The sequence below is a fragment of the Staphylococcus sp. GDY8P57P genome (genome assembly GCF_017892585.1).
In the GTDB taxonomy this organism is placed as follows: domain Bacteria; phylum Bacillota; class Bacilli; order Staphylococcales; family Staphylococcaceae; genus Staphylococcus; species Staphylococcus borealis.
In genome coordinates, this window is record NZ_JAESLK010000003.1 from 115,344 (window position 1) to 173,014 (window position 57,671).

Here is a 57,671-nt window from a genome sequence, read left to right on the forward strand (position 1 = left end):
TCATATCATACAGCTAAACCGTTGAAAGTCGATGGTATTACTCTCGCAAGCTCATACTCATTTTAAACAATGATTCGAATTAATAATAATAATAAAAAAAGCACAAAAATGATGTTTAAAACAACAATCATTTTTGTGCTTTTTGATTTTATCTTTCTAACGATTATAATTCGCCATATTTAACTGTATCTCTAGCGATCATAACCTCTTCATTTGTTGGAATAACAATAACTTTAACTGGAGAATGTGGATAATTAATAAATCCTTCTTCACCATGAATTGCTTCATTTTTCTTAGGATCCCAATAGATGCCCATGAATTCTAATCCTTCTAATACTTTAGCACGTACTGTTGAAGAGTTCTCACCTACACCAGCTGTGAAGACAATTACATCTACACCATGCATTCTTGTTGCATAAGAGCCAATGTATTTGTGGATTCTAGAAGCGAATACGTCTAATGCTAATTGCGCACGCTCTTTACCTTCTTCAGCATCACTTTCAAGGTCACGTAAATCACTTGAAGTACCTGAAATACCTAATAAACCTGATTCTTTGTTTAATACGTTAAGCACTTCTTCAGCACTTTGACCTGTTTTGTGCATAATGAATGGAATTAATGCAGGGTCAATGTTACCTGAACGTGTACCCATTGTTACACCTGCTAATGGTGTGAATCCCATTGAAGTATCAATTGATTCGCCGCCATCAATGGCCGCGATTGAAGCACCATTACCAATATGGCAAGAGATGATACGTAATTCTTCAATTGGTTTACCCATGATTTCAGCTGCACGTTGTGACACGTATTTATGACTTGTGCCGTGGAAACCATATTTACGGATGCCATAATCTTTATAATATTGATAAGGTAAGCTATATAAATATGATTGTTCTGGCATTGTTTGATGGAATGAAGTATCAAACACTACGACATGTGGAATATTTGGTAATAATTTTCTGAATGCACGAATTCCCATTAAGTTAGCTGGGTTATGCAATGGTGCTAATTCACATAGTGACTCAATTTTTTCTTCAACTTCGTCAGTAACTAATGCAGAAGTTGGGAATAACTCACCACCGTGTACGACACGATGTCCAGTACCAGCAATATCGTTAATATCATCAATGATACCGTGTTCTTTGAAGCTATCTAGCATGATGTTGATTGCTTCTTCATGGTCTTTGATATCTTTAACGTTTTTAATTTTTTCACCATTCACTTCAATTGTGAAAATTGAGTCTTTAATACCGATACGTTCTACTAAACCTTTTGTTACTATAGTTTCTTCAGGCATTCTAATGAGTTGGAATTTTAAAGAAGAACTACCAGCGTTAATCGCTAAAACTAAACTAGACATATATATTGTCCTCCAATTTATTAATTAATATCCATATTTATTTAACCATTAATACAGTCATAATTCAAGAATATCACAGTTTATTTTTTGGGATGATTTTCTTCCATCCAAGAATTCAATTCACTAATAAATCCTTGGAATTGATTTGGATTTTTAAAATCAGGAATATTTGCTAATAATACTTCAACTGGCTTAGTTTCATTCACTTTTTTCTTTTGCAGGATCAATATGGATTTACGCGCATTTTCATTTTTAAATAACGTCTTAGGTAAATTTAAAAATGCTTGCATTTCTGTCTCTGTTGCAATGAAATTTTCTAACTGTTTTACATTGTCATCTTCAAATAAATTACTTGGAACGACTAAAAATGCGAAACCTGTTTGTTTTAAGGCAGTGACTGCTTGTTCAATTAATAAATAATGTGAGTAGCTATGCCCCTCTTTAAAGCCTAATTGCAATTCATGGCTTCGCTCATCTAAAGGATAATAGCCAATCGGTAAATCACCAATCACAATATCCGCTTCTTCTAATGGTAATGGCATAATTGCATCTTGAGGGTAAACATCAAATGGAATCTCCAAGAAATTAGCAAGATGGACACTCACTCTTGATAATACAGGGTCTACTTCAATTAGATGATGCATCACTGTTGTATCTTTAAGCACCTCATTAACAGAAGCACTTAAATGACCAGCTCCACTAGCCATATCTACAACATGTAATTCGTTTTTATTCTCAGTAAATTTCTGAACTAAAAAGCCAAGAATTAATCCAATCGAATCAGGCGTAATCTGATGATTTGCTTGGATTGATTCCTCTTGCATTAAACTTAAATAAGCAAATTGAAATGCTTTTCTACGGTCTTGCAACGTTGCTTGTTCTAACAATTCACGTTTATTGCGATATACATCCTCCATTGCAAGTCCTAAATTTTCAATGAAACTTTGACCATTTTGCTCATTTAAAGCTTTAGCATTTTCATCTAATGTTTTGAAAAGCTTCTCCATCACTGTTTGTTCTTCACTCATATACCTAATCCTCTCCAATAAAAAAGTGTCCATCAGGTTTATTTCTGTAAAATAATCAACGCTAGCTTTAGATAGCATTATTGAAATAAATATGGACACTTTTACGTTATATCTATTATCTAAATTTAATATTAAATGTTACGGTATGCTTCTAATGCAGCATCAAAATTAGGGAAGTCTGTTCCTTCACTTACTAATTCTTTATAAACCACTTTATCATTACTATCTAATACGAAGACTGAACGCGCTAATAATCTTAACTCTTCCATAACAACACCGTATTGTTGTCCGAATGATAAATCTTTGTGGTCACTTAACGTAATCACATTATCTAAACCATTAGATGCACACCATCTCTTTTGAGCAAATGGTAAATCGGCAGAAATTGTTAGAACAACGCCATCTTCTTGTGCAGCTTCTTCATTAAATTTACGTGTTTGTTGATCACACACACCAGTATCAATAGAAGGTACTACGCTGATTAATTTCTTTTGACCTTTATAATTTTCTAAACTAACTTCATTTAAATCATTATCCAATACTTTAAAGTCAGGCGCTTGTTGCCCTTCTGAAACTTCAGAACCAGTTAAATGAATTGGATTATTTTTAAAAGTAATTTGTGTCATGATGAAATGACCTCCTATAGTATTTTCATTATATTGTTATCATACGACAGTCACAAAACTGAAATCAATCATTTGGAACTGATTCATGTTAATGTTGTAACAATTGTATTATATAGTCATACGTATTTTTCAAAATGAGTAGCGCCGTAACAATGATAAACAGTATTTTGACGTATCCTACACCTTTACTAATGGCAAATTGCGCACCTACAAAGGAACCTATCACCATACTCGCTGCCATAATCAATCCATATACAAAATCAACTTGGCCCAAAATAATAAATAGAACCAATGCACCTAGATTGGACGCAAAATTTAATACTTTAGCGTTACCTGCTGCACTCAAAAAATCAAAGCCAAACATCAGTAACACAAATAACATAAAGGAACCTGTACCCCCACCTAAAAAACCATCATAAAATCCAATTAGTAACAGTAAAGATGTAAACATAATGGCTTTACCAATTGTCAGCTTTGAAAAGGTGCGCACATTTCCCCAATCTTTTTTGAATATTGTATAAATAAGCACAAGTGTTAATATGATAATCACTAATGGCTTCAAAACTTGTGCAGGCAACAATGTAGCTAAACTCGCACCACCAGCTGCAAAGATAAACACAAATGGAAAAAGTTTGAGTACAATGTTTAAATCAACTTTACCCGACCGTATAAACTTGATTGCGCTTGTAAGTGAGCCAAACGAACTGGCAAGTTTATTCGTACCTAAAGCTAGAGAAGGCGGCATTCCAATGGCTAATAGTGCTGGTATTGATATGAGGCCGCCCCCACCTACGACAGCATCAATAAATGCAGCTAAGAAGCCAAACGCAATAATAATTAAAATGACATTTAACGTTATCTCCATGATGCAATTCCCCTTTATTTGAATGTATGTTTATTCTATTTTAAAATAACTCATCCATTAATGCATCAGTGTTTTGGTCTTTTTCGCTTTTATAATCTTTATTAATTGTTAAGGTTTCAATATTATCTGCCGCACGTTGAACCATGTCATCAAAGTCAAATACACTTTCATATTTAACTACTTTATCAAAATCTGGTTCAGTCACAGGATTTTTTGGTGTGAAGATTGTGCAACAATCTTCATAAGGTTGAATGGAAACATCAAATGTACCTATTTCACGTGCTTTTTTAATAATATCCTCTTTATCTAATGAAACAAGTGGTCTCAAAATTGGAGTAGATGTGACATCATTGATCGCATACATACTCTTTAGCGTTTGACTTGCAACTTGTCCTAAATTTTCACCATTGACAATCGCATGTGCACCAACGTTCTCTAATACAATATCGGCTACACGTAACATCATTCGACGTGTTGATGTCATCGTATATCTAGGGTGAACTACTTTATTTATTTGTTTCTGTAGTTCTGTAAATGGTACAATATGCAATTTAATTGGTCCCACTCTCTCTGATAAAATACGCGTAAGTTCAATCACTTTATCTTTAGCCTTTTCACTTGTAAAAGGTGGGCTATGGAAGTGAATCGCCTCTATGTTTACACCACGTTTCATAATTTCCATTCCAGCAACGGGTGAATCGATACCACCCGATAACATTAAGAGCGTTTTACCACCTGTACCAACTGGCAAACCACCGGCACCTTCAAATACTTGCGTAAAGACATAAACCCCATCCATTCTTACTTCAACTCTGACATTATGATCTGGATGTTTTACATCTACTGTTATATCTTCCGTAGCTTGTAATATCGCGCCTCCAAGTTCACGTTGTAATGCATACGTATCTAATGGAAATGATTTATCTACACGTTTAACATCAATCTTAAATGTATCTCCCGCTTTGAAATCCTGAGCTAAATCGACACATAAATTTTTAATATCTTCTAATTCTTGTGATGTTTTATGCACTGGACTTACCGATTTAATACCGAAAATTTTAGTTAATCGATCAATGACTTCTTGCGCATCCGCTTCTTCAGTTAAAGAGATATACATTCTATCCCTTTTTCCTTTTACATGGGTCCCCTCAAACGTTTGTAATGATTTATTCACATTATCTTTCAATGCATTAACAAACTTTTTGCGATTCGTTCCTTTTAAAGTTAATTCTCCATATCTAACTAATAAGTGATCGAACTTCATTTACTTTAACAACTCCTTAATTTCTGTATATATTATTTCAAATTTTTCTTTAAAATGATTGATATCATCTTCTGTAGTCAAATCACCAAATGATAATCTAATACTACCTTCTATTTTATTGTCAGCGATTCCCATCGCCATTAATACTTCATTTAATTTCCCTCTTTTAGATGAGCAAGCACTTGTCGTTGAGACCATAATATCAGATTTTGAAAATGCATTAACTAACACTTCACCTTTTACCCCTGGGAACGCAACATTTAATATTTGTGGCGCACCATCTTCAGGTGAATTAATATAAACGCCTTTATAGTTTTTGAAAAATTGACGAAGCTCATTATTAAAATGACGCATACGATGGTTACGGTCATTTAAATCATCTAGTGCTAAAGGAATTGCTTTCACTAAGGATACGTTCATAGGTAAGTTAACCGTTCCACTTCGTATACCATATTCTTGGCCTCCACCATGCACAATGGGCTCTAATTTATCTTTATTATCAATTAATAGTAATCCCTGACCTTTAAGTCCATTAAATTTATGACCACTGAAACTTACACTATTAATCCCTTCAAGGTGTAATGGAATTTTTCCCAATGCTTGAACGGCATCAACATGTAGATGGGCTTTAGGATAATCTTTTAATAATGTCACTATTTCATCTATAGGCTGTATTTGTCCCATAATATTATTGACATACATACAAGTAACAAGCCCGACTCTATCATTCATTAACGTCGCTAAATGTTCTAAATCGATACGTCCATCTGAAGTGATATTTACATATTTTAATTTAAAACCATCATCTTCTAAATGTCTCATAACTTCTAAAACTGATGGATGTTCTAGAACAGAAGTTATAATTTCATTAGCAAACTGTTTCTTTCTATAAGCTATCCCTTTTAAAGCTATATTGTTAGATTCTGTGGCTCCACTTGTGAATATAACATCTGTATTCTGTCCAATGGGTAACATGGCTTTAATCCGTTCCTTAGACTGTAGCAGCACTTTTTCCGCTTGCAACCCCCACTTATGCGGACTATTAGGATTAAAATATACCGCTTCATTAACTTTAATAAATGAATCGAGCACGTCTCTATGGGGCTTTGTAGTGGCAGCATTGTCAAAATATATCACTTAAAACACTCTCTTTCATTCTCCGTTTAATTATTAAATTTATTTATGTCAAATTGAATTCTAATATACATATTTTACAAAAATAGATACTAAAGCATTATACTATTTTTAAATAAAATTAAAAGACGTCAAACATAAATTTAAATAAACTCATCTATTAAGCAATGCTTAAACTTCGATATAGATAAATTTAAAATCAAATTCACTATAGTATGAAGCATAGTGATAAATATAAAAGGAGTGGAACAGAACTCAATTAGAGTTCATTGTTCCACCCCTTACGAGGATGACTGGCTTTGAGAACAGTTGCATTATACTTCATTCTCAATTCAGTTAGCTACTGCAACTTTGCGATGTAGCCTACATATATTTTTATTTAGACAGGTTTCATTTTAAAATAACGCGATAAAGTTATATACAACATTAAAATTTCAACTAACCTTTCGCTACCTCATCTTCAATGTATTTTGTAATTCCAGGCTCTACACTTTCTAGTGCTTGTTCTGAAATTTCGATTGAGCGTTTATAACGATTATTTTTAAATAAGCGTTCTGCCTCATTTAAACTTTTATCTACATTATTATGATCCTTACGATAACGGTTTCCATATTGAATTAAGCGTTCTGCATATACCGCATTTATCAATACATCGTTTGCTTCATCTTCAAATGTATTCATCTGAATAACAATTTTAGCAACTTTATCTTTAAGTTGTTTTACGTGGATTGGTCGTTCACTAAATTGATCATTTGTCTCACGTACTTCATGATCAATTTCATTTTTCATAATAATGAAGCGTTCAGGCACACTCGTTAAGTTTGAAGCTAAAAGTCGACGATAAACTTCTTCTTTTTTAGATTGGATACGTAAGAGGTTATCTTCTGCTTCAGCTTCATCCTCTCTCAATTGGATGAGATGATTTTGTAATTTTTCTTGGTCCTCGTTAATGACTTTAACATGATCGTCTAAATATTCTAAGTTGTCTTTGACTTCACTATAACGGACTGCAGATTTTGCCATCTCTTTAAGAATGTCATCATAAACAGCGACTAAGTTTTGAATTTCGTTCTCATGCTGTCTAATACTATGAACATCACTTTCGTTAATGAAGTAATTTTCACGAATATAGTCGATCTCAGTACGTAAAGTATAGTTCATTTCACGTGCTTTAAATAATTCATCAGTGATTTGTTCTTTAGTTTCTTCAACTTCATTTTTTGCTTTGACTTCATGTTCAATTAAATCATACATTTCATCAAGCTTATCATTGATTTGTTCTAATTTATCATTTGCATTATCTAACTCAAGACGACTAATCATTGGCTCCACAAAATTTAACTCTGTTTTTAAACTTTGTAATGTACCATCAATTTTGACATGATCTAAATCATAGCCATTCATCTTCAAATCACGACAACCATATTTTAAATCTTGGAACTGACCTGGAAGTTCTTTTTGCGCTTCACGAATTAATTCCGGAATTTCTTCCATATATTCTTGAATTTCTTCCATCGATTCATTTAGCCCCATAATGTGGTTGTGCGCTTGAACATAATTACCATCTGCTTTAAGTAATTCATACTGTTCAAGTTCTGGTTCAAATGATTCTATTCTCTTTTCAAGAGGTGATGCAGCATCACCAAACTGATGTCTATTTGCTAAAACATCACGTTTCATTTCTCGATAATTCGTCTTACATTTTTCAAAAACTTGATCGTTTTCTTTATGTAAAGCTACGATTTCATTTACGTCTTCAACTTGTTGTTGGTAGCCAGCCTCATATTTGTCCATTAACTCATGTGCGTCATCAATGTCACTTTGTGCTCCAGAAAATTGAAACTTATCAAGTTGAATTTCAGCATCGTGGATTTTCTCTTCCACAGGTGCTAAGTAGTTGTTTGTATAATCTAAGGTGTCTTGCTTAAAGGCATCATATTTCGTTCTAGTTTCACCTTTTAAATTGAATGCAGAAAGTTGTTTTAAATTTTCTTCAAAAGGTAATTTTTGAACTTTTAATTTACGTTCTTCAGCGTCTTCAACAACTTTTCGTTTATTGGAACGCAAATAAAACATGATTCCTACAATGATTAAAACAATGACAATTATTGCTAATATTGTGTATAAAACCATCTCATTCTCCTCCTATATTATCATCATTATAACGCAATTACCGCTTTCATTAAAATAGTAAATGAATGAATTGATAGAATAAATTTTTCCATTTATAATTTTAATAAAAATAACAAATGAGGTATGTGTATGCCAATAATAAAAGAAACAAATTACAATCTATTAATGAAACAGCTTCAAAGTTTAATTGAAGATGAACAAAATCTTATTGCCATTTTAAGTAATACATCAGCCCTGTTAAACGATAATTTAGACCAAATCAATTGGGTCGGTTTTTATCTTATTGACAATGACGAGCTTATCCTTGGCCCTTTCCAAGGTCATCCAGCCTGTGTTCATATTGCAATTGGTAAAGGTGTTTGTGGTACTGCAGTAGCAGAGAATCAAACACAATTAGTTAAAGATGTTCATGCTTTTCCAGGCCATATTGCATGTGATGCAAATAGTAAATCAGAAATTGTTATTCCTATCCACGTTAACAACGACATTATAGGTGTTTTAGATATCGATGCACCAATTAAAGACCGATTTACAATAGAAGATCAGCAAGGTTTAGAAAATATTGTTCAAATTCTCGAAAAACAACTAACGAATTAATTAAAAAGTATTGACACTTTGATAAATACTGTTACAATGGATTTTGTGTGAATTAACGAAAATAGCAGTTGTATATCAATAAGCTCTATGTTGTTCCCAATGCGGACGTGTCGCGTAACTGACGCTATAAGGTGAAGACACATAAAACAACATATCCTATTGGGCATGCAACACTCTTTTTTGTTTATTCATAACAACAAAAAAGAAAAAGGAGGAGTCTTAATATGGCTCGATTCAGAGGTTCAAACTGGAAAAAATCTCGTCGTTTAGGTATCTCATTAAGCGGTACTGGTAAAGAATTAGAAAAACGTCCTTACGCACCAGGACAACATGGTCCAAACCAACGTAAAAAATTATCAGAATATGGTTTACAATTACGTGAAAAACAAAAATTACGTTATTTATATGGCATGACTGAAAGACAATTCCGTAACACATTTGACATCGCTGGTAAACAACACGGTGTACATGGTGAAAACTTCATGATTTTATTAGCTAGTCGTTTAGACGCAGTTGTATATTCATTAGGTTTAGCTCGTACACGTCGTCAAGCTCGTCAATTAGTTGGTCACGGTCACGTTGAAGTAGATGGTCGTCGTGTTGACATCCCATCTTACTCATTAAAACCTGGTCAAGTTATCACTGTACGTGAAAAATCACAAAACTTAGACATCATCAAAGAATCTGTTGAAATTAACAATTTCGTACCAGAATACTTAGACTTTGATGCAGATAGCTTAAAAGGTACTTTCGTACGCTTCCCTGAACGTAGCGAATTACCAGCTGAAATCAATGAACAATTAATCGTTGAGTACTACTCAAGATAAGTTCATAACAATGAACAACCACCCTTCCTCATGGAATGGGTGGTTTTTTTATAAACCTTTCGCTTAATTCTATAACTTAAAGAGAACTTCAGGTAAATCAGATATGATGCCATCTACACCTAGACGTATTAGTTTTTTAGCATCTTTCGAGTGATTTACAGTGTACGGTATTACTTTCAATGAATGACGGTGTGCATTTTTAATAAATTTAGAAGTAACTAATTTATAATTAGGATTAATAAAATCCGCGTACTGTGATATTGCTTCAAAATCCGGAGATTTATACCAATATTTCTTTCTACTAACAAGTAACCCTAATGGATACACACTTCCTAATGACCTTAACCGCTTCACAGATGTATCATCAAACGATTGAATAATCGCTTTATGCTCAGGCACATTATAAGCTTTAAGTGCTTTTAGAACAGCTTCTTCAATACCCGGATACTGATGTGGCACTTTTATTTCAATAAGTAACGTTTTTGAATAATTTTTACTTAAGGATAATACGTCTTCAAATTTAGAAATTTTTGTATTTATAAAAGAAGGATTATGTTGTATCCCAAAATCAAATGTTGATAATTCTTCGAATGTATAGTCTTGGACTTTACCTTTACCATTAGAAGTACGATCGATAGTATCGTCATGTATAACGACTAAATGATGATCTTTACTAAAATGTACATCAATTTCTAACATATCAACATGTTGCATTAATGCAGCCTTAAAACTTAATAGTGTATTTTCTGGAAATTGATTAGATAAACCACGATGCGCAACGATTTGAAATGCTTGATTCGGTCTATTTATTTTCATTGAAGTCACCTTTCTTTAATTATGTCACACTTTAAACTACACTAAAGTTACCATAATATAACTGGAGGTCAAACATAAATGGTTAAGCATGACTTTAAAGTACAAACCCAATGGTGTGGAGGTCGCGAAGAAGTAGGAACTGTTAGCGGCGATGTGATTACTGAACAAATTTCCATACCTGCACCACTTGGCGGTAACGGAACAGGTACTAATCCTGACGAATTACTCGTTTCTGCCGCATCTTCTTGTTATATCATCTCTTTAGCAGCTACATTAGAAAGAGCCAAATTTACCAATATTCAAATTACTAATGATTCGATAGGTACTGCCCTATTTGAAAATGGCAAATTCAAGATGGCGACGATTTCACATTATCCAAAAATTTTAGTCACTTCATCAGAAAAGGAAAAACTTGAAAATCGACTACCTAAATTATTAGAAGTCGCAGATCATAACTGCATGATATCAAATGCGATTCGTAATAATGTAGAAATTCAAATTCAAGCAACCATACAGTAAATAGCATCAATCACCTTTAGCCTAACCATGTGGCGGTGATTGCGCTTTTAAATTATCAGAATATTTGGTAAAATGGTAAAATCTTATACCGTGGGAGGAATTTTAATGAATTATTATGAACCACTTTTATTAACACCAGGACCTACGCCAGTTCCAAATGAAATTAATCATGCATTAGGATTGCCAATGGTCGGTCATCGCTCTCCAGATTTTGAAATCATCGCCAAAAAAGCCTTCAACAACTTGAAGCCCATTTTTGGTACTGATAATGAGGTTATGATTTTAACATCAAGTGGGACAAGTGTCTTAGAGGCAAGCATGTTGAATATCGTCAATCCTGATGATCATTTCGTCGTTATTGTGTCAGGTGCATTTGGTAATCGTTTCAAACAAATTGCAGAAACGTATTACAAGAATGTCCATATTTATAACGTAGAATGGGGACAACCCGTTAATGTAACTGATTTTATAACATATCTCAGTCATTTAGAACATACAATTACAGCTGTATTTACACAATTCTGTGAAACTTCAACTGCTGTTTTACATCCTGTAGCCGAATTAGGTAAGGCGTTGAAACTATTCAATGAGGCTATCTATTTCATAGTAGATGGTGTTAGTTGTATTGGTGCAGTCGATGTTGATTTGAAACGCGATTACATTGATGTTTTAGTTTCTGGAAGCCAAAAAGCAATCATGCTACCGCCTGGACTAGCCTTCGTAGCTTATTCTAACCGTGCATTGCAACGTTTCCAAGAAGTAACGACACCACGCTTTTACTTAAATTTAAATAAATATTTTGATTCATTACAGCAGGACTCAACCCCTTTCACACCAAATGTTGGATTATTTAGAGCTGTTAACGCTTATGCTGACTTAATTAATGCTGAAGGCTTTGAAAATACAATTAAACGTCATTACATTATTAGAGATGGTTTAAGAGCGGCATTACGTGCGTTAGATTTGGAACTTTTAGTTGAAGATGATTTCGCTTCCCCTACGGTAACATCGTTTATACCAACAGATAAAGACGAACTGACTCATATCAAGTCAACGTTAAAAACAAAATTCAATATTACTATCGCTGGCGGTCAAGGAAAATTAAAAGGAAAGATTTTACGCATTGGCCATATGGGTAAAGTATCTCCTTTCGATATTCTAGCTGTCGTGAGTGCATTAGAAGTCATACTTACGGATTATCGTCAGACAAATTATATTGGGCAAGGTATAACAAAATTTTCAGAGGTGATTCATAGTGAAGCATAACATTCTAGTCTCAGATCCTATTTCAACTGATGGTTTACAAAGTTTATTAAACCATCCTGATTTTAACGTAGATATTAAGACGGATTTAGATGAACAAGCTTTAATCAATATTATAGGTGATTATGAAGGCTTAATCGTTCGAAGCCAAACTCAAGTTACCCAACAAGTGATTAAACACGCTAGTAGCTTGAAAGTGATTGCACGAGCTGGTGTTGGTGTAGACAATATTGATATTGATGCAGCTACACTACAAGGTATACTTGTAATTAATGCACCTGATGGAAATACCATCTCTGCAACAGAACATTCAGTAGCGATGATTTTAGCGATGGCTCGCAATATTCCTCAAGCGCACGCATCTTTAAAAAGTAAAGCGTGGGATCGTAAAGCATTCAAAGGGGTAGAACTGTATCAAAAAACATTAGGTGTCATTGGCGCTGGGCGAATTGGTATCGGTGTAGCACAACGCCTTCAAAGTTTCGGTATGAACGTATTAGCTTATGACCCCTACCTTACTGAAGATAAAGCGCAACAACTCGGTGTTAAACTTGCTACTATTGACGAAATCGCAAAGCAAGCTGACTTTGTAACTGTTCATACACCATTAACACCTAAAACAAAAGGTATCGTTAATGCTGAATTCTTTTCAAAAGCAAAACCAACGTTACAAATTATTAATGTTGCTCGAGGTGGCATTATCGATGAAGAAGCATTATTGTATGCACTGAATCACAACCAAATTGCGCGGGCTGCACTAGATGTCTTTGAACATGAACCACCTACCGATTCACCGCTAATAGATCACGAGAAAATTATTGTGACACCGCATTTAGGCGCATCAACAGTAGAAGCTCAAGAAAAAGTAGCAGTTTCAGTTTCAGAAGAAATAATAGATATTTTGGAAAAGGGAAATGTCACTCATGCAGTCAATGCACCTAAAATTAGTTTCAATGATATAGATGACATAACACAACAATGGATTGATATTGGTGAGTTATCTGGTGAATTAGCCATTCAATTGATTGATGGTGCACCAAGAGAAATCAAAGTCACATTCAATGGTGATGTAGCCAAACAAGAAACAGATTTAATTACTCGTTCAATTGTTAAGCGAATATTAGAACAAGATTTAGGTGACCGTGTCAATATCATTAATGCATTCGCACTATTAAATGAACAAGGTGTTACACGAAACGTAGAGAAGCGAGCATCACAAGGTACTTTCAGCAATTATATTCAAGTTCACTTAATTAGTGATTCAGAAGAAGTTAAAATTGGTGCCACTGTCATTGCTGGTTTCGGAGCACGCATTGTACGTATTAATAATTACTCAGTTGATTTTAAACCAAATGCTTATCAACTTGTTTCTTATCATGGTGATAAACCTGGCATCGTTGGTTTGACTGGTCAATTATTAGGTGAACATCATATAAATATTGCATCAATGTCATTAGGAAGAAACGAACAAGGTGGCCAAGCCATGATGGTATTATCTATTGACCAACCTGTCACAGAGGAAATCATTGAATCATTATACCAGTTAGGTGGTTTTAATAAAATTTACGGTACTACGCTTTCAGTTAAATAAATTATCTTAAGTTAAGATTAAACAACTTATGAATCCACATAATTATACCCCTTAATGATTGATTTCGTTATATCATTAAGGGGTTTTTAATATTTATAATTTACAATTTAATCACTTAAAATTTCAACTTTAGCATAAAATATCCTTAATTAAACCTATATGGTCGACGATATAATCCGCTTCATAATGTTCTAATTCCTCACGTGCGTCTTGCCCTTTCAACCCTGTTAATGTACCAATAAATGTGGCACCTATTTGCTTAGCACAAAATAAATCTGCCAATGAATCTCCAACTACCACTACATCTTCTTTATTAACTATGTGATTTTGTTCCGTGATGTACTGTTTATAATTTTCTTTTTTATTTCCATTTAACGTCGCAATATAACAAAACGGATTGGGCTTGCCAAGTGGTACAAAGTCAGGATAGTCATTCTCAGCTTGCATTACGTCACTTGCAGTCACAATATGTTGATCTGAAAAGAATGATTTAATTCCGAGTGATTCAAATGGTACTAACGTTTCAGTTCTAGGTCTACCTGTGGCAATAGCAAGATGATAGCCCTTCTCTTGTAACATATTAAGCAATGATTGAATTTCTTCAACAGGTCTTAGCACAGTTTCGTGATAAATAAAGCCGTCTATGCCATGTAGCGTCGGTTGCTTTTGTTCGACTTGTTCAAATAAGTTAGATCCTAAGTATAACTCTTGGTATACGTCTCTCGTAAGATACCATAATGGTCCTTTCAGCTTGAAGAAACTCGCATCTTTAACACTTAACTGTTCCATCGCATAGCGTTCTAGTTCTGCATAAATATTATCTTTACCACTTTGACTTTGATTCATAAACGCAATAGGCAATTCATAATTAATTTGATACGCTTTGTCGATGAATGGTTGAATTTCGCGCATGCTTGTAGCAGAGATATGACTTTCGTTTAATATCTCTTCTCGTTCTTGTAATGAAAGTTGTTTCAACAGTTGTATAAAGTGAATACTAAAAACGACAAATAACATATCCCAATTTGAATTTAACCCCATCGATTTTAATCGATTTAGAATGATATCATTTTTAAAAATATTGTTGCGTATTTTAGTAATACGCTGATCATTTAATTCATTTAGTTTAAAAGATTTCCCCATACCTAAAAATTGTTCACTTTTAAGTAATGTTTCAATTGTTAGTGCTGACGTATCAAAGCAACGTTCTTCACTTAAGAATACACCATCTACATCAAATAGTATTGATTTCATAGCTTTTTCGCTCCATTATTTTTGAATATTCTGATACTTATAATCTTAACGCCTTCACACTTAATGTCAATATTGCTATTATAAAAAAACTGATGAATTATAGGTGCCTCCTAAAATTCATCAGTTAGTTGAACAACATATATTTATCAATATGCTTATATCTTATCAAATCACTAAGACATATTTTGTCTGTCGACGTACTTTTAAAATGATTCTCTTCAATTTATAGTTGTTTTTCTATTTCATCCGCAACTTGTTGTACGTGTGTGCCGATGATGACTTGTGCTGAATGTTGACCACTTTTTGTCACACCTACTGCGCCAGCATTTCTAATTTTTTGTTCATCAATTATGGAATTATCTTTTAATTCCATTCTTAATCTTGTAGCACAATTTGTTAGCGTAGTAATATTGTCACTACCACCTAACCCCTCAAGAATTTGACTTGCAGATTGATAATACTTACTTTTACTTGATGAAGCTTTTGTATCTTCATTTTCAGTTGTATTAGCTGTAGGATCCGCTAATAAATTATCGCCACGTCCAATTGTATTAAGATTAAATATTTTAATAACAAATCTAAAGATAAAGTAATATAGCGCGAAAAATACAATCCCTTGAACCAGAATCATTAACGGGTGGTTAGCAACAGGATTAATTAACGATAATGCATAATCGATTAAGCCTGCACTAAATGAAAAGCCTGCTGTCCAGTGGAATAATGCAGCAACAAATAATGATAAACCTGTTAATAACGCATGAATCACAAATAATACTGGTGCAACAAACATAAACGCAAATTCAATCGGTTCTGTTACGCCGACCATAAATGCTGAAATAGCACTTGCTACAAACCAACCATACACTTGTTTCTTCTGACTTGATTCAGCAGTATGATACATTGCTAGCGCTGCGGCAGGCATACCAAACATCATAATTGGGAAAAATCCTGCTTGATATCGACCAGTAATACCTTTAATAGCATCTTGTCCAGTTTGGAACTTGCCGATATCATTTATGCCTGCTGTATCAAACCAGAACACTGCATTTAATGCATGGTGAAGTCCAGTAGGAATTAATAGTCGGTTGAAGAAGCCGTATAAAAATGCCCCAAATGGTCCAAAACCAATTAGCCATTTACCAAAAGCTACAATTGCAGAGTAAATAAATGGCCAAGCAAATAGTAAAATCGCAATTAAAAATGTACAATAAAAAACAGTCATAATTGGAACTAAACGCTTACCACTAAAGAATGATAATGCTGTTGGTAATTCAAAATCACTGAATTTGTTATAACAGTATGCTGCAATTAATCCTATAATAATACCTATAAATACATTTGAATTATCCATCTTACTAAATCCATCGTTGACAGCACTTACTTTGATGTTAAATAATGGTGCGATGAACTCTGGAGATAATACTTTTACAACCAGTGCATATCCTAATGCACCTGCTAATGCTACTGCACCATCGTTTTTCTTAGCCATGCCTATTGCTACACCAATTGCGAAGATAAGACCAAGTTGGCCCAATATGGCTGATCCTACAGTAGTGAAGAATAGTGATATTGTTGGTAAAACATTTAGTGCTTTAAGCAAATTACCGATACCAACAATAATTGCACCTGCAGGTAATACAGCAACAGGCAGCATTAAGGATCTACCTAATTTTTGAAAAAACTTAAACATTCCGTTCACTCCCAATACGTACGATATTCAATTATTTTATCGATAACTATACTATGTATACAGTTCCTTTATTAATTTACCATAAATGTAAGCGGTTTTGATGTGTCAATTTTAAATCATTTTATGAAAATTTATTATTATTAAATTGTCAAAAATATTTCTCTTTCTGATAATTTTAATTAGGTTTTATTAAAATGAAAAGGGAGCGGGACAGAATTCTTTTGAATTCGTCATCCCACCCCCGCATGGATGACTAGAACTGAGAAAAGCTTGATTGAAGCGCCTTCTAGCTACTGCGAATTTGATAAATAGCATTACTATATAATTTATGTCCCAGACTACTTTTTCAAATCAAAATTATACACAAAGATTTAAATTGTTTGAGAATTTCTATTTATTAGTATTGAAACGTTTAAATGTTAATAATGAACCAGCTGCTAATAATACTGAAGCGATGATAGTAACTAAACTAGAATTAGATTGTTCGCCTGATTCAGGTAATGCTTTTGTTGTAGCTTGATTTTGTTGTTGTGTGTTACTATTTTCTTCACCAACAGTTGAATTTTGAGTTTGATTGTTTTGTGAAGGCACATTATCATTAGTTGCTTGATTTTGTTGTTCATTATTTGAATTGTCATTTGCAACATTATTAGATGTATTTTCTTGTGCTGTATCAAATTGATAGTAGCCTACATTAGTCATTTCTCCGTTTTCAGTTCCAGCAGCTGCACCTGATCCAACTTTAACTAAACCGTCTTTGTAAACTTCAATAGCACCTGAACCATGTCCAGACTTATTACCAAAAAGAATTAAATAATAATCCCCCTTATCTTGTGGTTTATTAAAATTTAGTTTCTCTGGACTGTCCCCATGTTCCGCCAAAACACTACTTCCAATGGCTACAGCATTGTTAGCTGTTACTTCACTTTCAGCAGCGTTTGCTTGATGTACTCCCACTCCTGCAAATAACAATGCTCCTGCTAAAGTTGATGATGCTAAAATATTTGTTTTTTTCATATTCAAAGCCCCCTAGTTTATAAATAAAATACGAGATTGATAAATATTCATGTAATTCTATGTTGTACACAAATTTATATTAACATCATTTTGTAGCTACATTTTTAATTTATTGTAAAATTTAAAATAATTTTATTATTTTAAATACTTATCAAAAATGCCCGTTGATTGAAAAATCGTATTGTTTGAATACTTATTCTTGTTTTTGAGTTTACTTAAATCCTTTATCAAATAACTTACTGGTTTTCAATTTAGACTTATTTACATAAGTAATTTTCAAACTCTGTCTTAGCCCCTTTTGTGCTGACGTGTTTAATATTACAATACTACATTTGATCTTAATTAAATCATTGTAAATCAAGGGTCCGGGACATAAGGCTCTTGGATAAGTAAATAAAGACAATTTCTTTTGAAATAATATAGAAATTGTCTTTATTATAATTTTTTTGATTATTTTCAGCTCGTTGAACTGTTACTTTTCTTATATTAAGTGCCATTAGCACAAATCCTAGTTCTCTTTTAGCTTTATCTATCCCTCGAACAGACATCCGAGTGAAACCTAAAATCACCTTCATAAATCCAAAAATCTACTCCACATAAATTTTCTTTGACTGTAGATATTTTTTGTTCTGGTTTTGAAAGCTTTTTGTTAATTCGGGATTTAAAATATTCCCATTTATAATGCTTCATTATTTTTTATTTTCATTTTGAATTAAAGTTTATACATTGATTCTTCAGCGGACATTCTGAACAAACATCACATTCATATAACTTGAAGTTTCATTTAAAACCATACTTATCATGGCGATAGGTATATCTTTTAAAACCTAGTCGTTGATTATTCGGGCAAATGGATTCATCATTAATTTCGTCATACTCCAAAATTTAAGTATTAAACCTGTCACTTTTATATTTTTTATTTTATCTTTTATAAACATCCCATATTTTAGGATTGTATGATGTTGCACCACAGTGATGTCTGAAGTCTTCTAATTCATTGTCAGGAATTGTTTCAACAATATCTTTTACATGATATGAAATATCATTTTGGGGAATAAGCACTGGAGTTTCTATTCGTAGAGTAAGTTGAGTCATATTATATTTTTTAGTATTTCAATTTAAAAATACATATAAATACAACGTATTGTGACAAGACGCTTGCGTTGATTATTAATGAACATAAGTGCTAGCACACTTATGTAAGAAATTCTAAAGATGAACTACGAATGACCTTGGATGACTCTTAGCACCTTATTTATTGAACACAAGTGCAACTGCACTTGCGTAAGTAGTTCTAAGATAGATGACGAAGTGTAGTTGTGTAGACTCCTAGTGGAAAAGAAAGTGTCGAGTGACTACAGGCACGAGCCTTTCCCACAGGAAAGCGAAACAACTTAATAGAGTGAATATCTATCTAAGAACTACTTTACAAAACCGCGGCTCGACCCATCCCCCTAGGCAAGCATCACAACAGAATGAGTAAATGTTCATCTAAGCATTTCTTTTGAGGACTACAGAATGAAGCTGTCCCATAAGAAGGACCCCAACACAGAGAAACTGAGTTAATCAGTTTCTACAAGCAAAGCACGTTGGGCAAGCGAGCCAACAATATCAAGTATTGTAAAGAAAGAAACCAGTAAATGCGTTTGTTAAAACGCATTTACTGGCTATTTCTCTAGGAATGATGTCCCAGACTCTTTGCAATCGTTCTACATTCATCTAACGATATCATTCTATTTATTTAAACTATCTTGAATTAAATGTAATTCTTTTTGTAATTGTGCTGTACGTGTCTCGATTTCATGAGTGAGATAGTCTATCTTCTCATTTCTCTTTAAATCTTTAGGTATATCAGATGGGTAAATAGGTTCTCCAAATTTAATTAGTGCCTGCCCTGTAATTAAACCGTGTAATTTTGTTGGTCCAACATACGCAGCTGGTAAAATAGGTGCTTTACCTAACATTGCAATCGTTGAAGCACCTCGTTTTAATGGCGCACCTTCAACAGAAGTACGATGTCCAGTTGGGAAAATACCTACTGTTTTATTGTCTTTTAATAAATTGACTGGTCTTTTTAGTGTACTTGGCCCTGGATTTTCGCGATCTACAGGAAACGCATTTAATAAAGTTAAAAATTGGCCAAACCATTTATTCTTAAATAATTCTTTCTTAGCCATATAATGAATTTCATTCGGTACTAAAGCCATTCCTAACATGATTACTTCATTATAACTTTCGTGTGTACATGTCACGACGAATTTATTATCTTTAGGAATATTCTCCTTACCGATCACATACAAAGATTTAGCCATTTTGACTAATATCAAATCTAATAGTTTACTGATAAATTGATACATTATGTCACCTGCTTATTGAAATATATACTTTATTGATTTTATCATTATCCTTATTTCTGAACAACTTTTCAAAAGATACATCTAAAGTCTGATGGTGGATTACTGGCATTATTTCATCAAAACTTTCATAATTAAATAAAGGGTTAATATTATAATGGAGGTTAAAAATGTCTGAATTTAATCAAGAAAATCAATCCAATCATAGCACCTATCAGCAACCTCAACCTGGAAAGCCAAAATTTCCGTGGTTTAAAACCGTTATTGTGGCATTAGTTGCTGGTATAATTGGTGCATTACTTGTATTGGGAGCTAGTAAAATAATGGGGTTAGTCGGAATCGATAACGGTGGCGCACAAGTTCAAGAAGCCAGTAATAGTAAAGGTGGCAATGTGCTAGACGGAAAAAGTGATAAATACAAATCCGTCAATGCAATGATAAAAGATGTTTCTCCTGCGATTGTTGGTGTCATCAACATGCAGAAAGCCAATGGTTTGGAAGATTTTTTACAAGGTAAATCATCATCAAAATCAGAAGAAGCCGGTATAGGTTCAGGTGTAATCTACCAAATCGATAACGATTCTGCTTATATTGTGACAAATACACATGTTATAAGTGGTGCTTCTGAGATAAAAGTGCAACTTCATAGTGGTAAGCAAGTTGAGGCAAAATTAATCGGTAAAGATAGCGTTTCAGATATTGCAGTTTTAAAAATAGATAATACGAAAGGTATTAAATCGATTAAATTTGCAAATTCTTCTAAAGTACAAACTGGAGATAGCGTCTTTGCAATGGGTAATCCATTAGGTCTTGAATTTGCAAATTCAGTAACTTCAGGTATTATTTCAGCCAATGAGCGTACAATCGAATCTAATACGACTTCAGGTGGTACGAAAGTTAACGTCTTACAAACAGATGCTGCGATCAACCCTGGTAACTCTGGCGGTGCACTAGTGGATATTAATGGTAACTTGGTCGGCATCAATTCTATGAAAATAGCTGCCGAACAAGTAGAAGGTATTGGTTTTGCTATTCCAAGTAATGAAGTTAAAGTTACAATTGAACAACTAGTTAAACATGGTAAAATCGAACGTCCTTCTATCGGTATCGGTTTACTAAATTTAAGTGATATACCTGATTCATATAAAAAAGAATTAAATACAGATCGTGATGATGGAATTTATGTTGCAAAAGTAAGTGGTTCAAGTGAATTAAAAACAGGCGATATTATCACAAAAATAGATGACAAAAATGTTAAAGAAGACACAGATTTAAGAACATATCTATATCAAAATAAGAAGCCTGGCGAAACAGCAAAACTTACGGTTATTCGTGACGGTAAAACATTAAACGTCAATGTAAAACTTAAAAGTCAATCAGCCGCTACATCATCAAATCAATCATCAAATTCTGAGTCAGAATTTAGTGGCAATAGTCAGTTTATACAGTAGGAAGTAACATAATATATATAAATCAGGCTAAGATAATGATATTAATATAATGTGATTATCTAGCCAATCTATAGTTACTGACTGATTTTGAGCAAAAGCTATAAAATAAAGGTTCTCAACTTTAGTCTCCCATGCGGGGGTGGAACAATAAATTCGTAAAGAATTTTGTTCCACCCCTATTTTCTTTTATCACATTGTTTATACCGTCTTTTTCGATTTTTGAGTTAAAAATAACGCTGGAATCACAAGAAGAATTAAAGTTATAACTGATACTAAAAATCCAGCGTGATAAGCAATGATATTATTCGCCATTGAAGAACCTAATCGATTTACTACAAGTGAAAGCACTGTTGCTATAAAGGCCGTTCCGAAACTTGAACCAACATTTTCAATCATATTAATACCAACACCAGCTTCAGCCAATTTATGCTCATCCATCCCCATATAGGCATCCGTAGTGAGACCTAAATTAATACCACCAACACTACAACCTCTTAAGAAGAGTATCAATGATAGAACAACTATGCTTGTATGTTCAGTTATAAATAATAAAGGTACTGAACCAAACATTGAGATAATAACACTGATAATAACAACCCATTTAGCACCAAATTGATCAATAACTTTACCAATATAGGGTCTTGTAATAAGCATACCCAGACCCTGTGGTATCAGTGCTAGAGCAGCTTCAATTGGCGAAAACTGCTTAAAAGTCTGAAAGTATAATGGAATAATGACCATTGGCCCCATGATACCGATGTTAGAAAGAAAGAGACCTATGAATGATGCAGTGTAATTTCTTCTTTTGAATAGAGAAATAGGTAATATTGTATTATCATCCTTCATTTTGTTATAAACAAAATACAACATAATGAAAATACAACTTACAACTAAGAGAACCATTGTCGTCGTATTGTAAAAACTATGATAGTCGCTCGCTTTCGTCAAACCATAAATCATAGAAATACTGATTAATCCTAATAAAATAACACCAATCATATCAATAGACTTCTCTTTATTTAAAGGCTTAAAGTTTGGTAAATATTTCATTTGTAAAAGAATCGCAACGATGACCACGATAACATTAATAAAAAACATCCAACGCCAAGACACAAAATGAATGATAACACCACCGATTACTGGTCCTAAAATAAGTCCAAAAATCATAGGTGTACTTACAATTGCCATTACTTTTCCAATATGGTCTTGACCTGTTGTCTTAATCAATAATGTAAACATTAACGTTGTAATAACGCCTGCAGACATACCTTGAATAATTCTAAATATAATAAAGCTCTCAACATTCCAACTGATACCAGCTAAAACTGATGTCATCCCAAATAGTATCGAAGCAGAAATAAATACGTACTTTCCATTATATTGATTGACCAACCACCCTGCTATTGGAATAATTAACGCTAGTGCAAGAACATAACCTGTTATTCCCCACTGTACGATATCGAGCGTTGTACCAAATGTATGATTTAACTGTTTAATTGCTATATTAATCATTGTTGAATCTAACATAGGTGCTATAGCCCCTAATGCAATTGCCCAAGCAGCAATCATTATTTCTCTTGAAACTTGACGTTCATTAACTTTCGACATTAGAACCCTCCTGTATATTGTTTCCATGTCAACAAAATATACACCTTTTTTGTTTCCTTGTCAACAAAATATAAAAAAGAGCGGAATAAAATTCGCTACGAATTCATTATTCCACTCTAACAATTAAAGCGTACGTTGTTGCTGTTCTATAAGTTGGTCTAAATGGTCATTATATCTTTCTATAAACGTCATCATATTTTTAAATTCATCTTCAGTCATACTATCAAAAACCGTTTGATCTCTATCTTGAAATGTTTCATGTAGTTCAGCGTGAATGCGATAGACTTTCTCACCTTCATGAGTCAACTTAAAATAAATTTCCTTTTTATTATCTTCACTTTTAAAACTTTCAATTAATCCTTTTTGTTGCAATCGCTTAGTTAATTTACTAATAGCACCTCTCGTCATAAATAACTTATGCGCTAAATACCTTACATTAGGTTTCTGATATTCTTTGATTGCTTCAATACAGTGGACTTCCGAAGGCTTATATCCTTTAAGCGCTTGTTCCATTTTATCTTTATTTAACCAACCTATTTTGTTAAATAAATCTCTAAAGCTATTCATTAATATTTCTTCTTTATTATTTGTCATTTCATCACTTCTTTATGTTCTTATAGTATATTCATTATAACTATATTTGAATAACATTTCATAAAATAAGGGCAAGTAGCATCATCGTAAATACTGTGCTACATTGCCCATTCACTTAAAATGCTTATTTATAATTAAGCATGAAATATTTTTTCTTACCACGACGAACAATTGTGAATTCATTATCAATTTTATCATCGTCACTTAATTCAAAGTCCACGTTTTGTTGTCTCTCACCATTAATATAAATCGCACCGTTATTAACATCTTCGCGTGCTTGACGTTTAGATGATGCAATTCCTGTTTCAATTAATGCGTCAATGATGTTTGTAGTTTCAGTTGATAATTCAACTTGTGGTACATCTTTGAAACCTTCTTTTAATTCTTTACCTGATAATGATTTTAAATCACCGCTAAATAACGCTTGAGAAATACGAATAGCATCATTTAATGCTTCTTTTCCGTGGATAAATTCTGTCACGCTTTCTGCTAATGCTTTTTGTGCTTCTCTTAAATGAGGTTGTTCATTTTTAGATTGTTCTAAACGATCAATTTCATCTTTATCTAGGAATGTAAAGTATTTTAGGAACTTAATGACATCATCATCTGATTGATTAATCCAAAATTGATAAAATTCGTATGGACTTGTTTTATCAGCATCTAACCAAACTGCACCTGATTCTGACTTACCCAATTTCTTACCATCCGATTTCGTCACTAATGGAATAGTTAAGCCATAAGCTTCAGTTTGACCATACATACGACGCATTAATTCAATACCACTTGTGATATTTCCCCATTGGTCAGAACCACCTACTTGCAGTTTACAATTTAATTCACGATTTAAATGTCCGAAATCAATTGCTTGTAGTATTGTATATGTGAACTCAGTGTATGAAATACCATTTTCAAGACGAGATTGTATTGAATCTTTACCTAACATATAGTTCACACCAACGTGCTTACCATAATCTCTTAAGAAATCGATTAATGAAATTTGATTTAACCAATCTTTATTATTAACGAGTACCGCACCTTTGTCAGAACCAAATTCAAATAATCTATGCATTTGATCACTAATACCTTTAACATTAGCTTCTACTTGGTCTTCAGTTTGTAATACACGCTCTTCAGATTTCCCAGATGGGTCACCAATCATACCTGTTCCACCACCAATTAATACAATTGGTTTATGACCATGTTCTTGGAAACGACGTAAAGTCATAAATGGTAATAAATGGCCGATATGTAAACTATCGGCTGTTGGATCAGCACCACAATATAATGAAATTTGTTCTTTATTTAACAGTTCTTCAATCGCTTTTTCATCAGTTTGTTGATAAATTAAGCCTCTCCATTGTAGTTCTTCAATTAATGCATTAGTCATAATTTATTCCTCCTATATATATTGATTTATTAATCATTGATGATTGATACTCTATTTAAGGTAAAATAAAAAGCGCCCTTACACATACAACATGTAAGGGCGCTTGAGCACGTTACCACCATACTTAAATAGCAAATAGCTATTCACTTTATCAATGATACGTTCATTAATAAAACGTTGGATAATTCATCATAAGGTGTATTCATATAAGCGTAATTATTAGTTCACAGCAACCACTAACTCTCTGAAAATCACAAATATATTACTTGTCCTCATATCCAAAAGATATTGAATTGTAATTAATTATAAGTATAAAAAATATAAAAGTCAAATATGCGAATATGATATACTATACTTAAATTTTAGGAGGTTTAAGATGAAAAGGATGTCAACCAACACAAATAGAGACTCAAAGTTTAATACATTTGAAAAATCCTACAAAAAAGTAAAACATATCATTGTAGGCTTATTTAGTGTTGGTTTATTGGTGAGCATGATTGGATTTATAGGAACAGTCATCTACTTTAATCACTTAACACATGAATCATCTCAAATAAGTGATAGTGAATTACAACAAAAAGTACTTCACTTTGCCGGTGATGATTTAATAAATCATAATAATTCTAATATGTTAGAGGAATATGACAAATCCGAAAATTCTCTTATCGTCGGTCCAAAACACGTTAATCCAAATGTTATCAAAGCACTTACCTCTTCAGAAGATACCATGTTCTTTAAACATAATGGTATTTTGCCGAAAGCGCTCGTACGTGCGATGATTCAAGATGTATTTGATCTTGATCAAAGTTCTGGTGGTAGTACAATAACCCAACAACTAGTTAAAAATCAGGTATTATCAAGTAAAAAAACATATAGTCGTAAAGCAAACGAACTTATATTGGCAATGCGTTTAGAAAAATTATTATCAAAGAATGAGATTATTTATACATATTTAAATATTGTACCTTTTGGTAGAGATTATGAAGGCAATAATATTACAGGTATCGCATCAGCGTCATACAGCTTATTTGGTATACCTCCGAAAGACTTAAACATTGCCCAATCTGCTTATCTTATCGGCTTATTACAGAGTCCTTATGTTTATACGCCATATGAAGAAAATGGTGAATTAAAACCATATAAAGCGGTTAAAATTAGTGTCGATCGTCAACATTATGTGTTAAAGCGCATGCTCGTTGAAGGTGTAATTAACAAAGAAGAATATCGTCATGCCAAGCGATATCATATCTACCATCATTTATTAACAAATCCTGAATTAACGAATCATCAACCTGCATAATTTCATCTTAACTATAGAGTAGTTTTATTTTATACATTTTATTTTCATACATTGCTCATTAAAAAAGCCGACAAAGTGTAACACTTTGTCGACAGATTTAATCATGTATCTTCGTATACATATAATTTTTATTTACTATATATTATTGCTTTAGAATAAACCTACTGCATGACCATCTTCTGTAACGTCCATATTTAACGCAGCTGGTTTCTTAGGTAATCCAGGCATAGTCATAATTGCACCTGTTAAGGCAACAATAAATCCTGCACCTGTTTTAGCTTCTAATTCTCTAATTGTAATATCAAAATCAGTTGGTGCTCCTAATGCAGTAGCGTCATCACTGAATGAATATTGTGTTTTAGCCATACAGATTGGATATTTACCCCATCCATTATCAGTAAATTCTTTTAATTGTTTTTTAGCTTTTTTACTGAATGTTACTGAAGAACCACCGTAAATATCTTTTACGATTGTTTCAATTTTTTCTTCTAATGATTGATCTAAATCATATAAGAATTTGAAATCATTTGGTTGTTCGATAACTTCTAATACTTGGTTAGCTAATTCAACGCCACCTTTACCGCCTTTTTCCCAAACTTCAGTTAAAGCGATTCTAACGTTATTTTCTTTAGCCCAAGCTTTTACAGCTTCAGTTTCTGCATCAGTATCATGAATAAATGCATTTAATGCGATAACTGGTTCAACTCCGAATTTACGGATGTTATTAACGTGACGTTCTAAGTTAACGATACCAGCTTTTACAGCTTCAACGTTTTCTTCTTTAAGATCATCTTTTGCTACGCCACCATGCATTTTAAGCGCACGAACTGTTGCAACTAATACGACTGCTGATGGTTCGAAGCCAGCTTCTCTAGCTTTGATGTCGATAAATTTCTCAGCACCAAGGTCTGAACCGAATCCTGCTTCAGTTACAACGATATCTGCAAGATCACGTGCAGTTTCTGTAGCTAAAATAGAGTTACAACCATGTGCAATATTTGCGAATGGTCCACCATGAACTAATGCAGGTGTACCTTCAATTGTTTGAACTAAGTTAGGTTTAATAGCATCTTTTAAAATCATTGCTAATGCACCTTCAACTTTTAAGTCAGCAACTGTAACTGGTTTACGGTCGCGAGTATAGCCGATAGTAATACGACTAATTTTTTCTTTTAAGTCATTAATATTACGAGCTAAACATAAGATAGCCATTACTTCTGAAGCAACTGTAATGTTGAAGCCATCTTCACGTGGTACACCATTTGTAGGTCCACCTAAACCAACGTTCACATGACGTAATGCACGGTCGTTCATGTCTAATACACGTTTCCATTCAACACGACGTACATCAATGCCTAAGTCGTTACCTTGATGGATGTGGTTGTCGATAAATGCAGATAACGCATTGTTAGCAGTAGTAATGGCATGGAAGTCACCATTGAAGTGTAAGTTAATGTCTTCCATTGGTAATACTTGTGCATAACCACCACCAGTTGCCCCACCTTTAATACCAAATGTAGGTCCTAATGCTGGTTCACGTAAAGCGACCATTACATTTTTATTTAATTCGTTGAACGCATCAGATAATCCAACTGTAACTGTAGATTTACCTTCACCTGCTGGCGTAGGACTCATAGCAGTTACTAAAACGACTTTCCCTTTGTTGTCTTTAGGTTTGATTTGATTGATATCAATCTTAGCTTTATAGTGACCATATTGTTCTAAAGCATCTGCTGGGATGCCAGCTTTTTCAGCGATTTCTCCAATAGGTTTAAGTTCTGATTGATTAGCAATGTCTAAATCTGATAAATGTGCCAACTTATTTCAACCCCTTATTAATTTTAGTTTGATTTATGTAAGAATACCTCAAACAAATGTTTTAAGGTTTCTTTTAATCTTACATACTAATAATAACTAACAATGAAAGCGATGTCGAATTTTTGAGAGCGTTTCCAATGATTTGTGTAAAATTTAACTTAATTTTATGATAAATCAACTAATTTAAATATATACTGAATGTAAATCATTAACTTTTTAGGTAAAAATACATTATTACTTTATTTAAAATTTAGAACGATTATTTCTAAATTGAACAGTAATTTAATAATTCTAAGAACAAAATCTCTTAAATCATGTGATCTAAAATGGATAGTAGAATGTAGTTAATCATTGAGCCCAAACAAAGACTATCTCAAAATAGATTTACAAATTAAGCAAGTTGGACAAGTAAAGTAACAATACGAATTAATGTAAATAAAGAAACCAGCAAATGAAGTTGTAAAAACTCATTCGCTGGTTATTTGACTAGGAATTATGTCCCAGATCTTGTCTAATAAATGATTTAATCTTCCATTGTACTTAAATCACCTGCATCTAAGTTAAGCTCCCAAGCTTTCAATACACGTCTCATAATTTTACCTGAACGTGTTTTTGGTAATTTATCTTTAAATTCTATTTCTCTTGGTGCTGCATGACCTGATAATCCTTCTTTAACAAACTTACGAATTTCTGTCTTTAATTCGTCAGATGGTTCATAACCTTGTCGTAATGAAATAAAGGCTTTGATAATTTCACCTCTGACTGGATCTGGCTTACCGATAACCCCAGCTTCCGCAACCGCTTCATGTTCAACCAATTTAGATTCTACTTCGAAAGGACCCACACGCTCACCAGCAGTCATAATGACATCATCAACGCGTCCTTGGAACCAGAAATAACCATCTTCATCTTGATACGCAGAATCTCCAGATACATACCAATCGCCAATGAAATATGAGTCATATTTTTCAGGGTTCTTCCAAATTGAATACATCATTGATGGCCAACCTTTCTTGATAGCTAAATTACCCATTCGATTTGGTGGTAACTCATTACCTGAATCATCAACAATAGCAGCTTCAATACCTGGGAGTGGTTTACCCATTGAGCCTAATTTAACATCAACTGCAGGGTAATTTACAATCATATGTCCGCCTGTTTCAGTCATCCACCATGTATCTAACACGCGTTTATCGTAAACATCTTTAGACCATTTTATAACTTCAGGGTTTAAAGGCTCACCTACTGATAATATTGAACGTAATGATGATAAATCATATTTCTCAACGATATCATCACCCGCACTCATCAACATTCTTAGTGCAGTCGGTGCAGTATACCAAATCGTTACTTTAAATGTTTCAATCATGCTATACCATTGTTCAGGTGAGAATCGTCCTCCAGCAATACAATTCGTTACGCCATTTAACCAAGGTGCAAAGACGCCATAAGATGTTCCTGTAACCCATCCAGGATCAGCTGTGCACCAGTATATGTCATCTTCTTTTAAATCTAATACGTATTTACCTGAAATATAGTGAAGTAACATGGCCTTTTGAACATGTAATACACCTTTAGGTTGACCAGTAGAACCAGATGTATAATGCAAGATAAGTCCATCATCTTCTTTCAACCATTCGATATCAAATGATTCACTAGCATGATGCAATTCTTTATTAAAATCTATATATTGTTCATCTACATCCTCATCAACGACTATAATCGTCTCAAGATGTGGTAATTTCTCCTTAGGAATTCGATTAACTAAACTGTTTGTCGTAATAATAACTTTTGCCTCACTATTATCTAACCTATCCGTCACTGCTTTTTCCATAAAGGCTTCAAATAGAGGTCCCACGATAGCACCTATCTTTAAAATACCAAGAAAAGCAAAATAGAGTTCAGGTGTTCTAGGCATAAAGATAAACACACGATCCCCTTTTTGAACATTTGCTTTATCAACTAATACATTTGCAGCTTTATTTGATAATACTTTTAATTCTTTAAACGTATATTGTTCTTTACGCTTTTCATCTCTATAGTTAAGTGCAATTTTTTCACCTTTGCCATTATCGACATGGCGATCTATGCACTCATAAGCCATATTAATTTTTCCAGTTTCATTCCATGAGAAAGCTTTTTTCACTTCGTCCCAATCAAAGTCTTGATAAGTTTTTTCATAATCTTGTAAATTATAATTACCTTTCTCGCTTTCAAACACTTCTACTTTCATTGTAAACTCCCCCTTGTTTAATGAAATCGCTTTCTTTAAAAAGTATTATACATTAATTTTTGTTTTATTCAAAATTTTTAGATAATTATTACAATTTAATTTGTTTATTTCTCTAAATAAATATAAAATAACTATAATAGTAGTTCGTATTGGGAGTGAGATTAATGAAACATATCAAAACGCATGTAACCAAGCACCTTACAATAAAAGATAAGCATTTCACAATTGAAGGGCCTGTTTCATATCAATATTTGAAAACGCTTTCTTTCGACGAATCATTAAATGCCTTTAGACCTTCAAATGACCAGTTTGAAGCTTTACTTGAAATAACTCAATTGCCAGAGGGACGCATTTATATAGCTCGAGAAGATAAGCATATTATCGGTTATGTCACCTATCACTATCCTGACGACTTTGAAAGATGGGCTGAAGGTCAATTGCCTTATTTATTAGAGTTAGGTGCAATAGAAGTACAACGTAATTATAGACAATTTCATCTTGGTGGCGAACTTATTGCGTTAAGTCTCACTCAAGATGAATTTGAAGATTACATTGTTTTAACTACTGAGTACTACTGGCATTGGGATTTAAAAAATGCAAAACTTGATGTTTTTGAATATAAGAAAATGATGCAAAAGTTAATGTCTAAAGGTGGCTTAGAAGTATTTGCTACAGATGATCCAGAAATCACAAGTCATCCAGCTAATTGTCTAATGGCAAGAATTGGGAAAAGGATATCATTAGACCAACAACAATCTTTTGATGATTTACGTTACAAAAATCGATTTTTATTTTAGCCATTTCTGCTATAACTTTAAGGGGTATGATATTTATGCAAAAAAATTTAAAAACGGGATATGTATACTCAGATGAACTATTGAAATATCGTTTCAATGATAATCATCCTTTTAATCAAATGCGATTAAAATTAACGACAGAATTACTCCAAATGATGAACTTATTAAATGATGAGCAAATTATCCAACCTAGAATAGCAAATGAAGACGAACTTGCTTTAATTCATAAATATGATTATATCCAAGCAATTAAACACGCTTCACATGGTATTTTAAGCACATCTGAAGCTCAAAAATATGGTTTAAATACTGATGATACATTTCAATTTCGGCATATGCATAGACATAGTGCGCGCATTGTAGGTGGTGCGCTAAATTTAGCAGATGAAATAATGAATGGAAATTTACAAAATGGATGTCACTTAGGCGGTGGCTTGCACCATAGTCTTCCTGGACGCGCGAATGGATTTTGTATTTATAATGACGTGGCTATAACTGCGAAATACCTTGCTTCAAAATATCAACAACGGGTGATGGTAATTGATACCGATGCACATCATGGTGACGGTACACAATGGAGTCTTTATACAGATAACACGATAATGTGTTATTCCATTCATGAGACAGGTAAATTTTTATTTCCAGGATCAGGGCATTACACGGAGCGTGGTGAGGATTTAGGATATGGATATACAGTAAATTTGCCATTAGAGCCTTATACAGAAAATGATAACTATTTAAAGGTATTTGAAGAATCCGTAACAAGTGTGATTCAAGCATATAAACCTGACATCCTACTTAGTGTGCATGGCGTTGATATTCATTATTTAGATCCATTAACACATATGAGTTGTTCACTAGAAACTTTATATGAAATACCATATATCATTAATAAACTAGCTCAACTATATACTAAAGGAAAAGTACTCATGTTTGGTGGTGGCGGTTATAATATTTGGCAAGTGGTACCTCGAGCGTGGAGTCATATATTTTTAGCTTTAATGAATGAACCTATCCAAGAAGGCCCTTTGCCCGAACAGTGGATAACAAAATGGCGAAACTATTCACCTGTTAAATTACCCAAGCACTGGACAGAAGATTATCGTGACTATGTAACGATCCCAAGAACACAAGCAATCTCTGAAAAAAATAATGAACGTGCGAATAGAATTATTCATTGGTATACAAATTAAAAAAAGGAGTAGGGAGTGGGACAGAATTCTTTTAAATTCGTCGTCCACTCCCAGCTTGCTTTGTTTGTAGAATTTCTTGATGAAATTCTCTTTGCTGGGGCCCCGACTCCCAACTTGCTTTGCTTGTAGAATTTCTTAGTGAAATTCTCTTTGTTGGGGCCCCGCCCGCAAGGATGACTAGAACTGAGAAAAGCTTGATTTAAGCGCCTTCTCAGTTCAGTCAGCTACTGCGAATTTGCAAAATAGCTCTATTATATTATTTATGTCCCAGCCTCTACTCCCTATCTATTAACGCGTAAATTTTCTCATTGAAACACTTGCAGTTAGGACTTCTCCCACAAAGATGAAGTGTGTCTTATTCTTATTTCAAATGCTTAACATCAATCTTTCGTAGTTCCTCTGTACTCAATGCGGTGTGGCAATATTACATTTGGTTCTTCAATTTCTTCTTCATTCATATATTTAGTTAATAAACGCATGCCAACAGCGCCGATATCATATAGTGGTTGAATCACACTCGATAATTTTGGTCTCACCATTTCTACTAATCGAGTATTATTAAAGCTGACAATTTGTAAGTCTTCTGGAACGCGTATGCCTGCATCTAGTGCACTATGCATGATACCAATCGCTTGTTCATCACTAATTGATAATATAGCATCAGGTAGATGATCTTTTAAATCTTCAAATACCTTAATACCATCTTTATAACTTTCAGAACCTGAGAATTGTACAGTATCATTTAATTTTAGTTGATGACGATCTAACACTTCTTTAAGACCAATTAGCACATCTTCTTGTGCTTTTTTAGAATAATCACCACTTACTAATGCAAACTCTTTAGCACCTGATTGGATGAGTTGTTCGGTAATCTCCATTGCTGCCGTTTTAAAATCAATATTAACAGAAGCGATGTTATCATCTTTTCCGTTTGTACCTGATACTACAACTGGAACAGATGATTGATTTATTAAATCTTTGATCTCATTCGAAATTGTGCCACCTAAGAAGATAATACCATCTACTTGCTTACTTAATAAGTTATTAAATATTTCTTTTTCTTTCTCAGAATCATTATCTGAGTTCGAAATAATAGAATGATATTTATACATTGTCGCTATATCCTCAATACCACGAGCTAATTGAGAATAATAGATGTTAGAAATATCAGGGATAATAACGCCTACTGTTGTTGTTCGTTTACTAGCTAGTCCTCTTGCAACAGCGTTTGGTCGATAATTTAATCTTTTAATTACTTCATTAACTTTTTTTCTTGTTTCAGGTTTAACGTTTTGATTACCATTCACTACTCGTGAAACGGTTGCCATAGATACTCGGGCCTCTCTAGCAACATCATATATAGTTACTGTCATAATTTCCTCCTTGTAAGCGTTTTAATTGTTATTATAACGTGTTTTCATTTCATTTTCAAAGTTTACCACAAAATCGCTTTCATTCAAACCTATTGCTAATATTTTCACATTTATGTCATATTTTATATTATTTTTATCATAAAAGCGTAATTTAACATAATATATATTTGAAATGAAATTCATTCAATGGTCGTAGATTTTATCAATAATTGCAATTTAAAAAGCTATTCATGATTACTAGAAAAAGGTATTATAAAACATACTCTTAATTCAGTAAAATGAATAGCTCATTTCATTTATATATTTAGACGATTAATTTATTATTTTAATTTTTTTGAATTATACAATTCTGCTAATGGTTTTAATTCATTGTAAAATTGATTAAATTCATTTAAATCCATTTGCTGGCCACTATCACTTAATGCGACAGATGGGTCTGGATGCACTTCTGCCATTACGCCATCAGCACCAACAGCTAACGCAGCTTTAGCAGTTGGTAACATAATGTCCTTACGTCCTGTGCTATGCGTTACATCTACCATTACAGGTAAGTGTGTGCCTTGTTTCAAAATAGGCACTGCAGAAATATCTAACGTATTTCTTGTTGCTTTTTCGTAAGTACGGATACCACGCTCACAAAGAATAATATTTTTATTGCCTTGAGAAGCAATATACTCAGCAGCGAAAGTAAATTCTTCAATTGTAGCCGATAAGCCTCGTTTTAAGAGGATAGGTTTGTTCGTTCTTCCAGCTTCTTTTAATAATTCAAAGTTTTGCATGTTTCGAGCACCAATTTGGAACACATCTAAGTATTCGTCGGCAATTTCGAAATCAGCAGGATTTACAATTTCACTGACAACATTAAGACCAAATTTATCTTTTACATTTTTTAAAATTTTAAGCCCTTCAACACCTAGTCCTTGGAAATCATATGGTGATGTACGAGGTTTGAATGCGCCACCGCGAATGAATTTTTCTCCTTTTGCTTGTAAATCTTTTGCGACCGCATCAACTTGTTCTTGTGATTCAACAGAGCAAGGTCCAAATACAAATGATTTATTGCCATCACCAATAACGCCACCATTGTCAAACTGAACAATCGTATCTTCTGGTTTTAATTTACGAGACACATATAAATGTTTTTCATTTTCAGATTTTTGTAAATCAGTAGAAGCTTTAAAAATTTCTTTAAATAATTGCTTTATTACATTATCATTAAAAGGTCCTTGATTACGATCCATTAACTCATTAATCATTTCTTTTTCGCGTTGTGGATCATAAACCTTTGTACCCTGTTTAATTTTCTCTTCACCTATTTTTTGTGCTAATTCTCCACGCTTAGATAATAAATCTAAAATTTGATTATTAATCGAAACAATCTCTTCTCTGTATTGCTCTAATTTAGTTGACATTACTACTCACCTCAATAAAAGTTACTTGTATAATTATATCACTTTAAAGCGATAAAATAATATTAGTTAGATAATATTCTAACAATTAAAAAATAATAGTTCAACCGTTCTAGTTCATAAATTATCTAAAATTTATGAATTGTCTAATTATTATATCAAATTTGATATTCACTTTTTTATAAAAATAAGAAAAAGGAGCGAATCAAAAATCTAATTTAATTAACAGATTTCTGAATCCACTCCATTTAGTGATTAAAACCTCACTTTAAATAAAAGCATTAGCTTTATTAATCATTAAAGGTACGTTTATCGATTTTACTTTTTGCTTTTTCAGTTCTTTGTTGTTGCTTAGGTGTTTTATTTTTAGCTTTTGTTGCCTTTTGCTTTTTCTTAGTATTGCCTTTTGCTTTTTCATTAGCTGATTTAGTATCGTGTGTAATGACACCATTTTCAAATTTAGCAGATGCATGTGCTTGATTATTTTTAACTTGATCTTCAGCTTTATTAATTTCTTTTTTTGTAACTAAATTAGGGACCTTTTTATCGCCTGATGATTTAGCAATTGCCGGTTCTTCTAATAACGTTTTTGTTTTACGCGCAACATTTGCATCATTATCTATTTTATTTTTCTTTGTACGTGCTGCAGATGCTATATTTTTTGCATTCACATGTTGATGATTGCTCGTTTCACCACTAGTTGAAGGATCAGATAAATTATGTTTAGATGATTCAACTTTAACTGCATTTTGTTGCGCTGCTAATTCAGTTGCACTAACCTCTTTAGATTGTTGTTCTTTTTCAGTCTCTTTCTTAGCTTCTTGAATTTCTTGTGCTTGTGGTGATTGATCCGCTAAGTTATCTGATGTTTCTGCTTTAATCGCATTTTGTTGCGCGACAATTTCTTCTGCACTATTGCCTTCATTGTTTCTTAAATGTTCATTATCATCAGCTTTAGCTTCTTGAATTTCTTGCGCTTGTGGTGATTGATCCGCTAAATTATCTGACGTTTCCGCTTTGATCGCATTTTGTTGCGCTGCTAATTCTGTTGCAGTAATATCTTTTGTATCTTGCTCTTTAAGTGCTTCAGCCTTAGCTTCTTGGATTTCTTGCGCTTGTGGTGATTGATCCGCTAAATTATCTGACGTTTCCTTTTTGATTGCATTTTGTTGTGCAACAAGTGCTTCTTTACTAACTTCTGAATGGTCTTTATTTCTAAAGTCTTCAATTTTTTGTTTTACATTTTCAATATTATTCTCAGTTTGTTGCTTAATATTTTGATAACGATGTCTTAATTCTTGTTCTTTATTTTTTGCGCTATCAATTTTTTCTTCGGCTTTATTTTTATAAAAGAGTCCAACCGCTGAACCAATTAAAGCACCTGTAATAAAACTAATCACAAAGTCTTTACGTGATGGATGAGAACTGTATTTGTTGTGACTATATTGAGAACTAGTAACATCCTCTCCATTAGTCTTTTGATTTGCACCTTGACCATGTAAGTCTTTACCAGAATTATTTGTGACAAATGCATCTCTATTATAATGCTCTGTATTTAAACCTTGTCTAGACTTACCATCTTTTTGATTTGGGCCATTATCATGTAAATCATGGCCATGATTATTTTTTTCAAAGTCATCTCTATTGTAATGTTTAGTCGCATTTGATTGTGCTGCACTATCTTGTTGATTTGCACCTTGTCCGTGTAAATCATTTCCAGAATTTGTCGTTTCAAATGCGTCACGATTATATTTCTTACTCATATTAGCTCCTCCTATAAGAAAAGCACTTAAATAAGTAAAAACCTCATTTAAGTGCATTTGATTGAATCATATTAAAAGTTTTTCTCAACGTTAGTAGTGTAATTTTCGTTTGCATGATTTGCATCATTACCTACAGATGTGTTTCTGTAGTTTGCACTTCCTCTACGGTAGTGTCTATTTTGCCATTTGTCAGCAATTTCCATTGCAACATTAGACCATTGAACTACTTGAGAAATTTTATCTTCATTTTGAGAAATATTATGTGTAATTGAGTTAGTTACACGATCAACTGAACCATTTAAATTTTGTACTGAATCGCCGATACCTTTAACACCATCGACAACAGAATTTAAGCGTTCAACTTTGCCTTGAATATCTTCAGTTAAGCGGTTAGCTTTGTGAAGTAAATCAGTTGTTTCACGTGTAATACCTTGAACTTGTCCTTCAACACCATCAAGTGTTTTAGCAACGTGATCTAAATTCTTTTTAACTGAAATTAAAACGACAACGATTCCAATACATAATACTAAGAATGCAATCGCGGCGATAATTCCAGCAATTGGTAAAATCCAATCCATTAAAAACGCCTCCTAAATACCATTTACTTTTAAATAAAAGCTATTAATTATTAATACCCAACATAATTATATATAAACATATTAAAATTCATTTGTCATGCCGACATGTTCTTCATAAGCACGTTGTAACTTTTGAATGTCACCAGCGCCCATAAATAAGATAACAGCATTATCAAATTGTTCTAATACGTCAATATTATTTTCATCGATTAGCGCAGATCCGTCAATACGATTTATTAAATCTTGAATTGTTAAATCACCTGTATTTTCACGAATTGAACCAAATATTTCACATAAATAAACATGATCCGCTTTGCTTAGTGATGCTGCAAATTCTTCTAAGAAAGCTTGTGTTCTTGAAAATGTGTGAGGTTGGAAAACTGCCACAATATCTTTATTTGGATATTTTTTACGTGCTGTTTCAATTGTAGCACTTATTTCTCTTGGATGGTGAGCGTAATCGTCTACTAATACTTGATTAGCAACATTTGTTTCATTAAAGCGACGTTTTACACCACCAAATGTTTCCAATGCTTCTTTAATATTCTTGACGTCCATCTTTTCAAGGTAACTAATCGCGATAACTGCTAATGCATTTTGGATATTATGATCTCCGTATTGTGGTGATAAAAATTGATCATAATATTCACCATTAACGTAAACATCAAATTGTGTACCTTTATCAGTTATTTGAATATTATCGGCATATATATCATCATTTTTGTTTAAACCATAATAATAAATTGGTACGTCCGCTTCAAGTTGTCTTAAATGTTCGTCATCACCCCAAGCAATAATCGCTTTTTTAACATTATGTGCCATACTTTGGAAAGCACTTGCAACATCTTCAATGTCTTTAAAATAATCAGGGTGGTCGAAATCAATATTAGTCATAATGGCATAGTCTGGATGGTAACTTAAGAAATGACGACGGTACTCACACGCCTCAAATGCAAAATAGTCACTTGCAGGTAATCCCATACCAGTACCATCTCCAATTAAGAATGATGTTTTTTTATCACCATTCATAACATGAGACAGTAAACCAGTTGTTGATGTTTTTCCGTGTGCACCTGTAACTGCAACAGATGTGTATTGATCAATCACATGACCTAAGAAATCATGATAACGTATCACGTCTAATTTTAAATCATGCGCTTTAACAATTTCTTCATGAGTATCTGGAAACGCATTACCTTGAATGACTACCATACCTTCTTTAATGTTATCACTATTAAATGGTAGTATTTTAATTCCTTTATTTTTTAATGCTACTTCTGTGAATACATATTTTTCTATGTCAGATCCTTGCACCTCATGTCCTAAATCATGCATGATTTGTGCTAATGAACTCATTCCTGCGCCTTTAATACCAACAAAATGATAATGCGTCATATACATAAAACTCCTTTAAATTAATCTTTCTTTAAATCTGCTTCAGTAATAAATACATCTCTAGGTTTAGAACCGTTTGCACCAGAAATATAATCTAACTGTTCAAGTTGGTCTACGATTCGTGCAGCACGGTTATAACCAATTTGGAAGTGTCTTTGAATTAATGAAGTGGAAATATGTCCTTCTTTAACCATAAATTCACACACATCATCGAATAATTCGTCTTGAGCTTGTGTTTGGTTCTTTTTAAGTAATTCCTTCTCCTCGAACAAATAGTTCGGTTCTCTTTGTTCTTTAATGAAATCAACTACATCATCAATCTCATCATCTGAAACGAATGTACCTTGGACACGAATTGGTTTATTCATTCCACTACCTAAGTAAAGCATATCGCCATAGCCTAACAAGCGTTCCGCACCACCACTGTCTAAAATGGTTCTTGAGTCAACGCTTGAAGATACCATAAATGCAATACGTGTAGGTATATTGGCTTTAATTAAGCCAGTTATAACATTGACAGATGGTCGTTGTGTTGCAACCAACATATGAATGCCACATGCACGCGCCTTTTGTGCTATTCGAGCAATTGATTGTTCTACCTCTTGCGGTGCCATCATCATTAAATCTGCTAACTCATCAATAACAATAACAATTTTTGGCATTCTTTGCTCATACGGTGCTTTTTTGTTGAAAGCAGTAATGTTTCTTACATGGAATTGCGCAAATAATTTGTAACGTTTTTCCATTTCGTCAACGGCCCATTTTAAACTTTGAGTTGCTGCCTTTACATCAGTAATAACCGGTGAAACTAAATGCGGTAAATCGTTGTATGGTGCAAGTTCAACCATCTTAGGATCAATTAGTAATAACCTTAATTCTTCTGGATGATTTTTGTAAAGTAATGACATTAAGATACTATTGATACAGACTGATTTACCTGATCCAGTTGCACCCGCAATAAGGGCGTGTGGTGTCTTAGCAATATCCATTAACAATGGTTCATTGTTAATTCTATTACCCATAGCTACGGTTAATTTAGACTCAGCATTTTTAAATTTTGGACTTTCTAAAATAGATTTTAAGTTAACTTTCGTAGGATTTAAGTTTGGTACTTCAATACCTACTAAACTTGTTCCAGGAATTGGTGCTTCAATTCGAATATCTTTCGCAGCCAACGCCATTTTAATATCATCCTGTAAAGCTGTAATACGTGAAACTTTGACACCCTTCTCTACTGCCAATTCAAACCGAGTTACACTTGGTCCTTCAGTTACATGTTGCACTTCAGCCGGTACATTAAAATAATAAAAGGCATCATTTAGCTCTTGTTTCTTCTCTTCAATCCATGCCTCATCGATTTCATGTGCCTCATGATCTTCTAATAAATCAAGGCTAGGTAGTTTAATATTTGGACCTTTTCTAATTGTACCTTTAGCATTATGATCTTCTTTTTGATGGTGGTTTGAAGATACAATAGTTTGATCGTCTGCTGAAACGGTTGGATTCACTTCTTGATGATTGTTCATATCATGATTTGAATGTACAGCTTGGTTAGATTGTTCTTCACTGTCTGTATCAGTATTTTGGCTGTTTTCGAGAGGTTTTTCTACTAAGTTATCGTCATCTCTGTTTATGTCATTATTTAAATTTTTATCTTGTTCATCTGAATGATTGATATGATAGTTTGAATGCGTAGACTCTGTTTGAGACTCAGATAATGTATTTTCATTGTCACGAGATTCATTTGTATGATGGTTGATTTCTGATTCACGCTTTTTAGTTTGAATATGTTGTTTTGTCTCAGGCTTTAATTCTGGCACATTCACTTTATGTTTCGATACAGATTCTTTTTTTGCATCCATCATTCTTTTTTTATCAGAAGGTGTCATAACTACATTAAACGGTTTACTTCCTGGCGTGATAGACATTTTTTCAGGTACTTTTTTAGCTTCCTTATGTGTTATTTCTGATTTATCGTCGCCATTGTTAATGTGTTCATCTTCCACACCTTGTACTGATTCATCTGTATCTTTAACTGCAAATGAATCATCCATTTTATTAGAAGGTTCATTATGTGTTTTCGTTGACTGTGATACATTTTGGCCCTCTATATTTGTATTTTGAGAGACTCCATTCGTTTCGTCATCTTCTTTAGTGGCATATTTCACTTCAGACGTTACAGCATTTTTAATTGCATGATTCACATTTTCAGTTGATACTTCTTCATCATCTTCTATGGCAGATGTTTCATCTGATAAAGATTCATTTTCGGACATACTGTCAGTGTGTGACTCCACGTCATCTATTTCTCTAAATTGTGCATCATCAACAGTTCCATTATGGTTGTCGTCATGAATGTTTTCACTTAAACTATCTGAATCATCATTATTAGATTGTAATTTTACCGCTTCTTCATCTGCTATTTCGTGATGGTAATTTGATTCTTTTGTAGATTCGTCAATCGCTTCATTAGAATGACGTTGTGCCTCATCATGATTAACATTTGATAATTGATCATTTGGAACATCTTTAACTTGTACATCATCTTGGTTAACTTCTTGCACACTTGAAACTTGGTTTAAATCAATCTCTTCATAATTATAAGGTGCATTTGTCTCTTCGATATACTCTTGTTGTTCAATATTATGGTCTATGTCACTATCATCTTTCGATTGAGCGTTAGATGTCTCATGATGCGCAACGTCTTCTGCTTGTGCTTGGCTCTTAACATGGTCATTGTTGTTTTTGTACTCATCATTTACATCCTCTGTTACATCACTATGTAAATGGTCAGAGTGGTTTAATGAACTTTCGCCAATATATTGTTCAGCTTGCTTAGCATACATTTCATCAATAGCTCTTTGAATACTATCTTCTTCATCAGTCTGTTGACGTTTGTTTTGCAATGCTTGTTTAAATTTACGTTTTTGTTGAACTTTACGCTCTCTTTCTTTTCTAATCTCCTCTACGATTTGAGAAGCATAAATATTTTCTATATTTACCGTGTTATCACGTTTTGAATAGTTTGGCGTACGTTCATAGTGATTAGAAGTATCAGCATTTCCTTCAACGATTGATTGTTGTTCACTGTTAACTGGTGCATTCTCTTGTGAAGTTGAATGTTCACCATCAAATTTTTGTCTGCTATCTTTTTCATTTTTACTTTCATGCGGAACGTGTTCTACCGTGCTCGAATGATGCTTGGTTTTAGACTCACTTGTATCTGTGTCATCTTTCACTGGTGGTATAACACCGTTTTCAATAGGTCTACGCTTTTTAGTTCCGAAAATAGCTGATGGTACTTCTGAAGTTTTAAAACTTGAACGGTGATATGTAGGTTCAGAACTCAAATGATAATTCGATTTGAATCTTTCTGATTGTAATTTCATCCTAGATTGATTTGAATTAGCGCTTCTGTAATTAGCATTATTCGTTCTAGAATGTGTATTTTGACGTTTGTTAAAACGTTGAGATGTACTAGTATTATGAGTTCTACTTGATGTTTGAGAAGTTCTTGACTTAATAGAAGGCATACCAGAATCATCTTGACTCACATGTTTTCTTCTACGATGTCTTCTTGCGTTTTCAGCACGATCATCATCTGAGTAACTATTCATGTGACCCGTATAGTCATCATATTCATATGAACCGTATTGATTATCTTTCAATGTTGAATGGTTCTCTTTATCATCATTACTTTCGCGATAAGTTGCTTCTTCATACGTTTCATCTCGACCCACATCGATTGGGAATCGAAACTTACCTTTTGGACGATCGTAAATATCATTATTTTCAGGAAGTAATGAATCATCTTTGCTTTGAGTTAGATCGCCATTGCGACGTTTACTTTTGCGTCTAAGCAATTCATCATCAGAATTGTCTTTGTTACTAAATAAATCATCAAACCAACTCATACATTCACTTCCTTCCTTTATTCATCAAAAAATGCTTGACCGACTTTATAGTCATCACTTAAAACCATAATACCTTTTTCTTGAGGTGCATTAGGTAAATTTAGTTCTCTCATTGAGCAAACCATACCGCTTGAAGCAACACCACGTAATTCAGCATCTTTGATAACCATTCCACTTGGCATTACGGCACCAACTTTAGCAACAACCACTTTTTGTCCAGCTTCTACATTTGGCGCACCACAAACGATTTGTAAATGGTCATTACCGACATCTATTTTTAAAATACTTAATTTATCCGCATCTGGATGCTTATCTTTAGTTTCAACATAACCAACTACAAATTTAGGAGATAAATCTGCATTTAGTTGATACGTTAATCCAGATTCATTAATAGCTTTTTGTAATGCATCTACAAGCTCAGAAGTTAATTTAATATGTCCATTACCGTTGATTTGATGATAATTTGAAAACTTAAATAGATTGAAGCCAACAATCGTTCCTTCTTTACTAATTTCAACAACATCTCCGGATTTTTTATATTCAAACGGTCCATTTGTAGGTTCAATTTGTAGAAAAGCTACATCCCCTACGCCTTCTTTATTGTAAAATAAATTCATTTTAAATCTCCTCTATATCAATTATTTCTTATTATTAAATTTTTTACGATTTGCTTCCAATCGTTGTATCACATTGGGGTCTCTTTTTTGTTTGTTATTTTTCCCCAAAATGAAGATAGGTTCGAAGTGACCTTTTTCATAACCAAATGATAATGAAGTAATAGGGACTAATCCTTTAGTAAAGAATTCCATAGTTAAATGTGCCATTACATCATAACCAGTTTTATTTCGAATATCAGCAATAATTAAGACATCTTGATGTGGTACAGCTACTAACATTTCACCTTCACATTGTTGATAGATATCATCTAAAAATTTGGTATTTAAAACACGACTGGCATCATAGCCATCGTTAGAGTTTACAAAATAAAAAATATTTCCTTTAACTTCATCTGTTTTATATTGATTATTAAGTTTACGTATATTGAATAATGACATTTCCTTAACTTGTTGTTCAGTCAATCCAAGTGATTCAAGCATACTTTCGTCAATTAAGCGATAAGATTTACCTAAATCGAGTGCATAATAGATATTTGTTTCTGCTGTATGCTTTTCAATTATAAATGGATGACCATCTTTGTTTTTTTTATCAAAGCTTGTAGCACGAATGACAGGCATAATCTGAATGTCATTCATTTTCTCAATACTTTGATCATCCATTTGAGCGATGGCTTCTTCAACATAATATACAATCTCATCTATAATTTTCTCTTTTTGGACTTCATATTTAGCGACAATAGCGTTTAATTTGATTGTTACGCCTTTATGATTGTCTTGTCTATATATACGTAACGTTTCTTCTTCACGATCAAATTTAAAATCAACATTTAAATGCGCTAAACGTTGTTTCAATTTATCTCTTACTTGAAAAACATTCATGTTAACACTCCTATATTCGCACCTTATCCTATTTTACAATAAATTTGTGGTCAATTACAGAAAAAATCAATTGTACATTTCATTCTTAAAACCTTTTATATGCTTTATTTATTTATCAAACTGACTTAAAAATTCATCGATTTGTTCTATAGATTTGCGTTCTTTTCCAATGTAACTTCCTACTAATTCGTCATCTTTAAATACTAAAAAGCTTGGAATACCCATGATATCATGTTCTATGGCTAAATCTATAAATTGGTCTCTATCTATAGAAACGAAGTTAAAATCTTTATATTTCTCTTCCAATTGAGGTAAATCAGGTTCAATGACACGACAGTCAGGACACCAACCTGCCGTAAATTCAAATACGGTACGCTCTTTCTTAAGTGACTTGAATTGTGATTCAGATTCTAAATTAATCATTCTAATTGCTCCTTATTCTTGAAATTGTAATTTATTAATTTGCTCTTCAGTTAAGTTGAGTATAACTTGTTCTAGTAATTGTCGTGCTGAGAAATAATCTCTAATATCAAATACAGCATTAGTACTGTGAATGTATCTAGCACAAACACCAATTACAGCAGTTGGAATACCAATATTAGCTTTGTGAATTTCACCACCATCTGTGCCACCCGGTGAAATATAATATTGGTAATTTATATTATTTTCATCTGCTAATTTAAGTAGATAGTCTCTAAATTCAGGTTGTAAAATCATTGTACCGTCTTTAATTCGAATTAAAGTCCCTTCACCTAATTCACCTGATAATTGATTTGCACCTTTAATATCATTTGCTGGAGAACAATCCACTACAAGTGCAACATCGGGTTGAATGAGTTCAGCTGCTGCTTTAGCACCACGTAAGCCTACTTCTTCTTGAACATTAGCGCCAACGTATAAATCAACATCCAAATCGACATTCTTCAACAATTCTAATATTTCGATCGCAATGACACAACCATATCGATTATCCCATGCTTTCGCGCTATATCGATGTTCAGTTAATTGCGTTAATTCAGTATTCGGAACAATCGTATCTCCTATTTCTATCCCCATCTGTCTTACTTCGTCATCAGAACTTGCACCGATATCTAGCATCAAATCTTTTATTTCTGGCACCGCTTCGTTGCCTGTTCTAAAATGTTTCGGAATATTAGAGACAATCCCTACTATAATGTCGCCTTTTCTATTTTTTACTTGAAGACGTTGACCTTGCCAAATATCGTTTGCTACACCACCAAGATTGGTAAACTGTAGCATGCCATTCGAAGTAATGTTTGTAATCATGAACCCTATTTCATCCATATGCGCAGCAATCATTACCTTTTTAGCATTAGCTTTTTTAGATTTTTTAACGCCATAGAAACCACCCATACAATTTACGATAAACTCATCAACATATGGTGACATTTCTTTTTTCATATAATTTCGTACATCCTCTTCAAAACCTGGTGCACCATGTAATTCAGTTAATGCCTTAATTCGTTCTAATGTTTTATGCTTATCCATCTTAACTAACACACTCCTTAAATGTATTATATCATTTTGAATATGGTACACTAATGATAAGAACTATTAATAGAGAGGTAGAGATTATGACACGTCAAACTTACAAATACATCTCAATTTCAGTTGCTCTAGTTACAGGTATAGCCACTGTCTTTTTTATTTATTTCCTAAAAGAAAAGAATAAAATGCAAAATCCTGATAAAGTATTGAATGAAGCCAAATCTTACTTTATGAATATCACTGGATCGTTTATTCTTCATGAGCCTTATGTAGATGACAATCTATATCCAAATCGTTTCATTTTTCAAGGCGGTATTACGCAAGTTAAGAATAATCAAAAGATGGAATATATCTTTTATGCAGATGCAAAATCTGGTGAAATTTTAAATATTATTGAATTGTAATAACTGAACAAAAATAGGGAGCTGGACTGAATTACTATAAATTCTTAGTCCGGCTCCCTATTGTAATCGTTCATAAAAAATGGATAACAAAGTTACCAAATCGTTTTATATCACTTTCTTTATCGTTTAATTGATTGCTTAATCGTCTTTCCATCTGACTCATATTGCGTCGCGAAATAAACATTATCATGATAATATAAGAACCAATAATCATGATAAATAAAGTATGGTATTAATCTTTCTTTTTCTCGAATAGACGTCATTGGGTAATCATCATATGCCATAACCCAAAGCGGATTAGTATGTGCATTTGTAGGTAATATATCAGACATGTGAACTGCACGCTCACCTTCACTCTCAATTGTAATAATTGATTGTCCATAACTATGACCACCAACATGCTTCATATGAATCCCTGGATAAATTTCAATTAATTCATCAAAAAGTATCATTTTATCTTCATATGTACCTCTATTGATTCCCCAATAGGTTGCTTTACTACGAATGTTTGGACTTATAAATTCATGCCACTCGTCTTGTTGCACATAGTGAATTGCATTTGGAAAAATGGAATTACCCTCAGTATCCGTTAACCCTGTCGCATGATCAAAATGCATATGTGACATTAATACAATATCGATATCTTCCACAGTCAAATTTAATTTTTCTAAATCAAATTGAATATGACTTTCATATTCGACACCATAATTTTTAAGTTGTTTGTCTGTTAATTTATGATTTCCAATTCCAGCATCGATGATAATGTTCTTATCGCCAGTCTGAATTAAAATTGGATATGTTAAGTTAGGAACTTGATTTCTTTCATTCACATCATACTTTTTCGTCCACAGCGGTTTAGGTACAACGCCAAAGATAGCACCACCATCCATGTTCGTCATACCGCCATTTAAATAAGTGATATTAAATGCACCTAACTTCATATTAAACACCTTCCATCTTTTTATTTATCAAGTATTTCAATATATGAAATAATCTTACATTACAATATCCAATTTAAGAATATATAAACAGAAAAGAGCAGAACAGAATTCTTGGCGAATTCAATGTTCCACTCTTGGAATGACGTTTCAAACTATAACAAGTGATGCTTTAGCGTTCACTCAATCTCACTAACTACCGTGAATTTTTATGACGAACTAAGTCACAACTTTAAATTAATGTTCAATGTCTTTATGAAATTTTGCTTCCATTCGATAAATTCTAGAACCTTTATCGGAAAATTTCTTCTCATATTCTGTCAATATATTGTCTTCATCATCTTCTTCATGAAGATTGAGATTTAATTTAGTAAAGTACATACCATATTGCGACATACTTTCTAAACTAAACGCGAATAAGCCTCTGTTATCCGTTTTAAAATGGATTTCTCCATCTTCTTTAAGGATTTGTTGATATAGCGCTAAAAAAGTATGATATGTTAATCGACGTTTAGCGTGTCTTTTTTTCGGCCATGGGTCAGAGAAATTTAAATAAATACGTGCAACTTCACCATCATTGAAATACTCATTTAATTCTATAGCGTCATTACATATCATTTTTAAATTTGTCAGGCCTTGTTCTTTCACTTTATCAAGTACTTTATACATGACACTTTTCTCGCGTTCCATAGATACAAAATTAATTTCTGGGAATTTAGAGGCTAACGTTGTTATAAACTGCCCCATACCAGAGCCAATTTCTATATAGATGGGTTGTTCTTTATCAAACCACTCTGACATTTTTCCTGCATGTGTGCCATCCATATCTACTAAATCAGGATGTTCTTTTAAATAATCTTCCGCCCATGGTTTATAGCGAACTCTCATACTTGAAATCTCCCTTAGATAAATAAATTACTATTCATAACCTCATTTAAAAATTTTAGCCAATTATTCATATCTTTGAATCTTTTTTGCTCTTCATACCATTGAACCATACCAATTGATTGAATGACTGTGTACCATTTCATACGTTTATTTAAGTCTATGCTTTCTTCTACGCCATACGTCTTAAACCAGTCAGACCAATTTTTTTCGGGAACGTAGTTATAGAGCAGCATTCCAATATCAATAGCAGGATCGGCAATCATTGCACCTTCCCAATCTACTAAGAATAATTCATCTCTATCAGATAATAACCAGTTGTTATGATTAACATCTCCATGTACAACCGTAAAGAAACGAGAATCCATATTGGGGATATGTTCTTCAAGGTATGTTAATGATTTACGAATAATGTGATGTGTTAATACTTCTCTTGATAGTGATGCATTAATCTTTTTCAACATGATATTAGGCGTGATGGGTTCCATTTCCATACGTTTAAGCATATTCAGTAAAGGTTTAGAACCATGAATCTTTTTAAGCAATGCAGCGACACGTGCTTGATACATTTCATCTGGTTCAAGTTCTCTGCCATTTTTCCAGTGTTGGGCTGTGACAACTTCACCTGTTTCAATACGTTTGGTCCATACTAATTTAGGTACAATACCTTCAGCTGACAATGCTGCAATAAATGGATTAGAATTGCGCTTTAAGAATAGCTTTTGACCGTCCTGTTCAGCCATATATGCTTCACCAGAAGCACCTCCTGCTGAATCAAGTGTCCACCCTAATTGATAAAACTGCTCCAACTCGTTCACCTCACTTTCAATTAGAAAATGGCTCGAGAAATATAGTTTTCAAGAGCCATATATTCTAATTTGTTATAATCGTTTGTTGGAAAACACGATTATATATTTCTAAAATAATTATATTTTTATACATAAGTCATTATTATAAATAAAATGTTACTGTCCCCAAACATTTATTTAAATAAATACGTCTCTTTTATCACTCAATGATGATTTTATAATTTTTAGCCTTCTTTTTCAACTGAAAATGAGAAACAAAAAGATACATTTTACTAGTCGATTATGGCTAAATTACGTTTCAATCTTTAGGTTTTATTATAACACATTTTCAGACCTTTAAACTGTGTATTTTTAATTTAATTCATGAAATTTATTTACATTTTAAAATCAAAAAGAACGTACTCAAATTCTATAAATTTAGAATCAGTACGTTCTTTAATAATCAATTATTTATTTAATTAATTACTTCTCGTTTCAATGTATTTATTAAATCCTTCTTGAAGTTTGCGCGTAACAGGTCCTACTTTGCCTTCACCAACTTGCTCACCATCTATCTTAACAACAGGTGTCACTTCGGCAGATGTACTTGAAACAATGACTTCATCAGCATTTTTCAAAAATTCAACAGTAAACGTTTCTTCTTTGAATGGAATATCTTCATCTTCAGATATCCATTTAATTACTTTACGCGTAATACCATTTAAAATGTAATTATTAACGGGATGCGTATAGATTGCACCATCTTTAATTGCATACACATTACTTGAAGCGCCTTCTGTAACGATATCGCCTCTATGTTGAATTGCTTCACTTGCGTTGTATTTAACTGCATATTCTTTTGCAAGTACATTTCCTAAAAGGTTTAAACTTTTAATGTCGCAACGCAACCATCTAATATCTTCTACAGTTGCTGCATTGATTCCGTTTTCTAAATCTTCAAAAGGTCGATCGTAACTTTTAGCAAATGCCATAATGACAGGCTTTACGTCAGGTGTTGGGAAAGAATGATTTCTTGGTGCGACACCACGTGTAGCTTGGATGTAAATGCCACCATTTTTTATTTGATTTACCTTTAATAATTCTCTAACGACATCAATTAATTCTTCGACTGTATATCCTAAATCTAATTGTATTTCCGCAGCACTTCTTATAAAACGCTCGAAATGCTCTGTAACTGTAAATAATTTCCCGTCATATGCTCGAATGTATTCATAAATACCATCACCAAATACATAACCACGATCTTCATAAGAGACTTTTGCTTGATTTTGATCGTAAAATTCACCGTTAATAAATACTTTTGTCATAGTTTATCCCTCCACACATAGTGAGTAAATTGCTTCTAAATAGATACTTGTTGCATTGAATAATTGTTTTTTAGTAATATATTCATTCTTTTGATGCATTAAATCCTCTGAATCTTCAAACATGGCTCCGAATGCCACACCTTTATCAAGGTTTCTAGCATATGTACCTCCACCTATTGTATAGGGTTCAGACATATCGCCAGTTTGATTTCTATAAGCTGTTACTAATTTTTGTACAAAAGGATCATTTTTGTCTACAAAATGAGGTTGCTGAACTTTGCCTAATTCAAGATCAAATCCATATTCTTTAATTTCTTTAGTAAATCGCTGTATAGCTTCTTCAAATTCAAAATTTTGTGGATAACGTAAATTAATGCCAAATCGGCCAGCATGTTTATGATCATAAGAAATAATACCAACATTTGTAGTTACATCGCCCATAACATCTGTATGGAATTTCATTCCCATCTTCTCACCAAAATGTGATTCGTGAAGGTAACGATTACTAAAGTCTACAAATTCTCTTGCTGTTTGATTTAGATTTAATGTTGATAAGAAATCTAATAAGTATAGGCCAGCATTAACACCTAATGATGGATCCATACCATGAACGGCTTTACCTTCAACCGTTAGGACTAACTCTCCACTATCAACGACACTCTCACCTTGTAATTTATGCTCATCTAAATAATGTTCAAAATGCTGAACAACGTCGGTCATGTTTTCTTTGACAAATACGCGTGCTTGAGCATGATCAGGTACCATATTGTAACGTTGACCAGATTCAAACGAAATCAATTCATAATCTGGTTCATCTTGATCTTCAGACGTACTATTTTGAACTAAATCGAAAGTTGTGATTCCTTTTTCTCCATGAATAGCTGGAAATTCTGCATCAGGTGCAAATCCTAATGCCGGCATTTCTTCCGTTTGGAAATATCTTTCAGTACATTTCCAATCAGACTCTTCATCTGTACCAATAATGATATGAATACGTTTCTTCCAATCAACTTTCATTTCATTTAAAATTTTAACTGCGTAATAGGCTGCTATTGTCGGTCCTTTGTCGTCTAGTGTACCTCTAGCAATAATTGCATCATCAGTTACCACAGGATTAAATGGATCTGAGTCCCATCCATCTCCTGCAGGCACGACATCGACATGACATAAAATACCTAAAACATCGTCACCTTTACCTGCTTCAATTCTGCCTGCAATATGATCTACATCATGGGTAGAAAAACCATCTCTTTGTGCTATTTCGTACATATAATCAAGCGCTTGACGAGGCCCCGGACCAACTGGAGTTTCATCAGATGCTTTTGAATCATCTCTGACACTCTCAATCGAAAGCAAACCTTTCAAATCATCGATTATTTGACCTTCATATTCTTGAACTTTCTCTTTCCACATTCGAGATCAACTTCCTTTTCAATAAATATACAGTTTATTTTACATAACTATAACGAAAAATTACAGTAAGATGTCAGAATATTTATAGATTTTATAAAAATTTATGTTAAAAATTTTATAAAGTCTCCATATTTAAACGCTATATGACGCAATTTGTGCAAATCATACATATCAATGACCTTAAATTTTTTATATACAAATCTTACATTCCATATTTATAAAAAAAGGATGGGACAAAATTCTTTTCAAATTCATTGTCCCACCCCCGCAAGGATGACTAGAACTGAAAAAGCATGATTTAAGTGTATTCTCAGTTCAGTCAGCTACTGCAAATTAGCAAAGTAGCATTATCCTATTTTTATTTCTCATGCGCTTATAAATATCGCAGAGTATATCTACATTAATCTTTATCTTCTAACGCATTTTTGTTTTTCTTTAAATCTTCTTCAGTGACTACTCTTAAATTATTATTAACAGTAGCGCCACCTTCATCATCAAATTTACCTTCTTCTAGTGCATCTTCTTTGTTTGCATCTAAATTAGTAAATTTTGATTTTTCTTCTTCTAAAAATGATTTTGGATCATTTTTCAAGCGATTAGCGTATTCTTGAGGGTTATTTCTAACCTCTTGAATTGTTTCATTAGCTTTTGAACCTAATTGGCTCGCTAATCCTTTTGCATTTTCTTTATAACTTTCTGGATCTTCTTTGTATTTATTATATTGCTCTTTTAATTTATCTCTACTTTCTTTTCGAGATAATACAACTGCTGCAGTTGCAGCACCGACACCAGCAATAATTCTAAATAAGCCTGTAGTTTTAGACATAGTATACACCTTCTCCTTTATGAATGCTGTAAAAGCTTTAATTCGTCATCTGAGAGTAACTTATACTCACCAGATTTAAGATTTTCATCTAACGCCAAATTAGCGATTTTAAGACGTTTTAATTCTAATACCTCATTTTCAATGGCATGAAACATCCTTTTAACTTGATGATACTTACCTTCATAAATGGTCACCTGTGACGTAGTCTTATTTACTCTTGTTAGTAAAGCAGGTTTAACTGGTCCATCAGATAGCGTGATCCCCTGCTTAAAAGCTTCAATATCATCATCAGATATCGTATGTTGTGAGATGACTTCATATGTCTTTGATACATGTTTAACGGGACTCATCAATTCATGACTAAACTGACCGTCATTCGTGATAAGCAATAATCCCTCAGTATCTTTATCTAATCTACCAACAGGAAAGATATCTAAATGCTGATATTCTGGAATTAAATCTATGACAGTGCGATTTGTTCCATCATGCGTAGCTGAAATATAGCCCTTAGGTTTATTGAGCATAATATAAATATGATTAATAAACGTAATTTGTTTGCCGTTTGCCATCACAATATCCTCTTCTGGATCGATATGACATTTAGGTGATTTCTCTATCGAATCGTTAACTGTAACGGCCCCTTTTTTTAAAAGTTGCTTTACCTCAGAACGTGTTCCCACACCCATATTAGCTAAAAATTTATCTAATCTCATCTTAAGAAACCAACTTTTCGGCGAATTTTACCAGGTAAATCTCCTAAAAACTCATCAGCCAATCTATTCTTAATTGTAATTGTGCCATAGATGAGACCACCTACAATAACGCCGATAATTAGAATAATAAACGCTCCAGATTTACGATCGACAGATATGAACAAGCTTAAAATAAAGTACACAACCTCAACACTTATCATCATGATTAAACTATAAATGAAAATTTTAGCAACTTGAACAAATGTATCTGTAAAATGGAATTTAGCATAAATTTTCAAAATCATTAGGTTCGCGATGTTAGCGACTGTAAGCGCAATAGCTGTACTTAAAACTGCACCTGCTGTATGGAATATCATAATTAATGGAATATTCAAGATTAATTTAACAATCACAGATCCTAAAATTACAAAAACTGTTAATTTTTGTTTGTTAATCCCTTGTAGCATTGACGCAGTTACACTTAATAAAGAAATTAAAATTGCAACTGGTGCATAGTAAAATAGTATTTTATTACCATCTGGATTATATTGGTAGAATACAGTGTATAAAGGAGATGATAATGCCATTATTCCAAGACTTGCTGGCACTGTTATGTACATTAATACGCCAATAGACGTTCTAATTTGACGATGCATTTCTGTTAAGCGACCTTCAGCAAAAGTCTTGGTAATAAATGGTATTAAACTAACTGCAAAACCCGCTGCTAATGATGTTGGTATCATAACAATTTTGTTTGTTGTAAAGTTTAAGATAGTAAAGAAATAGTCTTTATTCGCATGGAATCCTGCTGCATCTAATGCATTATTGTGTGTAAATTGGTCCACTAAATTAAATAGCGGGAAATTAAGACTTACAATAACAAATGGAATACTATATGAAATTATTTCTTTATACATTTTAGTATAAGAAACATCTAGTCCAGAATTATCAGATGCTACCATTTTTTGAATATGTGGCTTACGTTTTCGCCAGTAGTACCAAAGCGTTAGTAAACCAGCAATAGCACCTATCGCGGCTGCAAACGTAGCTACACCATTTGCTTGTAAGTAAGAACCATGAAAGACATTTAATACTAAGAAACTTCCGATAAGTATAAACACAATTCTAGCGAGTTGTTCTGTTACCTCAGAAACAGCTGTAGGTCCCATGGATTCGTACCCTTGGAATACACCACGCCATGTAGCAAGTAACGGTATAAATACAACTACCATACTTATCACTCGAATGATCCAAGTAATATCATCAATTGTCCATCCGCCTTTGCCCTCTTTACGTCCTAATGTTAAAGAAGCAATATCTGGCGCTAAGAAAAATAGAATTAAAAATCCTATTATTCCTGATATGGACATCACGATAAAACTTGATTTATATAATTTTTGTCCAACTTTATACGCACCTAAAGCATTGTACTTAGCTACAAATTTTGAGGCCGCTAATGGTATTCCCGCTGTTGCAATAGCAATTGCGATATTATATGGAACATATGCATAGTTAAATGGTGCTAACTTTTCTTCCGCATTTGCACCCATAATGGCATAAAAAGGAATTACAAAAAGTACACCTAATATTTTAGTTATTAGAATACTTAATGTAATGAGAAAGGTACCTCTTACCATTTCCTTGTTTTCACTCATATTTAATCTTCCTGCCTTTTTAATAATCAAATTATTTAATTTAAAACCTTTTTGAAGGGCTTGCATTACTATAAAATATATCACAAAATACTAATTGTTTACTAATGACTTTAATAGTTTTACTAAATTTAAGTTTAAACGCATAATAAATCAAGTTATATATTCATTTGTTAATGAACCAATCTTAAATTATAACTAAAATTGTTAAGAATTCAATCGTAATTTAAATTATAATAATAGCACTAAGATAATAAGGCGGAGGTTTCTCAATGTATCAAACAATAATCATAGGTGGTGGACCTAGCGGACTCATGGCTGCAGTTGCCGCATCTGAACAAAGTGAAAAAGTACTTTTATTAGAGAAAAAGAAAGGTTTAGGTAGAAAACTTAAAATTTCTGGTGGTGGTAGATGTAATGTTACCAATCGATTACCATATGCAGAAATAATAAAAAACATACCAGGCAATGGAAAATTTTTATATAGCCCATTTTCTGTATTTGATAACGAATCAATCATACACTTTTTTTGAATCTAGAGGCGTCAAATTAAAAGAAGAAGATCACGGCCGAATGTTTCCAGTATCTAATAAATCTCAAGATGTAGTAGATACACTTGTAAACACCATTAAACAAAATAAAGTCGATATTAAAGAAGAAACGATCGTCAATGCTATTAATGTAGAAGACAATGGGATATTTGAAGTTAAAACTGATAAAGGCTTATTTTTAAGTAAAAGTGTCATCATTGCAACTGGAGGCACAAGTGTACCTCAAACAGGTTCAACTGGAGATGGCTACAAGTTTGCGGAAAGTTTAGGTCATAGCATTACCGAACTCTTCCCTACTGAAGTTCCTATTACTTCAGCAGAACAATTTATTAAATCCAAAGAGCTTAAAGGTTTAAGTCTTAAAGATGTAGAATTATCTGTACTTAAGAAAAACGGTAAAAAACGAATTAGCCATCAAATGGATATGATATTTACTCATTTTGGTATAAGTGGACCAGCAGCACTAAGATGTAGTCAATTTGTTTATAAAGAACAAAAAAATCAAAAGAAAAAAGAAATTAATATGCAATTAGATGTTTTTCCAGAATACAAAAATCATGTTCTAGAGGAAAAAATAACATCTATTTTAAATGAAGAACCTGATAAGTATATAAAAAACAGTTTAAGAGGACTTATAGAAGAACGATATTTGTTATTTATGCTCAAACAAGCTCAAATCGATGAAAATACTACATATCATCACCTATCAAACCAACAACTAAAACAATTAGTTGACTGTTTTAAAGCCTTTACTTTTAAAGTGAACGGCACTTTACCAATTGATAAAGCCTTTGTAACTGGTGGTGGTGTAAGTTTAAAAGAAATTTGGCCAAAAACGATGATGTCAAAATTACAACCTGGGTTATTTTTATGTGGAGAAGTATTAGATATTCACGGCTATACAGGTGGCTATAATATTACAAGTGCACTTGTTACAGGACATGTGGCAGGTTACGAAGCAGGTAAATTTTAATAAAAGAACTCCCTAAGATTATTCTAGTAATATGTAGAATAATCTTAGGGAGTTTACTATTCATCTTGCAATCCATTAAATATAAATCTGATTTTTTACTTCGACGCTCTTCTTCTCATTGATCTTAAAATTAAGAATAATCCACTTACAAATGTGAATGAAATTAATGGACTTGATTTATCATTATTTATACCAGTGTTTGGTAATTGATATCTTCCTTTTTCATTTCTAACTTTATGATAGGCTTTATTAGTTTTATGTTGTTCAGTAGTTACTATCACACTTGCATTTTCATTATTGCTAAGTGATTTTTTATTATTTTGCTTGTTAATTTTAATATTTGCAAATTGAAGTTTAACATCATTTACTATCTTATTTATTGTATTATTTCTTGAAGCAAGATCAATATCTTTGAATGATTTTTTAACTATTTGTTCAATGATGACTTTAATTCTAACTTTTTCCTCATTTGAAACACCATTCATATTATTTATTTTATTTTTCAATTGTCTAGCTATTTTTTCAATTTTTTTCTTAGCAATTAATTTAGCTTTATTTTCAGGTACAGTTTTAGTAATTAATTTGCTATATTCTGCATCTATTTTTTTCACTTTATAAGATGTTTTAGCTTTTTCTATTTCAATTTTAGCTTTTTCAAAAAGTAGTTTAATCATTTGTTTTGCTTTGGCTTTTTCTTCTTCAGTTGCCAAGTGATTAGAATCTATTTTTGTCATCTGTTGTTTGACTAATTCCTGTAAGTGCTTAATTGCTTTTGATTTTGCTGAATTATCAGCTTCAATATTATTGATGGCCGTTTTACCTACATCAATCGCATTATCGACTTCAGAGTTGTTAACCGCTTTATCTATCGCTTGTTTTGCTGCTGTTGCGGCTTCGTCTACTTTTGCTTTTGCAGCAGATTTCTCTTCTTCTGTCGCATTTACGTTGTGATCTATTTCTGCTTTCTTAGCTGTAGCTGCTTCATCTATCGACGCTTTTGCTTCATCTTTTTTAACAACCGCCGGTTGGACTTGATTGATTGATTCAATTCCACTTTCTTTTGCT

47 protein-coding genes and 2 pseudogenes (1 of these 49 only partly in view) are annotated in these 57,671 nt (G+C 33.0%); 11 read left to right on the plus strand and 38 right to left on the minus strand.

From position 1 onward, the window contains the following. Positions 1-163 precede the first annotated feature (163 nt). The 7 genes from KA878_RS01300 to ezrA all read right to left on the minus strand — a co-directional run bounded on the left by KA878_RS01300 (position 164) and on the right by ezrA (position 8,410). Positions 164-1,360: an acetate kinase gene (locus KA878_RS01300; RefSeq protein WP_193839232.1), complete on the minus strand. Its 1,197-nt coding sequence runs from the start codon at positions 1,358-1,360 to the stop codon at positions 164-166. A gap of 80 nt (positions 1,361-1,440) precedes the next feature. Continuing rightward, positions 1,441-2,388 carry a class I SAM-dependent methyltransferase gene (locus KA878_RS01305; RefSeq protein WP_193839231.1) on the minus strand — a complete coding sequence of 316 codons (948 nt, stop codon included), beginning with the start codon at positions 2,386-2,388 and terminating at the stop codon, positions 1,441-1,443. 131 nt (positions 2,389-2,519) lie between these two features. Next, a complete protein-coding gene (gene tpx, locus KA878_RS01310; RefSeq protein WP_053029626.1) occupies positions 2,520-3,014 on the minus strand; it encodes a thiol peroxidase in 495 nt (164 codons plus the stop codon). A gap of 88 nt (positions 3,015-3,102) precedes the next feature. Beyond that, positions 3,103-3,879 carry a sulfite exporter TauE/SafE family protein gene (locus KA878_RS01315; RefSeq protein WP_053029627.1) on the minus strand — a complete coding sequence of 259 codons (777 nt, stop codon included), beginning with the start codon at positions 3,877-3,879 and terminating at the stop codon, positions 3,103-3,105. A gap of 40 nt (positions 3,880-3,919) precedes the next feature. Next, positions 3,920-5,143: a tRNA uracil 4-sulfurtransferase ThiI gene (thiI, locus tag KA878_RS01320; protein ID WP_193839230.1), complete on the minus strand. Its 1,224-nt coding sequence runs from the start codon at positions 5,141-5,143 to the stop codon at positions 3,920-3,922. Then, positions 5,144-6,280 (minus strand): cysteine desulfurase family protein, encoded by a 1,137-nt coding sequence (locus KA878_RS01325; RefSeq protein ID WP_210142052.1) that lies wholly within the window; start codon positions 6,278-6,280, stop codon positions 5,144-5,146. Positions 6,281-6,715: 435 nt separating this feature from the next. After that, positions 6,716-8,410 carry a septation ring formation regulator EzrA gene (gene ezrA / locus KA878_RS01330; protein ID WP_193839228.1) on the minus strand — a complete coding sequence of 565 codons (1,695 nt, stop codon included), beginning with the start codon at positions 8,408-8,410 and terminating at the stop codon, positions 6,716-6,718. Positions 8,411-8,539: 129 nt separating this feature from the next. On the opposite strand from ezrA, the gene KA878_RS01335 reads away from it, so the two are divergent. Both KA878_RS01335 and rpsD read left to right on the plus strand, forming a co-directional pair. Then, positions 8,540-9,007, plus strand: a complete 468-nt coding sequence (locus KA878_RS01335) for a GAF domain-containing protein (RefSeq protein ID WP_193839227.1) — start codon at positions 8,540-8,542, stop codon at positions 9,005-9,007. 224 nt (positions 9,008-9,231) lie between these two features. Further along, positions 9,232-9,834 carry a 30S ribosomal protein S4 gene (gene rpsD / locus KA878_RS01340; RefSeq protein WP_011275505.1) on the plus strand — a complete coding sequence of 201 codons (603 nt, stop codon included), beginning with the start codon at positions 9,232-9,234 and terminating at the stop codon, positions 9,832-9,834. Between the two features lie 69 nt (positions 9,835-9,903). Here the strand turns inward: rpsD and KA878_RS01345 are convergent, their stop codons facing one another. Further along, positions 9,904-10,650 (minus strand): glycerophosphodiester phosphodiesterase, encoded by a 747-nt coding sequence (locus KA878_RS01345; protein WP_193839226.1) that lies wholly within the window; start codon positions 10,648-10,650, stop codon positions 9,904-9,906. A gap of 78 nt (positions 10,651-10,728) precedes the next feature. Here KA878_RS01345 and KA878_RS01350 point away from each other — a divergent pair, with 78 nt between their 5' ends. The 3 genes from KA878_RS01350 to serA all read left to right on the plus strand — a co-directional run bounded on the left by KA878_RS01350 (position 10,729) and on the right by serA (position 14,023). After that, positions 10,729-11,169, plus strand: a complete 441-nt coding sequence (locus tag KA878_RS01350; RefSeq protein ID WP_193839225.1) for an OsmC family protein — start codon at positions 10,729-10,731, stop codon at positions 11,167-11,169. Between the two features lie 105 nt (positions 11,170-11,274). Next, positions 11,275-12,435, plus strand: coding sequence for a pyridoxal-phosphate-dependent aminotransferase family protein (locus KA878_RS01355; RefSeq protein WP_193839224.1), 1,161 nt, complete (start codon positions 11,275-11,277; stop codon positions 12,433-12,435). Further along, entirely contained in the window at positions 12,425-14,023 is a 1,599-nt protein-coding gene (gene serA, locus KA878_RS01360) for a phosphoglycerate dehydrogenase (RefSeq protein ID WP_193839223.1), read from the plus strand. The genes KA878_RS01355 and serA overlap by 11 nt, the downstream gene beginning before the upstream one ends. A gap of 129 nt (positions 14,024-14,152) precedes the next feature. Here serA and KA878_RS01365 read toward each other — a convergent pair whose 3' ends face one another. The 6 genes and pseudogenes from KA878_RS01365 to KA878_RS01390 all read right to left on the minus strand — a co-directional run bounded on the left by KA878_RS01365 (position 14,153) and on the right by KA878_RS01390 (position 20,341). Further along, positions 14,153-15,277 carry an HAD family hydrolase gene (locus KA878_RS01365; RefSeq protein ID WP_193839222.1) on the minus strand — a complete coding sequence of 375 codons (1,125 nt, stop codon included), beginning with the start codon at positions 15,275-15,277 and terminating at the stop codon, positions 14,153-14,155. Between the two features lie 223 nt (positions 15,278-15,500). Next, positions 15,501-16,967 (minus strand): N-acetylglucosamine-specific PTS transporter subunit IIBC, encoded by a 1,467-nt coding sequence (gene nagE, locus KA878_RS01370; RefSeq protein ID WP_193839221.1) that lies wholly within the window; start codon positions 16,965-16,967, stop codon positions 15,501-15,503. Between the two features lie 390 nt (positions 16,968-17,357). Further along, positions 17,358-17,984: an LPXTG cell wall anchor domain-containing protein gene (locus KA878_RS01375; RefSeq protein WP_193839220.1), complete on the minus strand. Its 627-nt coding sequence runs from the start codon at positions 17,982-17,984 to the stop codon at positions 17,358-17,360. A 347-nt stretch (positions 17,985-18,331) separates the two neighbouring features. After that, a pseudogene (locus tag KA878_RS01380) lies at positions 18,332-18,937 on the minus strand (transposase); the annotation flags it as partial. Next, positions 18,906-19,079 carry a hypothetical protein gene (locus tag KA878_RS01385; protein WP_193839219.1) on the minus strand — a complete coding sequence of 58 codons (174 nt, stop codon included), beginning with the start codon at positions 19,077-19,079 and terminating at the stop codon, positions 18,906-18,908. The pseudogene KA878_RS01380 and the gene KA878_RS01385, both read right to left, overlap by 32 nt. Before the next feature lie 638 nt (positions 19,080-19,717). Further along, complete coding sequence (locus KA878_RS01390; RefSeq protein ID WP_193839218.1) at positions 19,718-20,341, minus strand: lysophospholipid acyltransferase family protein; 624 nt, start codon at positions 20,339-20,341, stop codon at positions 19,718-19,720. Positions 20,342-20,508: 167 nt separating this feature from the next. Here KA878_RS01390 and KA878_RS01395 point away from each other — a divergent pair, with 167 nt between their 5' ends. Then, positions 20,509-21,789, plus strand: coding sequence for a S1C family serine protease (locus KA878_RS01395; RefSeq protein ID WP_193839217.1), 1,281 nt, complete (start codon positions 20,509-20,511; stop codon positions 21,787-21,789). A gap of 198 nt (positions 21,790-21,987) precedes the next feature. Here the strand turns inward: KA878_RS01395 and KA878_RS01400 are convergent, their stop codons facing one another. From KA878_RS01400 to tyrS, 3 genes are all read right to left on the minus strand, one after another. After that, positions 21,988-23,397 carry a DHA2 family efflux MFS transporter permease subunit gene (locus KA878_RS01400; RefSeq protein WP_193839216.1) on the minus strand — a complete coding sequence of 470 codons (1,410 nt, stop codon included), beginning with the start codon at positions 23,395-23,397 and terminating at the stop codon, positions 21,988-21,990. Positions 23,398-23,520: 123 nt separating this feature from the next. Continuing rightward, complete coding sequence (locus KA878_RS01405) at positions 23,521-23,991, minus strand: MarR family winged helix-turn-helix transcriptional regulator (RefSeq protein WP_193839215.1); 471 nt, start codon at positions 23,989-23,991, stop codon at positions 23,521-23,523. Between the two features lie 124 nt (positions 23,992-24,115). After that, positions 24,116-25,378, minus strand: a complete 1,263-nt coding sequence (gene tyrS / locus KA878_RS01410; protein ID WP_210142053.1) for a tyrosine--tRNA ligase — start codon at positions 25,376-25,378, stop codon at positions 24,116-24,118. Between the two features lie 376 nt (positions 25,379-25,754). Between tyrS and KA878_RS01415 the strand changes: the two genes are divergently transcribed. Then, positions 25,755-26,678, plus strand: coding sequence for a transglycosylase domain-containing protein (locus KA878_RS01415; RefSeq protein ID WP_398577031.1), 924 nt, complete (start codon positions 25,755-25,757; stop codon positions 26,676-26,678). A gap of 150 nt (positions 26,679-26,828) precedes the next feature. On the opposite strand, the gene KA878_RS01420 is transcribed toward KA878_RS01415, so the two are convergent. Both KA878_RS01420 and acsA read right to left on the minus strand, forming a co-directional pair. Further along, positions 26,829-28,496 carry a formate--tetrahydrofolate ligase gene (locus KA878_RS01420; RefSeq protein WP_070855687.1) on the minus strand — a complete coding sequence of 556 codons (1,668 nt, stop codon included), beginning with the start codon at positions 28,494-28,496 and terminating at the stop codon, positions 26,829-26,831. 523 nt (positions 28,497-29,019) lie between these two features. Beyond that, complete coding sequence (gene acsA / locus KA878_RS01425) at positions 29,020-30,729, minus strand: acetate--CoA ligase (RefSeq protein ID WP_193839213.1); 1,710 nt, start codon at positions 30,727-30,729, stop codon at positions 29,020-29,022. A gap of 164 nt (positions 30,730-30,893) precedes the next feature. Here acsA and KA878_RS01430 point away from each other — a divergent pair, with 164 nt between their 5' ends. Beyond that, the gene (locus KA878_RS01430; RefSeq protein ID WP_075108647.1) at positions 30,894-31,526 is read left to right on the plus strand and encodes a GNAT family N-acetyltransferase; all 633 of its coding nucleotides are present in this window, start codon (positions 30,894-30,896) and stop codon (positions 31,524-31,526) included. A 35-nt stretch (positions 31,527-31,561) separates the two neighbouring features. Further along, positions 31,562-32,719, plus strand: a complete 1,158-nt coding sequence (locus KA878_RS01435; RefSeq protein ID WP_193839212.1) for an acetoin utilization protein AcuC — start codon at positions 31,562-31,564, stop codon at positions 32,717-32,719. 380 nt (positions 32,720-33,099) lie between these two features. Here KA878_RS01435 and ccpA read toward each other — a convergent pair whose 3' ends face one another. The 10 genes from ccpA to KA878_RS01485 all read right to left on the minus strand — a co-directional run bounded on the left by ccpA (position 33,100) and on the right by KA878_RS01485 (position 46,156). Then, on the minus strand, positions 33,100-34,092 hold the full coding sequence (gene ccpA, locus KA878_RS01440; RefSeq protein ID WP_193839211.1) for a catabolite control protein A: 993 nt from the start codon (positions 34,090-34,092) through the stop codon (positions 33,100-33,102). Positions 34,093-34,412: 320 nt separating this feature from the next. Continuing rightward, positions 34,413-35,504, minus strand: a complete 1,092-nt coding sequence (locus KA878_RS01445; RefSeq protein ID WP_053030484.1) for a bifunctional 3-deoxy-7-phosphoheptulonate synthase/chorismate mutase — start codon at positions 35,502-35,504, stop codon at positions 34,413-34,415. A 287-nt stretch (positions 35,505-35,791) separates the two neighbouring features. Then, positions 35,792-37,264, minus strand: coding sequence for a Maebl (locus KA878_RS01450; RefSeq protein ID WP_193839210.1), 1,473 nt, complete (start codon positions 37,262-37,264; stop codon positions 35,792-35,794). Between the two features lie 71 nt (positions 37,265-37,335). Beyond that, a complete protein-coding gene (locus tag KA878_RS01455; RefSeq protein WP_053030488.1) occupies positions 37,336-37,842 on the minus strand; it encodes a DUF948 domain-containing protein in 507 nt (168 codons plus the stop codon). An 81-nt stretch (positions 37,843-37,923) separates the two neighbouring features. After that, on the minus strand, positions 37,924-39,237 hold the full coding sequence (murC, locus tag KA878_RS01460; protein ID WP_053030489.1) for a UDP-N-acetylmuramate--L-alanine ligase: 1,314 nt from the start codon (positions 39,235-39,237) through the stop codon (positions 37,924-37,926). A 20-nt stretch (positions 39,238-39,257) separates the two neighbouring features. After that, entirely contained in the window at positions 39,258-43,151 is a 3,894-nt protein-coding gene (locus tag KA878_RS01465; protein ID WP_193839209.1) for a DNA translocase FtsK, read from the minus strand. Positions 43,152-43,168: 17 nt separating this feature from the next. Beyond that, a complete protein-coding gene (ytpR, locus tag KA878_RS01470) occupies positions 43,169-43,768 on the minus strand; it encodes a YtpR family tRNA-binding protein (RefSeq protein WP_193839208.1) in 600 nt (199 codons plus the stop codon). A gap of 21 nt (positions 43,769-43,789) precedes the next feature. After that, a complete protein-coding gene (locus tag KA878_RS01475) occupies positions 43,790-44,647 on the minus strand; it encodes a DUF1444 domain-containing protein (protein ID WP_193839207.1) in 858 nt (285 codons plus the stop codon). 108 nt (positions 44,648-44,755) lie between these two features. Then, on the minus strand, positions 44,756-45,070 hold the full coding sequence (locus tag KA878_RS01480; RefSeq protein WP_075108643.1) for a thioredoxin family protein: 315 nt from the start codon (positions 45,068-45,070) through the stop codon (positions 44,756-44,758). Positions 45,071-45,082: 12 nt separating this feature from the next. Then, positions 45,083-46,156 (minus strand): M42 family metallopeptidase, encoded by a 1,074-nt coding sequence (locus KA878_RS01485; protein WP_193839206.1) that lies wholly within the window; start codon positions 46,154-46,156, stop codon positions 45,083-45,085. Positions 46,157-46,242: 86 nt separating this feature from the next. Here KA878_RS01485 and KA878_RS01490 point away from each other — a divergent pair, with 86 nt between their 5' ends. Beyond that, the gene (locus tag KA878_RS01490) at positions 46,243-46,560 is read left to right on the plus strand and encodes a hypothetical protein (RefSeq protein WP_075108641.1); all 318 of its coding nucleotides are present in this window, start codon (positions 46,243-46,245) and stop codon (positions 46,558-46,560) included. Positions 46,561-46,679: 119 nt separating this feature from the next. Here the strand turns inward: KA878_RS01490 and KA878_RS01495 are convergent, their stop codons facing one another. The 8 genes from KA878_RS01495 to KA878_RS01530 all read right to left on the minus strand — a co-directional run bounded on the left by KA878_RS01495 (position 46,680) and on the right by KA878_RS01530 (position 55,085). After that, positions 46,680-47,501, minus strand: a complete 822-nt coding sequence (locus KA878_RS01495) for a YtnP family quorum-quenching lactonase (RefSeq protein WP_193839205.1) — start codon at positions 47,499-47,501, stop codon at positions 46,680-46,682. A gap of 234 nt (positions 47,502-47,735) precedes the next feature. After that, positions 47,736-48,386 (minus strand): tRNA (guanosine(46)-N7)-methyltransferase TrmB, encoded by a 651-nt coding sequence (gene trmB / locus KA878_RS01500; RefSeq protein WP_053030505.1) that lies wholly within the window; start codon positions 48,384-48,386, stop codon positions 47,736-47,738. A 14-nt stretch (positions 48,387-48,400) separates the two neighbouring features. Then, positions 48,401-49,192 carry a phosphotransferase family protein gene (locus KA878_RS01505; RefSeq protein ID WP_053030507.1) on the minus strand — a complete coding sequence of 264 codons (792 nt, stop codon included), beginning with the start codon at positions 49,190-49,192 and terminating at the stop codon, positions 48,401-48,403. A gap of 458 nt (positions 49,193-49,650) precedes the next feature. Then, positions 49,651-50,499 carry a D-amino-acid transaminase gene (gene dat / locus KA878_RS01510; protein ID WP_193839204.1) on the minus strand — a complete coding sequence of 283 codons (849 nt, stop codon included), beginning with the start codon at positions 50,497-50,499 and terminating at the stop codon, positions 49,651-49,653. A 3-nt stretch (positions 50,500-50,502) separates the two neighbouring features. Beyond that, positions 50,503-51,912 carry a Cys-Gly-3M3SH dipeptidase gene (locus tag KA878_RS01515; RefSeq protein WP_053030510.1) on the minus strand — a complete coding sequence of 470 codons (1,410 nt, stop codon included), beginning with the start codon at positions 51,910-51,912 and terminating at the stop codon, positions 50,503-50,505. A gap of 400 nt (positions 51,913-52,312) precedes the next feature. After that, positions 52,313-52,738 carry a YtxH domain-containing protein gene (locus KA878_RS01520; protein ID WP_053030512.1) on the minus strand — a complete coding sequence of 142 codons (426 nt, stop codon included), beginning with the start codon at positions 52,736-52,738 and terminating at the stop codon, positions 52,313-52,315. Positions 52,739-52,755: 17 nt separating this feature from the next. Further along, the gene (locus tag KA878_RS01525) at positions 52,756-53,451 is read right to left on the minus strand and encodes a pseudouridine synthase (protein ID WP_193839203.1); all 696 of its coding nucleotides are present in this window, start codon (positions 53,449-53,451) and stop codon (positions 52,756-52,758) included. Continuing rightward, on the minus strand, positions 53,448-55,085 hold the full coding sequence (locus tag KA878_RS01530; RefSeq protein WP_193839202.1) for a putative polysaccharide biosynthesis protein: 1,638 nt from the start codon (positions 55,083-55,085) through the stop codon (positions 53,448-53,450). Before KA878_RS01530 ends, KA878_RS01525 begins: the two co-directional genes overlap by 4 nt. Positions 55,086-55,354: 269 nt before the next feature. On the opposite strand from KA878_RS01530, the pseudogene KA878_RS01535 reads away from it, so the two are divergent. After that, positions 55,355-56,606: pseudogene (locus KA878_RS01535) on the plus strand (BaiN/RdsA family NAD(P)/FAD-dependent oxidoreductase). 95 nt (positions 56,607-56,701) lie between these two features. Here KA878_RS01535 and KA878_RS01540 read toward each other — a convergent pair. Next, positions 56,702-57,671: the final stretch of a SasC/FmtB family protein gene (locus tag KA878_RS01540; RefSeq protein ID WP_210142055.1), read on the minus strand. 6,848 nt of this gene lie beyond the right edge of the window; 970 of the gene's 7,818 nt are visible here — the last part of the coding sequence; the start codon falls outside the window, past its right edge; it ends in the stop codon at positions 56,702-56,704.

Bases quoted from the DNA above. Each gene is read 5' to 3' on its own strand.
- KA878_RS01355 (WP_193839224.1), top strand. From the start codon at position 11,275: ATGAATTATTATGAACCACTTTTATTAACACCAGGACCTACGCCAGTT.
- KA878_RS01450 (WP_193839210.1), bottom strand. From the start codon at position 37,264: ATGAGTAAGAAATATAATCGTGACGCATTTGAAACGACAAATTCTGGA.
- ytpR (WP_193839208.1), bottom strand. From the start codon at position 43,768: ATGAATTTATTTTACAATAAAGAAGGCGTAGGGGATGTAGCTTTTCTA.
- KA878_RS01515 (WP_053030510.1), bottom strand. From the start codon at position 51,912: ATGTGGAAAGAGAAAGTTCAAGAATATGAAGGTCAAATAATCGATGAT.
- KA878_RS01365 (WP_193839222.1), bottom strand. From the start codon at position 15,277: ATGAAATCAATACTATTTGATGTAGATGGTGTATTCTTAAGTGAAGAA.
- murC (WP_053030489.1), bottom strand. From the start codon at position 39,237: ATGACGCATTATCATTTTGTTGGTATTAAAGGCGCAGGAATGAGTTCA.
- KA878_RS01475 (WP_193839207.1), bottom strand. From the start codon at position 44,647: ATGAATGTTTTTCAAGTAAGAGATAAATTGAAACAACGTTTAGCGCAT.
- tpx (WP_053029626.1), bottom strand. From the start codon at position 3,014: ATGACACAAATTACTTTTAAAAATAATCCAATTCATTTAACTGGTTCT.
- KA878_RS01345 (WP_193839226.1), bottom strand. From the start codon at position 10,650: ATGAAAATAAATAGACCGAATCAAGCATTTCAAATCGTTGCGCATCGT.
- KA878_RS01415 (WP_398577031.1), top strand. From the start codon at position 25,755: ATGAAAAGGATGTCAACCAACACAAATAGAGACTCAAAGTTTAATACA.
- tyrS (WP_210142053.1), bottom strand. From the start codon at position 25,378: ATGACTAATGCATTAATTGAAGAACTACAATGGAGAGGCTTAATTTAT.
- KA878_RS01375 (WP_193839220.1), bottom strand. From the start codon at position 17,984: ATGAAAAAAACAAATATTTTAGCATCATCAACTTTAGCAGGAGCATTG.
- rpsD (WP_011275505.1), top strand. From the start codon at position 9,232: ATGGCTCGATTCAGAGGTTCAAACTGGAAAAAATCTCGTCGTTTAGGT.
- KA878_RS01465 (WP_193839209.1), bottom strand. From the start codon at position 43,151: ATGAGTTGGTTTGATGATTTATTTAGTAACAAAGACAATTCTGATGAT.
- KA878_RS01445 (WP_053030484.1), bottom strand. From the start codon at position 35,504: ATGTCAACTAAATTAGAGCAATACAGAGAAGAGATTGTTTCGATTAAT.
- ezrA (WP_193839228.1), bottom strand. From the start codon at position 8,410: ATGGTTTTATACACAATATTAGCAATAATTGTCATTGTTTTAATCATT.
- KA878_RS01485 (WP_193839206.1), bottom strand. From the start codon at position 46,156: ATGGATAAGCATAAAACATTAGAACGAATTAAGGCATTAACTGAATTA.
- KA878_RS01480 (WP_075108643.1), bottom strand. From the start codon at position 45,070: ATGATTAATTTAGAATCTGAATCACAATTCAAGTCACTTAAGAAAGAG.
- KA878_RS01385 (WP_193839219.1), bottom strand. From the start codon at position 19,079: ATGACTCAACTTACTCTACGAATAGAAACTCCAGTGCTTATTCCCCAA.
- KA878_RS01495 (WP_193839205.1), bottom strand. From the start codon at position 47,501: ATGAAGTTAGGTGCATTTAATATCACTTATTTAAATGGCGGTATGACG.
- KA878_RS01490 (WP_075108641.1), top strand. From the start codon at position 46,243: ATGACACGTCAAACTTACAAATACATCTCAATTTCAGTTGCTCTAGTT.
- nagE (WP_193839221.1), bottom strand. From the start codon at position 16,967: ATGTTTAAGTTTTTTCAAAAATTAGGTAGATCCTTAATGCTGCCTGTT.
- dat (WP_193839204.1), bottom strand. From the start codon at position 50,499: ATGACAAAAGTATTTATTAACGGTGAATTTTACGATCAAAATCAAGCA.
- KA878_RS01405 (WP_193839215.1), bottom strand. From the start codon at position 23,991: ATGACAAATAATAAAGAAGAAATATTAATGAATAGCTTTAGAGATTTA.
- KA878_RS01520 (WP_053030512.1), bottom strand. From the start codon at position 52,738: ATGTCTAAAACTACAGGCTTATTTAGAATTATTGCTGGTGTCGGTGCT.
- KA878_RS01335 (WP_193839227.1), top strand. From the start codon at position 8,540: ATGCCAATAATAAAAGAAACAAATTACAATCTATTAATGAAACAGCTT.
- KA878_RS01530 (WP_193839202.1), bottom strand. From the start codon at position 55,085: ATGAGTGAAAACAAGGAAATGGTAAGAGGTACCTTTCTCATTACATTA.
- KA878_RS01400 (WP_193839216.1), bottom strand. From the start codon at position 23,397: ATGTCGAAAGTTAATGAACGTCAAGTTTCAAGAGAAATAATGATTGCT.
- KA878_RS01525 (WP_193839203.1), bottom strand. From the start codon at position 53,451: ATGAGATTAGATAAATTTTTAGCTAATATGGGTGTGGGAACACGTTCT.
- acsA (WP_193839213.1), bottom strand. From the start codon at position 30,729: ATGAAAGTAGAAGTGTTTGAAAGCGAGAAAGGTAATTATAATTTACAA.
- KA878_RS01430 (WP_075108647.1), top strand. From the start codon at position 30,894: ATGAAACATATCAAAACGCATGTAACCAAGCACCTTACAATAAAAGAT.
- KA878_RS01435 (WP_193839212.1), top strand. From the start codon at position 31,562: ATGCAAAAAAATTTAAAAACGGGATATGTATACTCAGATGAACTATTG.
- ccpA (WP_193839211.1), bottom strand. From the start codon at position 34,092: ATGACAGTAACTATATATGATGTTGCTAGAGAGGCCCGAGTATCTATG.
- KA878_RS01315 (WP_053029627.1), bottom strand. From the start codon at position 3,879: ATGGAGATAACGTTAAATGTCATTTTAATTATTATTGCGTTTGGCTTC.
- trmB (WP_053030505.1), bottom strand. From the start codon at position 48,386: ATGAGAGTTCGCTATAAACCATGGGCGGAAGATTATTTAAAAGAACAT.
- KA878_RS01350 (WP_193839225.1), top strand. From the start codon at position 10,729: ATGGTTAAGCATGACTTTAAAGTACAAACCCAATGGTGTGGAGGTCGC.
- KA878_RS01305 (WP_193839231.1), bottom strand. From the start codon at position 2,388: ATGAGTGAAGAACAAACAGTGATGGAGAAGCTTTTCAAAACATTAGAT.
- thiI (WP_193839230.1), bottom strand. From the start codon at position 5,143: ATGAAGTTCGATCACTTATTAGTTAGATATGGAGAATTAACTTTAAAA.
- KA878_RS01395 (WP_193839217.1), top strand. From the start codon at position 20,509: ATGTCTGAATTTAATCAAGAAAATCAATCCAATCATAGCACCTATCAG.
- KA878_RS01455 (WP_053030488.1), bottom strand. From the start codon at position 37,842: ATGGATTGGATTTTACCAATTGCTGGAATTATCGCCGCGATTGCATTC.
- KA878_RS01390 (WP_193839218.1), bottom strand. From the start codon at position 20,341: ATGTATCAATTTATCAGTAAACTATTAGATTTGATATTAGTCAAAATG.
- KA878_RS01300 (WP_193839232.1), bottom strand. From the start codon at position 1,360: ATGTCTAGTTTAGTTTTAGCGATTAACGCTGGTAGTTCTTCTTTAAAA.